The sequence below is a fragment of the Maribacter aquivivus genome (genome assembly GCF_900142175.1).
GTDB lineage: Bacteria > Bacteroidota > Bacteroidia > Flavobacteriales > Flavobacteriaceae > Maribacter > Maribacter aquivivus.
Window position 1 is genome coordinate 576,715 of record NZ_FQZX01000001.1, and the last position, 57,671, is coordinate 634,385.

51 protein-coding genes (2 of these 51 only partly in view) are annotated in these 57,671 nt (G+C 34.0%); 20 read left to right on the forward strand and 31 right to left on the reverse strand.

Going from position 1 to position 57,671, the window contains the following annotated elements; all coding sequences use genetic code 11:
• On the reverse strand, window positions 1–968 hold the 5' portion of the coding sequence (locus BUC31_RS02465; RefSeq protein WP_073240938.1) for a glycine--tRNA ligase. 577 nt of this gene lie to the left of the window's left edge; 968 of the gene's 1,545 nt are visible here — the first part of the coding sequence; the start codon lies at window positions 966–968; the stop codon falls past the left edge of the window.
• Between the two features lie 37 nt (window positions 969–1,005).
• On the reverse strand, window positions 1,006–1,905 hold the full coding sequence (locus BUC31_RS02470; RefSeq protein ID WP_073240940.1) for a hypothetical protein: 900 nt from the start codon (window positions 1,903–1,905) through the stop codon (window positions 1,006–1,008).
• Between the two features lie 40 nt (window positions 1,906–1,945).
• Between BUC31_RS02470 and BUC31_RS02475 the strand changes: the two genes are divergently transcribed.
• The gene (locus BUC31_RS02475; RefSeq protein ID WP_073240942.1) at window positions 1,946–2,647 is read left to right on the forward strand and encodes a ComF family protein; all 702 of its coding nucleotides are present in this window, start codon (window positions 1,946–1,948) and stop codon (window positions 2,645–2,647) included.
• A gap of 51 nt (window positions 2,648–2,698) precedes the next feature.
• Complete coding sequence (locus tag BUC31_RS02480) at window positions 2,699–4,315, forward strand: Ig-like domain-containing domain (RefSeq protein WP_073240944.1); 1,617 nt, start codon at window positions 2,699–2,701, stop codon at window positions 4,313–4,315.
• Here BUC31_RS02480 and BUC31_RS02485 read toward each other — a convergent pair.
• Together BUC31_RS02485 and BUC31_RS02490 are read right to left on the reverse strand one after the other, a co-directional pair.
• A complete protein-coding gene (locus BUC31_RS02485; protein ID WP_073240946.1) occupies window positions 4,299–5,087 on the reverse strand; it encodes an amidohydrolase in 789 nt (262 codons plus the stop codon). The genes BUC31_RS02480 and BUC31_RS02485 overlap by 17 nt on opposite strands.
• A 4-nt stretch (window positions 5,088–5,091) precedes the next feature.
• Window positions 5,092–5,556, reverse strand: a complete 465-nt coding sequence (locus BUC31_RS02490) for an ankyrin repeat domain-containing protein (RefSeq protein ID WP_073240948.1) — start codon at window positions 5,554–5,556, stop codon at window positions 5,092–5,094.
• Window positions 5,557–5,689: 133 nt separating this feature from the next.
• Between BUC31_RS02490 and BUC31_RS19855 the strand changes: the two genes are divergently transcribed.
• From BUC31_RS19855 to BUC31_RS02515, 3 genes are all read left to right on the forward strand, one after another.
• Window positions 5,690–7,885 (forward strand): PAS domain-containing sensor histidine kinase, encoded by a 2,196-nt coding sequence (locus BUC31_RS19855; RefSeq protein WP_084134926.1) that lies wholly within the window; start codon window positions 5,690–5,692, stop codon window positions 7,883–7,885.
• A 16-nt stretch (window positions 7,886–7,901) separates the two neighbouring features.
• Complete coding sequence (locus BUC31_RS02510) at window positions 7,902–8,309, forward strand: response regulator (RefSeq protein ID WP_073240950.1); 408 nt, start codon at window positions 7,902–7,904, stop codon at window positions 8,307–8,309.
• Between the two features lie 163 nt (window positions 8,310–8,472).
• Complete coding sequence (locus tag BUC31_RS02515) at window positions 8,473–8,880, forward strand: response regulator (RefSeq protein ID WP_073240951.1); 408 nt, start codon at window positions 8,473–8,475, stop codon at window positions 8,878–8,880.
• 2 nt (window positions 8,881–8,882) lie between these two features.
• Here BUC31_RS02515 and BUC31_RS02520 read toward each other — a convergent pair whose 3' ends face one another.
• Both BUC31_RS02520 and BUC31_RS02525 read right to left on the reverse strand, forming a co-directional pair.
• Window positions 8,883–10,211, reverse strand: a complete 1,329-nt coding sequence (locus BUC31_RS02520) for a DUF5689 domain-containing protein (protein ID WP_244533994.1) — start codon at window positions 10,209–10,211, stop codon at window positions 8,883–8,885.
• A gap of 51 nt (window positions 10,212–10,262) precedes the next feature.
• On the reverse strand, window positions 10,263–13,004 hold the full coding sequence (locus BUC31_RS02525; protein WP_073240955.1) for a TonB-dependent receptor: 2,742 nt from the start codon (window positions 13,002–13,004) through the stop codon (window positions 10,263–10,265).
• 107 nt (window positions 13,005–13,111) lie between these two features.
• Between BUC31_RS02525 and BUC31_RS02530 the strand changes: the two genes are divergently transcribed.
• Window positions 13,112–14,152, forward strand: coding sequence for an endonuclease/exonuclease/phosphatase family protein (locus BUC31_RS02530; RefSeq protein WP_073240957.1), 1,041 nt, complete (start codon window positions 13,112–13,114; stop codon window positions 14,150–14,152).
• Window positions 14,153–14,210: 58 nt separating this feature from the next.
• Here BUC31_RS02530 and BUC31_RS02535 read toward each other — a convergent pair whose 3' ends face one another.
• The 8 genes from BUC31_RS02535 to uvrC form a co-directional block, all read right to left on the reverse strand.
• Window positions 14,211–14,651 (reverse strand): hypothetical protein, encoded by a 441-nt coding sequence (locus tag BUC31_RS02535; protein WP_073240959.1) that lies wholly within the window; start codon window positions 14,649–14,651, stop codon window positions 14,211–14,213.
• 93 nt (window positions 14,652–14,744) lie between these two features.
• Window positions 14,745–17,447 carry a TonB-dependent receptor gene (locus tag BUC31_RS02540; RefSeq protein ID WP_073240961.1) on the reverse strand — a complete coding sequence of 901 codons (2,703 nt, stop codon included), beginning with the start codon at window positions 17,445–17,447 and terminating at the stop codon, window positions 14,745–14,747.
• A gap of 171 nt (window positions 17,448–17,618) precedes the next feature.
• A complete protein-coding gene (gene pgi, locus BUC31_RS02545) occupies window positions 17,619–19,256 on the reverse strand; it encodes a glucose-6-phosphate isomerase (RefSeq protein ID WP_073240963.1) in 1,638 nt (545 codons plus the stop codon).
• Window positions 19,243–20,538, reverse strand: coding sequence for a peptidoglycan DD-metalloendopeptidase family protein (locus BUC31_RS02550; RefSeq protein ID WP_073240965.1), 1,296 nt, complete (start codon window positions 20,536–20,538; stop codon window positions 19,243–19,245). Before BUC31_RS02550 ends, pgi begins: the two co-directional genes overlap by 14 nt.
• Window positions 20,538–21,509 carry a tryptophan 2,3-dioxygenase family protein gene (locus BUC31_RS02555; protein WP_073240967.1) on the reverse strand — a complete coding sequence of 324 codons (972 nt, stop codon included), beginning with the start codon at window positions 21,507–21,509 and terminating at the stop codon, window positions 20,538–20,540. Before BUC31_RS02555 ends, BUC31_RS02550 begins: the two co-directional genes overlap by 1 nt.
• 7 nt (window positions 21,510–21,516) lie before the next feature.
• Window positions 21,517–22,296 carry a DUF3108 domain-containing protein gene (locus BUC31_RS02560; protein ID WP_073240969.1) on the reverse strand — a complete coding sequence of 260 codons (780 nt, stop codon included), beginning with the start codon at window positions 22,294–22,296 and terminating at the stop codon, window positions 21,517–21,519.
• A gap of 359 nt (window positions 22,297–22,655) precedes the next feature.
• Window positions 22,656–24,947: a patatin-like phospholipase family protein gene (locus tag BUC31_RS02565; protein ID WP_073240970.1), complete on the reverse strand. Its 2,292-nt coding sequence runs from the start codon at window positions 24,945–24,947 to the stop codon at window positions 22,656–22,658.
• Window positions 24,925–26,718 (reverse strand): excinuclease ABC subunit UvrC, encoded by a 1,794-nt coding sequence (uvrC, locus tag BUC31_RS02570; RefSeq protein ID WP_073240971.1) that lies wholly within the window; start codon window positions 26,716–26,718, stop codon window positions 24,925–24,927. Before uvrC ends, BUC31_RS02565 begins: the two co-directional genes overlap by 23 nt.
• 489 nt (window positions 26,719–27,207) lie before the next feature.
• Here uvrC and BUC31_RS02575 point away from each other — a divergent pair, with 489 nt between their 5' ends.
• Window positions 27,208–27,777 (forward strand): 5-formyltetrahydrofolate cyclo-ligase, encoded by a 570-nt coding sequence (locus tag BUC31_RS02575; RefSeq protein ID WP_073240973.1) that lies wholly within the window; start codon window positions 27,208–27,210, stop codon window positions 27,775–27,777.
• On the opposite strand, the gene BUC31_RS02580 is transcribed toward BUC31_RS02575, so the two are convergent.
• From BUC31_RS02580 to ileS, 4 genes are all read right to left on the reverse strand, one after another.
• On the reverse strand, window positions 27,774–28,427 hold the full coding sequence (locus BUC31_RS02580; RefSeq protein ID WP_073240975.1) for a lipoprotein signal peptidase: 654 nt from the start codon (window positions 28,425–28,427) through the stop codon (window positions 27,774–27,776). The two genes, BUC31_RS02575 and BUC31_RS02580, sit on opposite strands and share 4 nt — an antisense overlap.
• A gap of 33 nt (window positions 28,428–28,460) precedes the next feature.
• Window positions 28,461–29,018 (reverse strand): DUF4097 family beta strand repeat-containing protein, encoded by a 558-nt coding sequence (locus BUC31_RS02585; protein WP_084134927.1) that lies wholly within the window; start codon window positions 29,016–29,018, stop codon window positions 28,461–28,463.
• Between the two features lie 102 nt (window positions 29,019–29,120).
• The gene (locus tag BUC31_RS02590; RefSeq protein WP_036157281.1) at window positions 29,121–29,504 is read right to left on the reverse strand and encodes a TraR/DksA family transcriptional regulator; all 384 of its coding nucleotides are present in this window, start codon (window positions 29,502–29,504) and stop codon (window positions 29,121–29,123) included.
• Between the two features lie 3 nt (window positions 29,505–29,507).
• On the reverse strand, window positions 29,508–32,906 hold the full coding sequence (ileS, locus tag BUC31_RS02595; protein WP_073240980.1) for an isoleucine--tRNA ligase: 3,399 nt from the start codon (window positions 32,904–32,906) through the stop codon (window positions 29,508–29,510).
• 187 nt (window positions 32,907–33,093) lie between these two features.
• Between ileS and BUC31_RS02600 the strand changes: the two genes are divergently transcribed.
• The gene (locus BUC31_RS02600) at window positions 33,094–33,543 is read left to right on the forward strand and encodes a hypothetical protein (RefSeq protein WP_073240982.1); all 450 of its coding nucleotides are present in this window, start codon (window positions 33,094–33,096) and stop codon (window positions 33,541–33,543) included.
• A 56-nt stretch (window positions 33,544–33,599) separates the two neighbouring features.
• Here the strand turns inward: BUC31_RS02600 and BUC31_RS02605 are convergent, their stop codons facing one another.
• From BUC31_RS02605 to BUC31_RS02620, 4 genes are all read right to left on the reverse strand, one after another.
• Entirely contained in the window at window positions 33,600–36,011 is a 2,412-nt protein-coding gene (locus tag BUC31_RS02605; RefSeq protein ID WP_073243710.1) for a TonB-dependent receptor plug domain-containing protein, read from the reverse strand.
• On the reverse strand, window positions 36,004–36,732 hold the full coding sequence (recO, locus tag BUC31_RS02610; protein WP_073240984.1) for a DNA repair protein RecO: 729 nt from the start codon (window positions 36,730–36,732) through the stop codon (window positions 36,004–36,006). Before recO ends, BUC31_RS02605 begins: the two co-directional genes overlap by 8 nt.
• A gap of 121 nt (window positions 36,733–36,853) precedes the next feature.
• Window positions 36,854–38,197, reverse strand: coding sequence for an NADP-specific glutamate dehydrogenase (gene gdhA / locus BUC31_RS02615; protein ID WP_073240986.1), 1,344 nt, complete (start codon window positions 38,195–38,197; stop codon window positions 36,854–36,856).
• A 160-nt stretch (window positions 38,198–38,357) separates the two neighbouring features.
• On the reverse strand, window positions 38,358–39,512 hold the full coding sequence (locus tag BUC31_RS02620) for a cystathionine gamma-synthase (protein WP_073240987.1): 1,155 nt from the start codon (window positions 39,510–39,512) through the stop codon (window positions 38,358–38,360).
• A gap of 84 nt (window positions 39,513–39,596) precedes the next feature.
• Between BUC31_RS02620 and BUC31_RS02625 the strand changes: the two genes are divergently transcribed.
• Complete coding sequence (locus BUC31_RS02625; RefSeq protein WP_073240989.1) at window positions 39,597–40,340, forward strand: DUF3298 and DUF4163 domain-containing protein; 744 nt, start codon at window positions 39,597–39,599, stop codon at window positions 40,338–40,340.
• Here BUC31_RS02625 and BUC31_RS02630 read toward each other — a convergent pair.
• Complete coding sequence (locus BUC31_RS02630) at window positions 40,337–40,798, reverse strand: DinB family protein (protein WP_073240991.1); 462 nt, start codon at window positions 40,796–40,798, stop codon at window positions 40,337–40,339. The genes BUC31_RS02625 and BUC31_RS02630 overlap by 4 nt on opposite strands.
• A 136-nt stretch (window positions 40,799–40,934) precedes the next feature.
• Between BUC31_RS02630 and BUC31_RS02635 the strand changes: the two genes are divergently transcribed.
• Window positions 40,935–41,288, forward strand: coding sequence for an arsenate reductase family protein (locus BUC31_RS02635; RefSeq protein WP_073240993.1), 354 nt, complete (start codon window positions 40,935–40,937; stop codon window positions 41,286–41,288).
• A complete protein-coding gene (locus tag BUC31_RS02640; protein WP_073240995.1) occupies window positions 41,285–42,187 on the forward strand; it encodes a DMT family transporter in 903 nt (300 codons plus the stop codon). Before BUC31_RS02635 ends, BUC31_RS02640 begins: the two co-directional genes overlap by 4 nt.
• On the opposite strand, the gene BUC31_RS02645 is transcribed toward BUC31_RS02640, so the two are convergent.
• Together BUC31_RS02645 and BUC31_RS02650 are read right to left on the reverse strand one after the other, a co-directional pair.
• Complete coding sequence (locus tag BUC31_RS02645) at window positions 42,184–42,801, reverse strand: GntR family transcriptional regulator (protein WP_073240997.1); 618 nt, start codon at window positions 42,799–42,801, stop codon at window positions 42,184–42,186. The two genes, BUC31_RS02640 and BUC31_RS02645, sit on opposite strands and share 4 nt — an antisense overlap.
• 106 nt (window positions 42,802–42,907) lie before the next feature.
• Window positions 42,908–43,381, reverse strand: coding sequence for an acyl-CoA thioesterase (locus BUC31_RS02650; protein ID WP_073240999.1), 474 nt, complete (start codon window positions 43,379–43,381; stop codon window positions 42,908–42,910).
• Between the two features lie 122 nt (window positions 43,382–43,503).
• On the opposite strand from BUC31_RS02650, the gene BUC31_RS02655 reads away from it, so the two are divergent.
• The 5 genes from BUC31_RS02655 (at window position 43,504) to trxA (ending at window position 47,272) form a co-directional block, all read left to right on the forward strand.
• Window positions 43,504–44,478, forward strand: coding sequence for an NAD(P)H-dependent flavin oxidoreductase (locus BUC31_RS02655; RefSeq protein WP_073241001.1), 975 nt, complete (start codon window positions 43,504–43,506; stop codon window positions 44,476–44,478).
• A 24-nt stretch (window positions 44,479–44,502) separates the two neighbouring features.
• A complete protein-coding gene (locus BUC31_RS02660; RefSeq protein ID WP_073241003.1) occupies window positions 44,503–45,465 on the forward strand; it encodes a YheT family hydrolase in 963 nt (320 codons plus the stop codon).
• A 158-nt stretch (window positions 45,466–45,623) separates the two neighbouring features.
• Window positions 45,624–46,103, forward strand: a complete 480-nt coding sequence (locus BUC31_RS02665) for a c-type cytochrome (RefSeq protein WP_073241004.1) — start codon at window positions 45,624–45,626, stop codon at window positions 46,101–46,103.
• A 137-nt stretch (window positions 46,104–46,240) separates the two neighbouring features.
• Window positions 46,241–46,930, forward strand: coding sequence for a DsbA family oxidoreductase (locus tag BUC31_RS02670; RefSeq protein WP_073241006.1), 690 nt, complete (start codon window positions 46,241–46,243; stop codon window positions 46,928–46,930).
• A 45-nt stretch (window positions 46,931–46,975) separates the two neighbouring features.
• Window positions 46,976–47,272: a thioredoxin gene (gene trxA / locus BUC31_RS02675; protein ID WP_073241008.1), complete on the forward strand. Its 297-nt coding sequence runs from the start codon at window positions 46,976–46,978 to the stop codon at window positions 47,270–47,272.
• Here trxA and BUC31_RS02680 read toward each other — a convergent pair.
• Window positions 47,269–48,372, reverse strand: coding sequence for a lactonase family protein (locus BUC31_RS02680; protein ID WP_073241010.1), 1,104 nt, complete (start codon window positions 48,370–48,372; stop codon window positions 47,269–47,271). The genes trxA and BUC31_RS02680 overlap by 4 nt on opposite strands.
• A 162-nt stretch (window positions 48,373–48,534) precedes the next feature.
• On the opposite strand from BUC31_RS02680, the gene BUC31_RS02685 reads away from it, so the two are divergent.
• Window positions 48,535–48,807 (forward strand): hypothetical protein, encoded by a 273-nt coding sequence (locus tag BUC31_RS02685; protein WP_073241011.1) that lies wholly within the window; start codon window positions 48,535–48,537, stop codon window positions 48,805–48,807.
• 24 nt (window positions 48,808–48,831) lie between these two features.
• On the opposite strand, the gene BUC31_RS02690 is transcribed toward BUC31_RS02685, so the two are convergent.
• Window positions 48,832–50,457: a SulP family inorganic anion transporter gene (locus BUC31_RS02690; protein ID WP_073241013.1), complete on the reverse strand. Its 1,626-nt coding sequence runs from the start codon at window positions 50,455–50,457 to the stop codon at window positions 48,832–48,834.
• An 83-nt stretch (window positions 50,458–50,540) separates the two neighbouring features.
• Window positions 50,541–51,515: a phytanoyl-CoA dioxygenase family protein gene (locus BUC31_RS02695; RefSeq protein WP_073241014.1), complete on the reverse strand. Its 975-nt coding sequence runs from the start codon at window positions 51,513–51,515 to the stop codon at window positions 50,541–50,543.
• Between the two features lie 145 nt (window positions 51,516–51,660).
• On the opposite strand from BUC31_RS02695, the gene BUC31_RS02700 reads away from it, so the two are divergent.
• Both BUC31_RS02700 and BUC31_RS02705 read left to right on the forward strand, forming a co-directional pair.
• Window positions 51,661–52,509: a helix-turn-helix domain-containing protein gene (locus BUC31_RS02700; protein WP_073241016.1), complete on the forward strand. Its 849-nt coding sequence runs from the start codon at window positions 51,661–51,663 to the stop codon at window positions 52,507–52,509.
• Between the two features lie 125 nt (window positions 52,510–52,634).
• Window positions 52,635–53,162, forward strand: coding sequence for a DUF421 domain-containing protein (locus BUC31_RS02705; RefSeq protein WP_073241018.1), 528 nt, complete (start codon window positions 52,635–52,637; stop codon window positions 53,160–53,162).
• Window positions 53,163–53,214: 52 nt separating this feature from the next.
• Here BUC31_RS02705 and BUC31_RS02710 read toward each other — a convergent pair whose 3' ends face one another.
• Complete coding sequence (locus tag BUC31_RS02710; protein ID WP_073241020.1) at window positions 53,215–54,129, reverse strand: nicotinic acid mononucleotide adenyltransferase; 915 nt, start codon at window positions 54,127–54,129, stop codon at window positions 53,215–53,217.
• 110 nt (window positions 54,130–54,239) lie between these two features.
• Here BUC31_RS02710 and BUC31_RS02715 point away from each other — a divergent pair, with 110 nt between their 5' ends.
• Window positions 54,240–55,241 carry an NAD(P)H-dependent glycerol-3-phosphate dehydrogenase gene (locus tag BUC31_RS02715; RefSeq protein ID WP_073241022.1) on the forward strand — a complete coding sequence of 334 codons (1,002 nt, stop codon included), beginning with the start codon at window positions 54,240–54,242 and terminating at the stop codon, window positions 55,239–55,241.
• Here the strand turns inward: BUC31_RS02715 and BUC31_RS02720 are convergent.
• Window positions 55,238–56,905, reverse strand: coding sequence for a glycerol-3-phosphate dehydrogenase/oxidase (locus tag BUC31_RS02720; protein WP_073241024.1), 1,668 nt, complete (start codon window positions 56,903–56,905; stop codon window positions 55,238–55,240). The genes BUC31_RS02715 and BUC31_RS02720 overlap by 4 nt on opposite strands.
• A 139-nt stretch (window positions 56,906–57,044) precedes the next feature.
• A protein-coding gene (gene glpK / locus BUC31_RS02725; RefSeq protein ID WP_073241026.1) for a glycerol kinase GlpK crosses the window boundary here: on the reverse strand, window positions 57,045–57,671 show its final stretch. Its footprint extends 864 nt past the window's final position; the window shows 627 of its 1,491 coding nt (coding positions 865–1,491); the start codon falls outside the window, past its right edge; the stop codon is at window positions 57,045–57,047.

Genomic DNA, 57,671 nt, shown 5'->3' on the forward strand with positions numbered 1-57,671 from the left:
TCTATATCTGATGCTGCATCTGCGTAGTGTGCTAATTTCTCATGATCGTGAAAACGATAGTTTTCTTGACCTAAACCAAGAGACAAATGCCACTTCATTCTTTTTTCTTTCCAAACCTCATACCATTCTTTCTGTGTACCTGGTTGAATAAAGAATTGCATTTCCATTTGTTCAAACTCGCGCATTCTAAAAATGAACTGTCTAGCAACAATTTCATTTCTAAAAGCCTTACCGGTCTGTGCTATACCGAAAGGAAGCTTCATACGACCAGATTTCTGAACATTTAAGAAGTTTACAAAAATGCCCTGGGCAGTTTCTGGTCTAAGAAATAGATCCATTGCAGTTTCTGCATTGGCACCTAACTTTGTACCGAACATTAGATTAAACTGCTTTACCTCTGTCCAGTTTTTAGAACCTGACATAGGGCAAGCGATATCTAATTCTTCAATTAAAGCTTTTACATCGGCTAAATCTTCATTCTGCAAAGATTTACCTAACCTGCTTAAAATAGTTTTTCCTTGTTCTTGATAATCAACTACACGCTGATTTGTTTGCAAAAACTGTTCTTTATCAAAAGCTTCGCCGAAACGCTTAGCAGCCTTATTGACCTCTTTTTCAATTTTAGCATCAATTTTAGCGACATAATCCTCCACTAAAACATCTGCTCTATATCTTTTTTTAGAATCTTTATTATCTATTAATGGATCATTGAAGGCATCTATATGCCCAGAAGCCTTCCACGTTAGTGGATGCATAAAAATTGCAGCATCTAACCCAACGATATTATCATTAAGCTGAACCATGGCCTTCCACCAATAGTCGCGTATATTCTTTTTAAGTTCCACACCATTTTGACCGTAATCATAAATAGCACTTAAACCATCATAAATTTCACTAGATTGGAATACATATCCGTATTCCTTTGCGTGAGAAATTACACGCTTAAAATCATCTTCTTGCTTTGCCATGTGGCAAAAATAGAACAATAGCCCAAAAAAAAAATAATTATTTCAATTCAAATTCAGAAGAAGTAATTAAACGTTCGTCTTCAAACACATTTAATGTGTAATTACCTTCCATCAAAGAACCTTCTGGAATGGTAATCGATTCGCATAAAAACTGGTCTAAACCTGTAAAAACAAATTCGACTCTTTTGCTATAAACATTTCCATTTACGGTAATGGTATTGGCATTATCTTCAACAATTTGTTTGTTGGGATCTAAAAACTGTAGATAAATTACTTTCTCGCTATCAGCTTCACTCTCATCTGCCAAAACTGTTACACAACCTCTTAATTTTTCAATTATAGATGCTTTATTGGTTTTGGTTGGTTTTGTACCACGAATTAATCTAAAACCGCTTCCTTCAGAATTAGCCATTTTCAAATAGCTCTTCGTCTTTAATTTCTGATTAAGTTCTAGTATTTTTCTTCTTTGTAAAGCCTCAGCTTCAGCCAAAGAATTACTATTTGCCCTTAGATTTTCAATTTGCTTACGAGACTCGTCATACTTATCGGTAAGTAACATATTGTTATAACGTAAGAAGTTATTCTTTAAAAGTAAACTATCGTTCTTAGATTCTAACCTGCGTAATTCCGTTTTAAATTCTCTTAACTTTTGAACCGTAAAATTTAATCGACCAACAGAATCTAAAAGTTCTTGTACCTTATACCTAGAATCTTTTAATTCTATTTCGTTCATTTCACTTTTTGCAGATAAGCGAGCTACATCTGCTTTCATAAGAGTAAGGTCTTTTACAAGAATCTCTTTCTCTTGTTCTAAAAAGTCTATTTGATCGTTTGATTGGGCATAACTGTAGTAGAACGCAATTAATAGTGCTAAAAGAACTGCAACAAATGCTGCTAGTATTATTTTATAATTGAATTTATTATCTTGACTGTCCATTTAAAAAGCGGGCTGTAGGTTGTTTAATCTGTAAAATTTGATGAAAAACATAATTTCAAATATACTAAAGGATGTCACGAACATACTGTTACCCATATCATGTTTTGGATGTAATGCACGATTATATAGAGGAGAAGCTCTTCTCTGTACATCTTGCCGACATCAATTACCACTTACCGAGTACACCTTTAACGATGAAAATGCAGTTGACCGTATTTTTTATGGTCGAATTAACATAAAAAAAGCAAATTCATTCTTATTCTTTACCGAAATTGGAATAGTAAAAAACCTCATTCACTTTTTAAAATATAAAAACCAAGAAGGCATAGGTATATTTTTAGGCGATTGGCACGGTCAAATTTTGAAGCAACAAGGTCATTTGCCAAAGATTGACTTTGTAATTCCCGTTCCCTTACACAGAAAAAAACTAAAAAAGAGGGGTTATAACCAAGTGGCACTTTTTGCGAAACAAATTGCACTTCATATCAATGCAAACTATACAGATGATATTTTGGTAAAAACTGCCAATACTAAAACACAAACCAAGAAAAATAGACTAAACAGATGGTATGACAACCGATCGTTATACGAAATCAAAAATGGAGAAAAATTAATAAACAAAACCATATTGTTGGTTGACGATGTTATTACTACCGGTGCTACTATGGAAATTTGCGCTAACACCTTCAAAGATATTGAAGGTGTTGAAATTTACATATCAAGTATGGCAGTTGTTCCCTAGAATTAGATTTCTATAAAATATGTTGTTTCTTTGCGGTCGATAATTACACTAATGAGCAGAAAAATTTTAGGTTTTATATTTGTTTTTATCATCGTAATGATGTCATACCAATGTGCTCAAAGAGGCACACCAACCGGTGGACCAAAAGATATAACACCACCAGAATTAACAAGGGCAGAGCCACCAAATTTAACAACTAACTTTACGGGGCAAAAAATTAGATTATATTTTGATGAATTAGTAAAGCTAAAAGACATTCAAAAGCAACTTATAATTTCTCCCCCTTTAAAAAATGCCCCAGTACTTTCACCTATTGGTAATGCCAATAAATACGTAGAAATTACTATTAAAGATACTCTTGAACCTAATACAACTTATACTTTTAATTTTGGTCAAGGTATTGTCGACAACAACGAAGAAAACCCAAAATCTTTTTTTACCTATGTTTTCTCTACTGGCGATTATATTGATTCATTAGAATTAACAGGCGTAGTTAAAGATGCGTTCAATAAAAAAGCCGATGATTTTGTTAGCGTAATGCTTTATAAAATTGATACTAGTTATACAGACTCTACCGTTTACAAGAGACCACCAAACTATATTACAAATACGCTAGACAGCGCAGTTATATTTAAACTTAATAATTTAAAAGAAGGCAAATATGCCTTGTTTGGTATTAAAGATGCCACAGGCAATAATTTATTTGATCAAAAAACCGATAAAATAGGTTTTGTACGTGATACTATAAACTTACCTACAGATTCTATTTATTTACTGAATCTATTTAAAGAAATACCCGATTATAGTATAGCCGTACCTAGTATGGAAGCTAGCAATAGAATTAGCTTTGGCTATTATGGAGATGGAACCAACATATCAATTGAAACCATTACCGAAATACCAGATACCGTTAGAACGAAGATTAGTAAAGAAAGGGAAAAAGACACATTGAATTTCTGGTTTACACCTTATGAAATGGACTCTCTCCTTTTCGTAATTACAAATGAATCTTTAAAAGTAAAAGACACGTTTAAAGTCAAAAACAGAAAAGTTGAGTTTGACTCCTTAAAGATTTCGATGAGTCAAAATGGAAATATTGAAATGGATAATCCTATAAATCTCTTAAGCAATACACCATTAGTTAGTTTCGATAGCACCAAGATTAAATTGATGGATAAAGATTCTGTTGAAATTGCTTATAAATTAAAGCTCGATACCCTAGAAAATTTATTGAACTTCAATTTTAAGATTGATCCTGACCAAAGCTATAGAATGGAACTTATACCTGGCGCGGTAACAGACTTTTTTCAAACATCTAATGATTCGGTCGCTTATTCTTTTCGAACAAAGAGCATTGCAGATTATGGCAATTTAACTTTAAATCTAAATGGCGGTTCAATCGTTTACCCAATAATTGTTCAGCTTACCAACGAAAAAGGAGACTTACAACGAGAAATTTATGCTACTGAGCCACAGGCATATGTCTTTGATAATTTAAATCCTGGTAAATACCAAGCTAGAGTCATATTTGACATGAACGGTAATGGAAAATGGGATACAGGTAGTTTCTTAGAACATAGACAACCTGAAAAAATTAGTTACTACCCTACGTTAATAGAATTACGTGCTAATTGGGAAAAAATAGAGACGTTTAATTTGATAGATTAAAATCATCGCGATCATTTAAAAAACGAAGCTTATTTCGCACTAAATCGATTTCATCTTTTACTAATTCAACAATAATCATTTCCTCTTTCTCAGAAAGTGCAATTAATTCTCCAAGTGGGTCATATATGCTAGAATGCCCTGGGTACTGATGCCCTACCTTGTCTTCGCCTACACGATTTACCCCAACACAATAAACCATATTCTCTATAGCTCTTGCCTTCAATAGCGCATCCCACGCATTAATTCTTGGTGTAGGCCAATTTGCAGCATACAATAAAACATCAAAATTTTCTGTATTTCTGCTCCATACCGGAAAACGAAGATCATAACATACTAAAGGGCAGATAGCAAAACCTTTATAATCTATTATTAGTCTTTCTGTACCTGCTGTATATTTTTCATGCTCACCAGCTAATGTAAATGTATGTCGCTTATCATACTTTTTATATTTGCCATTTGGCCTTACAAAGAAGAGTCTATTGTAGTAATTGTCATTATCATGAAATACCACACTACCAACAACGGCGCTATTTTTATTGGCAGCTATTTTTTTCATCCACTCTAGGGTTGTCAAACCTTCTTTTTTTTCAATATTATCAGGTGACATTGTAAAGCCTGTAGTAAACATTTCTGGCAAAACTATTAAATCAACAAGTTCATTAATTTGATCGATTTTGGCGCCGAACATTTCTCTATTGGCATGAGGATCCTCCCAATGTAAAGTAGATTGTATTAGGGCTATTTTTAAACGACCGTTTTGCTTTTCTTTCATTCTATTACTCCAACAAATCAATAAATGCGCTTAAACCCTGGGTTTTAGCATGATCTAAGGCACTGTTACCCCTATTGTCTTTAATTGTTTTATCTGCACCATTCGCAATTAGTAATTTTGCGATTTCTAAGCGATTAAATTGTGCAGCATAAATTAGGCAAGTTGCACCCATAGCATTACGCTCATTAAGTTGCGCCTTCTTATCTATCAATAATTTTGCAAGGTCAGCAAAGCCTTTGAAGCAAACACCCATTAAAGCTGTATTACCAGATGCATCTACAGCATCAATTTTTGCCCCTTTATCCAATAGTAGCGTTGCAATTTCCATTTCGTCATAATATGTAGCTAAAATTAAAGGTGTTGAACCTCTAACATCTTTACTATTGACGAGAACAGGATTCTTCTCTAACATTGCCTTAACCTCATTAAAACTACCCTCTCTTATCTCTTTAAAAAAAACCTCGTTCATAAATGTGTGTAATAAATTATTCTCATTCAAGACAATACGTAAGTAATTATTTACAGACGTATTTTCTTACTATTCCATAATTTTTTCCTACCTTAAAGATAATATGTACCTTTAAATTAAAATTCTAGAACTTTTGAAAACATTAGCCGTTGACTTTCTTTTAAAAGAGTCCCCCAATGCAATTGCTATCGTGGATACTAAGTTAAACTTTATTAGTTACTCTAACCAGTGGCAGGAAAAATTTAGTTTAGATAAAACCGATATCATCAACAAAAATTTATTTGATAGTATAATTGAAACCCCTAGCCTTTTTAAAATTGCAGTAAATGAAGGGGTAAAAGGAAAAGAGCATATAAATCTTGGACAAAAATTCACCTTACCAGATGGCAAGCTACAATGGCTAAAATGGAAAATTATACCTTCTACTATTCAGGAACATGGTTTTGACGGAGCCATTATTTTTTTAGATGATATTACTGCCGTACAGAAAGAATTAGAGCTATTACATAAAGCTGAAGAAGTTGCCAGAATAGGCTGCTGGGAACTTGATTTAATTAGCAACACTGTTAACTGGACAAAAACAACAAAAGACATTCACGAAGTAGAGGCTGATTTTATCCCCAGCTTAGAAGAAGGTATAAATTTTTATAAGGAAGGTGTTTACAGAGACAAAATCTCTTACCTAGTTAGTAACGCAATTGCAGAAGGAAAACCTTTTGACACAGAACTAATTATTGTCACTGCCAAAAAAAATGAAGTTTGGGTTCGCGCTAAAGGTGAAGTTGAAAAATTAAACGGCAAAGCAGTTAGACTTGTTGGAACATTTCAAGATATTGATCAGAAAAAGAAAATTGAATTAGCTCATGAAGAAATCTCAGAAAGACTAAAAATTACGACCCAAACTGCACAAATTGGAACATGGCATTATGATCTCGTTGAAAACGAGTTAGAATGGGATAATGAAATGTACCGAATTTTTGATATTGACAAAAATCAATTTTCTAAAGCTCTTGAAGCATGGTCATCTACCATAGATCCAAACGATAAGGAAAGAATACTAGCCGCTACCAATGACGCTATAAAGGGTTTGAAAGATTTTGACGAAGAATATAGAATAAAACTTCAAAATGGATCTACTAGATATATTAAAGGTATTTCGAAAACTATTAAAGATATAAATGGGCAATCCATTAAAATGACAGGTGCCAATTGGGATATTACAGAACTTCGTAGCACCGAAATACAATTAGCCAAAAACACTAAGTTATTTGCTAAAACTTTTGAACACTCTTCTATTGGCATGGCACTTGTAAGCCCTGAACTTAAATGGCTAAAAGTAAATAAAAGCTTATCTAAAAGCTTAGGGTATTCAGAAGAAGAATTACTAAAAATGAAAACTACAGATATTACTTATACAGATGATTTAAGTAGTAGTGAAGTTTTTAAATCTAAAGTATTCGGTGAAAATAATAAGAATTTAAAATTGCAAAAAAGATACTTTCATAAAGATGGAAATGTAGTACACGCTGTTATTGGGGTTACACCTGTAAGAGATTTAAATGAGAAACCAAGTCATGCCATTGTTCAATTTTTGGATATCACCAATAGTATTAAATCACAGAATAAATTAGAAGCATTGGTAGAGGTTACAAAGAGCCAAAATGAGAGCCTTACTAATTTCGCACATATTGTCTCTCACAATCTAAGGTCGCATTCTACTAACATGACAATGCTGACTAAATTTTTAAATGAAGAGAAAGATGAAGATGAACGTCTAAATTTAAATAGAATGATTACGAGTGCTACTGAAAGTTTATCTGAAACTATTGATCATTTAAATGATGTAGTTTTAGTAAAAACAGGAGCTCTAGAAAAATTACAGAGCATTAGCATACTTAATACTATTAACCAAATAACAAAAAGTATAAATGGTTTACTAGAAGATCAAAGAGCAACTATAAAAATAGATGTATCAAAGTCTCATTTTGTAAATGCCGTTCCTGCTTATTTGGAAAGTATTTTTCTTAACATTCTTACAAATGCTTTAAAATATAGGTCATCTGAACGAACTCCTATTATTGAAATAAAATCTAAAGTAAAGGGTGATTTTATCCAAATAACATTTAAAGATAATGGTCAAGGTATTGACTTAGAAAAACACGGTGATAAAATATTTGGTATGTATAAAACATTTCATAACCATAAAGATGCAAAAGGTATAGGTCTTTTTATTACAAAAAACCAAATTGAAGCAATGAGTGGTTCTATTTCTATAGAAAGTATTGTTGATAATGGTACCACTATATTTATAGAACTTAAACACAACTAACTAAAAAAAACTGAATATGAAAAAAGTTCAACTTTGCTGCATAATAGACGATGACCCTATATTCGTTTATGGTACAAAAAGAATTATTAAAGAAGTAGATTTTGCAGAATCTATTCTTGTCTACAATAATGGACAAGATGCACTTGACGGACTAACGAAAATATCCTTAGCTAAAGAACCATTGCCAGATGTAATATTTTTAGATTTGAATATGCCGATTTTAAACGGTTGGGAATTTTTAGATGAATTTAAAAACTGCCAAAGTGAAAGATCAAAATCTATAACAATCTATATCATTAGTTCATCTGTAGACCCTAGAGATTTAGAACGAGTTAAAGATTACGATCAAGTTGACAACTATATTTTAAAACCGATAACTCCTGATGATCTTGCGAAGATTCTAGGCGCTGTGGTGGAAGGATAATTTATAAAATTCTCTCAGTCTTAAGTCCATTGTTAATTGCAACGATTAGTGTGATTTTTTTTTCAAAAAAAGGTTATCTTAATTACATAACTTAGCAAATGAATTTGATTACTCCATATAAAAATCTGAATCTGGGTAAGATTTACTATTGAATTATTTTAAAATGAGCGTATTTACAAGTTGTTGTATTATAGATGACGACGAATTTTTTTCTGTTAGCGGTAAGAGTATTTTAAAGCAGAATAACTTCAGTGATAATATTCTTTATTATTCTGGTGGTCAAGAAGCTCTTGATGGTTTAATTGGTTTATTGGTTGAAAATATAAAACTACCCGATGTCATCTTTTTAGACCTAAATATGCCAAATAGAGATGGGTGGTCATTTTTAGAAGAATTTGAAGCACTTCCAGAAGATAAAATAGGGCATATTAAAATTTATATTACCAGTTCTTTTATTAGCCCTAAATTCATGGAAAAGGCTAAAGACTACAAATTAGTTAAAGATTATATTGTTAAACCTTTAACCGAAAGTGCTGTTAAAAAAATAATTGATTCTAAAGAAATAGCGTAAAATTATCTCACACCTGGGCTAAAATCTAAGGGAGCATTTTGAGGCTGATTTATTGTACCCTCATCGCCTGTATCATTGTAAATAGTCCATTCGCTCATGGTAAAAACCGGATTTCCAGAAAATACACTTAATTTACGTAGAGCGGTACCATCTTCAAATTCGTGGTTAGTATTACTGCCATCTTCTCCAATAACACCAAAAACATCTATAATAGTATTAAAAGGGTCTACCAATACAATATTATCATCACCATTAGAATCTGCTGGGGAATTTGTGCTAACTGATATATCAGGCTCAAAACCATACACATTTTTAAACTCTTCTGCATTGGGCGAAATTACCAAGAGTCCATTTCCTTCAATTATATATTCAGATAAATCTATACTTGAACTAACTTCATTATTATCATTTGTATAACGGTCCAACTTCCAGCCATTTAATGATAGGCTTTCTTCAGATGCATTATAAATTTCCACAAAACGAGCTCCTGCATTATTGTTTGGATCTGCAATCTCAGATATAAATATTGATGAAGATGTAAATTCATCTACCAAATCTTCACATCGTTCTTGGTTAAATGAAAGGTCATTAACATTTCTTATAATTAATTGATATTCATTATTATCCTTAGTTAATATTCCGGTAGCTGTTCCCATTTTATCTGGGAGTATTTCAGATTGAAAATCAGCATAACCACTGTTAACTATTATTAATTCGTTATCACCACAATCAACTAGTGTTCTCAAAGTTTCTTCTTCTTTAATCGCAAACGTTTCCCCTAACTCTTCTTGCTTAATTTCTACATCAGTTACCGCAACCAATGTATTCAACATAGATTCATTTATTTCTAAAATAGCAACTGAAGTAGGCTCAATTCCCACATTCTCTTTACATGAGACCAATACATGGTCGAAAACCACATTTTTAGGTAACCTACCTACGCTACGGTTACCAAAAGAAGTAAATACACCGCCAACTTTATAAACTCCTTTAGACTCGCCCAAATACAATCCTTTTAACTTTATAATGATTTGTTGGCCCACATTAAAGAACAAATGAGCATCCCTTAATTCTAATTCGATTTTCATTCCATCTAATGGATTACCTGGCTCGTCTTGAAAATATATTGTATTAAAAAAATTACCGTCCTTGTCCGAAGAAATCACATAACCACTAATAACCAAGTCTTCTTGAATCTGAATAGTCTCGCCATTATACATATTCTTTAATTCTGCTATACTAATTAATATAAATTCAGTATCAGAACATTGTATATCTGGCGCATCAAATTCCTTGTCTTTTACACAAGAGGATAGTATAATCCCAATCAAAATTATTGAATAAAATATCTTATTTTTTATCTTCATTCTATTGTATCAGATTTAAAAACTGAAAGCGAAATTTAAAAAATAGGTTCTACCGAAACCATACCAATACTTAGGCGCAAAAGACGGATTACCACTAAAATTATCTTGCTTTAGCTGACCATAATTACCATTTCTACTCTGCTCATAACCACCAGTTCTAAAAGTGGTGTCAAAAAGATTATTAACACTTGCAAAAACACTGATGTATTTACCTTTTTTAAGCCACGACTTACCGCCAACCATATTCAATAAATAGAAATTATCTAATGGTTTCTGCTTTAGTAATTTTTGAACATTTTCATCTGTCGCATCAGGAAATCTTAACTGGGTTTCTGGGTCAATTAAAAAACTCTCAGTTCTCGTTATCGTAGAAATATTGGCATAGTTATTTGCGAGATAGTTTGCTGAAGCGCTTACCCACCAATATTTTGGATCTCTATATTCTATACCTACCGCAATTGCTTTCTGCGGACCTTGCGCCAGCTTATAATCTTTAACTGCTGATTGCCCCAAAAATTTAGAACCAGATATATCAATTAAATCTTCGGTTGCACCTGCCGTATCAAAGTTAATTGTCACAAAAGGATTGCTTGCATATTCATGCTTTGCCACTGAGGCTACTAACGAAAGTTTTACAGCACTAGATACTTGGTACTCTAAACCAAGTTCAACACCTAAATGTAATTTGTCTAAATCAGTGAGTACTTCTTGCACAAAATCTGAACCCACACCAGAATCAACAAAAAAGAAATTTACATCTGTGGTATTTTGAAAACGGGTATAAAAACCTGTAAATCTACCCGTTAATTTTGGCATTCTAAGAAAGTAAGTAGCATCAACACTGGTCATAGTTTCACTTTGCAAATTAGGAACTACCGTATTATTCTCCCTCGGGTTTATAAATACATTTTGTAACACCGGTGCTCTATTTATAATTGCGGTATTGACAGAAACCCAATGTCTACCTGTTATTGTGTAAGATGCGCCTGATTTTAATGACCAATTTGAAAATTTGACCTGTTCACTCTCCCCAAACGAATTATCTATAAAACGTTCATTCTTAAACAAACCTTCTCTTTGATAATTAACTAAAGCATACTTACCGGCAACAAACGCCTTTACTTTATTATAATGCGCATTTAACTGAGTATAGATATCGCTATTGTTTCCTTTTAAATTATAATTGTAATTAAAAACAGCACCATTACCTTTGTTTACTTCAGATGAAATATCATTTAAGGTTTCTGAAAACGTATCGATATCACGATGATACTCCGCCCCTAACAAATCATTTATTTGAGCGTAGTTTTTAGAATTTAGTTTCCTGTGGGATAGACCTAAATCGAGTTTCAAATGACTATCAATATTTATATTTGCAGTAGCCCTCGCAGTAATCTGATTATCTTTTGTGGTATCATCGTACAGCACATAAGCCGCTTCGCCAATTTGGTTTATACTGGTATTTGCTTTGTATATATTTTCCCAATCTAATTGAGGGTTTTCTACAAAGCCTTCTTCTGCTTGTATAGCACTTTCGAAGTTGGCCCCTATGGGGGAGTTCAAATAAAAACTAGGTAAATAACGGTAGTATGTAGGATCTGGATTTGGAGCATTATAATACCCTAAACGACTTCTCTTATACACACCGGTTTGATAGCCCAAACCCGCATTTATTTGTAAACTTTTAGATTCATGATGATAGTTGATTAAGAACAATGGTTCGCGAATATGTCGCTCTCTAGAATTCCTTATTTTTCCGTTTTGTATTCCGGCATAAGGGTTATACCTATTTCCTTGTATTTCTTGCACCTCTTCTGTAATTGCAGAAGATCGCCCTCTTCTATTTGAGGCTACAATTGCTGTGGCAGATATTGTGTTTTTTTCATTTAAAAGATACTCCAATGATCCATAAACAGAATAAGAATCATACAACGTGCCATCCATATACCCTTGTTTTGCCCAGCGTCTAGAAGCCGAAATAATATAGGCGAATTTCTCATTTTTAACTCCAGAATTATAGGTTGCCATCAGTCTGCCGCTATAGGTTCTGTTTGAGAGAGATGAAGATAGTCGAGTACCTGGTCTTAACCCAGATGGTCGTAAATCTATATTCGTATTTCCTAAAATTCCGCCAAATGTAAAATCTGACGCTTCTAAACCATTCGCATATTGTTGGTTTCTTATAACGTCATTTAATCCACCCCAGTTATTCCACTGTGGTCTGCCATCATACATTTTATTCATTGGCAAGCCGTTTAGGTGTACTTCTCCATATTGAGAATCATATCCTCTTACCCTAAAAAATGCCTGACCAAAATCAAAAGCCGCCCTGTTTAGAAAAATATCTTTCGTTGATTGTAATAAAGCAAGAGCGTTAGAATTGATCTCATCATCTAATAACTCGTCATCGGTAATATTAATGAGGTTTATAGATTTTTCTACTGTCATATCTCTTTCCAAAAAAATTATGCCTAAATCAATATTATTGTCATCAAGAAATACAGGTATTCTTTTACTATCAAAATCGGGAGTAGAAATTTGAAGTATAAAGTCTCCTTTATTGGAAGTAATTAATTTAAATTCTCCTAATTCATTAGTAGTTATTGGTGTAAAATCTCCCTCTAAGACTACTTCTGCATTGGCAATTACCTCACTTTTAACCCTTTCTTTTATTACCCCAGAAATTGTCGTTGCACTTTGAGCATGTAAGAAACATATTTTAACAAATAGTAATAAAAACAGGGTATGCTTAATCATTCTATATCTTAAGACCTTACTAATGAGCTATTAAGATACTATTTAAGAAATAATTAACGTGAAATTTCCGTATACTCGCTTATAATTAAGACAAAATACCCTCAATAATGAGATTACTACTTCTTATCTGCTTCTTTTCCCCACTACTCACATGTGCCCAAAAATCTGATACTTACCAAATTAGAACCGTTGCTTTCTATAATCTAGAGAATGTATTTGATACTAAAAATGATACTTTAATTTTTGATGATGATAGAACCCCAGAAGGAAAAGACAAGTGGACAGAAGAACGTTATCTGAACAAAATAGAAAATATGTCGAAGGTAATTTCTGAAATTGGCTCTACCTATAATAAAACGGCACCAGATATTGTAGGGGTTTGTGAAGTAGAAAACCTAGGTGTACTTGAAGATTTGGTACATCATAAGAATTTGGCAAAATTTAATTACGGTATTGTTCATTTCGAATCTCCTGATGAACGTGGTATAGACGTCGCACTTCTATATAAAAAAAGTGCCTTCGTACCTGTTAATTTCAATAGCCATAGATTACTATTGTTTAACCTTGAAGGAAAACGAGATTACACCAGAGATCAACTTATTGTAGAAGGATTGTTAGATAATGAAAAGGTTTACTTCATCGTAAACCATTGGCCTTCTAGAAGTGGTGGCGAAGCAAGAAGTAGACCTTTTAGATTAGAAGCTGCCAAGTTGAATAAGCGCATTATAGATTCCGTTCAAAGACAAAACATCAATGCCAAAATTATAAGCATGGGAGATTTTAACGATGATCCTATAGACCCGAGTTTTAAAAAAATATTACAGGTTAAAAAAAATTCTAAGAATCTAGATTCCTTAAGCCTTTACGGACCTATGGAAAAACTATATAAAAAAGGAAGAGGCTCTTTAGCCTATCGCGATAAGTGGAATTTGTTTGATCAATTATATATGACATCTTCGCTAATAGACAACAAGAGAGAAGGTTATAGTTATTGGAAAGTAGGCATATTTACCCCTGAATACTTAATGGATCCCAAAGGAAAATATAAAGGTTACCCGTTACGGACTTATGCAGGCGGAAGTTATATTGGTGGCTATAGCGATCATTTTCCTGTATATCTGCACCTGATTAAAAAAGTTAATCCATAAAAAAAGAACCTAATAATATTGTATTAGGTTCTTTATCATCTTTTTAAATACTCTAATCTTAGTTAAACCATTGTCCCCAAGGAATTCTACTTAGAATAAGAAGTAAGCCTATTGAATAGAAAATAGCAATACTTTTAAATTTTTTAGCTCCGTCAACAAATTTCTTATGTCTTGACCAACCAATGGTTATTGATGCAATTGCCAATATATTAATGAAAGGATGCTCAACTGCCAATAAACGAGCCGTAGAAGTTAAACCACCCATGCCAAACTCTTGTATTGCGCTTAAGCCACTTGGAGAAACAAAATATAATATTAGCCCTACCAATAATTGAATATGGCATAAAATAAGTGCAAATAGGCTTAATCTAAGATCTTTACCCATATTAAAAATTCGTTTACCTAAAAGACCTGAAATAGCATTAATAACTGCTAAAATCAATACAGCCAATGCTATATAAGCCAAGTATGAATGTAGCATGTGAATAGTTTCGTACATAGTTCTAATTTTAAGTTTTAAATGTAATGAATTTTGAGCATAAAAAAACCCTGACTTTACAGTCAGGGTTTAATATTTATAGTAATTGAATTATTAGAAACTGTAACGAGCGCTTACGTTAAAAGTTCTTCCAAATCCAAAGAATACTTTATTATCAGTAGAAATTCCTTCATAAGTAGCTCCATTACCTTCTGCAAACGTGTTTGTTAAAGATTCAGCAATATACTCTGTATCAAAAAGATTGTTAACGTTAGCTGCAATACTTAGTTTGTTGCTTCCTCCAAAACCAAAAGTGTAATAAGCACCTAAGTCAAAAAGAGTATAACTTGGCAAACGTAGTGAACCTTGGTTATCAGCAGAATCAAAATCTTCAGCATTTAAGAATGCATATAATCTTGACGCATTGTAAAGATTTGCACTAATTTTAAGATCTTCTATTGGTCTAATGATCATTTCTAAGTTAGTTGTGAACTGAGCAGCATCTCCAACTTTAACACCATCTAAGAATAAAGTTACATCTGGATCAATAACATTTCTATCATCATCTAAAGCTTGACCGAATGCATTACCTGAATATTCCCAATCACCTAAAGAAAGCATTCCTCTAAACTGTACAACATCTGATGCACGGTAGTCAGCTTCTATCTCGATACCTTGGTGAATTTGTTCTACACCGTTAATGTTCGCGTTACCTTCATCTCCTGTAGGAGTTTCAACACCAATGCTAACGAATCTATCTTTCCAAGTAGTTCTGTATATATTAACTTTAGCTCTGAAATCACCAAGATTAAGACCGTAACCCATTTCTAAACCAAGTACTTTCTCGTTGGTCAAATCTGGATTTAATTCATTTTGAAAGTTGATATAAACTGCATCAAACTGAGGTTGTTTTGAATAATAACCAGCATTAAAGAATACGTTATTAGCTTCATTCAAGTTAAAGTTAGCACCACCTTTAATGTTTCCACCTAAGATGTTCTCCCAATCTGTTTCTTGTAAAGGATCAGAATCTAAATAGTTAAAATAATCAATTCTCTTAAATCCTTGATTAGAAATACCACCCTGAAGAAAACCAGATACTATACCATCAGTATATTCTACCTGACCAAAAGCACCTGTCCATCTTACTAGACCATCGTTGTAATAATCAATTTTTTCTTCATCATCAATGCTCTTAAATACATTAACAATTGATGAAAAATCTGAATCTACAGCACCATCTTGACGAACAATATGGTTTGGATTGTTGATATTATCATCATCAAAATAACCATCTGCTCCTAAAAGATTATCTAATCTTCTGTAGTGTATACCTTTATAACTTCTTAAATCCACTCCAACATCATAATTCCACTTTTCATTGATTTGAGTATTCAAGTTAGCGATAACACCAAACCAGTTGTGTGAGTTGATAGAAGCTCTTCTAGCTAAACCATCACCAAAACTTGTTGTAATATATTCACCATCACCATTTGCAGATAATTGGTAATCGTTACCATCGTAAAAAGTAACCGCCTCACCACCGTTAAAACGAGAAATTAAATCGTAATCAACCTGCCCTGTTTCAGGAATTCTATATCTACTAGAACTAGCAAAACCAAAGCTTGGTCCTGAACCAATATCACCAGTACCACCACCACGACCAAAAGATGCGTAAGCAGAAGTTGATAATGTTGATTTTTCAGATGCTTTCCATTCCCAAGTTAAAGATGTAATAGGCTTATGATAAAAATTTCTTCTCCAACCAAATTCTTCACCGTTCAAAGTACCACCATTATAGTTATATTTTGCACCATACTCTAAGTGATCAGCTAAAGTTGCCACATTAAAGAAACTTGATGTTCTTTGATTGTGAACCTGAGGAGCACCTGTTAATACAAACTGAAAATTATGCTTTTCATTAGGCTCGTAACCCAAACCAATAAAATAGTTGTAACCTTCAAATTCCGTTCCTTGAATATAACCATCACCTGCTGTTCTACCTAATAAAATAGATGCAGCAAAACCTTTATCAGATTTTCCAGTATTGTATGCAACAGTAGTTTTTAAGTAGCCATCATTACCACCACCTAAAGTTACTGTACCACCTTCTTCTTGTTCGGTAGACTTTGTAATAACATTAATAGTACCACCTACAGATGATATAGCTAATTTAGAAGAACCTAAACCTCTTTGAACTTGCATAGCAGTAGTAACATCACCTAAACCAGCCCAGTTACTCCAATATACAGCTCCATTTTCCATATCGTTAACTGGAATACCGTTAACCATTACAGCAGTGTTTCTAGAATCAAAACCTCTTACATTAACTCTACCGTCACCAAAACCACCACCCGTTTTGGTAGCATATATAGAAGGAGTAGATTTAAGTATCTCAGGTAATTCTTGAGAACCTAATTTTTCTTGTATCTCAGAAGCTTTAATAGTTGAAACAGCTACAGGAGTTTCTCTATCCTTTGCTATATCTAAAATTCCAGTTACAACAACACCTTCTAATTCTTCAGCATTAGGCTCCAAAACAATAGAACCAATATTTCCTGAAGCAGTAAAAGCAACTTGCTTTGAATTAAAACCGATGTAAGAAATTACTAAAGTTCCAGATGCAGAACTTGTGTTAATTGTAAAATTACCATCAAAATCAGTTGATGTTCCATTTGTTGTTCCTTTTACTATTACTGTAGCACCTGGCAACGGACTATTTGAGTCGCCATCTAATACAGTACCAGTAATTGGTCCTTGTGAAAAAGCAGTTACGGTCATTAAAAATGCCGCTAATGCAAAATACATTTTTTTCATTTTCTTCGAGTATTTGTTAGTTTTTTAACTTGCTGCAAAAGTCAATTATTTTTAAACCTCCAACGTTAAGAGAACGTTAAATCAGCAAGACAAAAATACCTAAAAACCAAACACAATTTATGTGAAAATGAAATAGTTATCCATTTAATAGGAACTTTACAGTATTAAGAATTATTTCTTAAAATATTGCAAAAGTCTCAATGTAGAACTGTCGTGATCAGAAATATCTGAATTGTTAATATCATCTAGAATAGTACCAGCGAGCTGTTTTCCTAATTCTACACCCCATTGATCATAACTAAATATGTTCCAAATCACTCCTTGTACAAAAATCTTATGCTCATATAAAGCTATTAAAGAGCCTAAACTTTTTGGAGTCAGCTTATTCATTAAAATAGTATTAGTAGGTTTGTTACCCGCAAATACCTTGAACGAAGCTAGCTTATTAATTTCTGCTTCAGATAAATCTTTAGTCTTTAATTCTGCAACTACTTCTTCTTTAGTTTTACCATTCATTAAAGCCTCGGTCTGTGCGAAATAATTTGCCATCAATTTATTATGATGGTCCTTATCGCCATGTAAAGAATGTTTGAAACCAATAAAGTCTGTTGGTATTAATTTAGTACCCTGGTGTATTAACTGAAAAAAGGCATGCTGAGAATTTGTACCTGGTTCTCCCCAAATAATAGTTCCTGTTTCATAACCAACTTTATTACCAGCTCTATCTACACTTTTACCATTACTTTCCATTATACCCTGCTGTAAGTAGGCTGAAAATCTACTTAAATATTGTGCATAAGGAATTATTGCCTCTGTCTCTGCACCATAAAAGTTATTATACCAAACACTTATTAGTGCCATAACAACCGGAATGTTCTCTGAGAATTCGGTTTCCTTAAAATGTACATCGGTTTCATTGGCACCTTGTAACATTGCATCAAAGTTATCATAACCAACCGCCAAGGCAATTGTTAATCCAACAGCACTCCACAAAGAGAATCTACCACCTACCCAGTCCCACATTGGGAATACATTAGCAGCGTCTATACCGAATTCAGCAATTTTTTCACTATTAGTTGATACCGCAGCAAAGTGCTTTGCAATATCTTCTTGCGTACCATGATTCAAAAACCACTTCTTAATAGTAGTAGCGTTACTTAATGTTTCTTGTGTTGTAAAAGTTTTAGAAACTACAACGAACAACGTTGTCTCAGGATCTAATGTTTTTAAGATTTCATGAACATGATCACCATCTACATTACTAACAAAATGTATAGACAATTGGTTCTTATAAAATTTCAACGCTTCAGTTACCATTGCAGGACCTAGATCTGAACCGCCAATACCTATATTTACTACATCGGTAAATGCCTTACCGGTATATCCTTTTAATTCGCCATTGATTACAGAGTTGGTAAATTCTTTAATATGCTCTTTTACCTCATATATCTCTGGCATTACATTTTCACCATCAACCAAAACAACATCGTCCCTTTTAGCACGAAGTGCTGTATGCAAAACAGCTCTGCCTTCTGTTTCGTTGATTAGATCTCCACCAAAATAATCTTTTATAGCTCCTTTTAAATTTACCTCATCAGCCAATTTAAGCAACATCTGCATTGTCTCCTCTGATATTCTGTTTTTTGAATAATCAAAAAGGAAATCATTCCACTGTAATGTGAATTTTTCAGCTCTTTTTGCATCCGAAGAAAACAAACTTCTCAGATGCGTACCTTTAGTTTCTTCGTAATGAGCCGTTAATTTCTTCCAAATATCAGTTTGCTGTGGGTTTATTTTATTTAGTGCCATTTTCTTGATTAAGTGTTAGTAAATCCTCGTCTTCTTCTATTAAAACTTTAGGATAGATTATACAATCTAATTGTTCTTTATATGTTGCGATATACGCGAAGTATTCTTCTTTTAAGCTATCATGTAAAGGCTCTGCTTGCGGTAGTTCTTCTTGCAATGGATCCACTTGTTTACCATTTTTCCAAAAGCGATAGCACACATGTGGTCCACCTGTATTACCTGTCATACCAATCCATCCAATTACATCTCCCTGACGCACAAACTCACCCTTCTTTACCTTTTGAGCTTTCATGTGTAGATACTGTGTTGAATACGTACCATTATGTCTGATCTTAACATATTTACCATTACCGCCTCTTCTTGTAGACTCTACAACAGTACCATCTGCTGTAGCCATAATTGGTGTACCTATAGGCGCCGCATAATCTGTTCCTTTATGTGGTCGTAATTTATAACCGTAGTATTTTATTCTTCTTTTAAGATTGTACCTAGAAGATAATCTACCATACTCAACTGGCATTCTTAAAAACGTTCTCCTTAGGTTATTTGCATTCTCATCAAAGTAATCAACCAAACTTCTTAGCGAATCATTTTCATAAGCGAAGGCATATATAGGTTTGCCATTATGCTCAAAATATGCTGCTTCAATAGGCTCTGCACCTGCATATACCGTATCATTTATAAATTTCTCATTGTAGATGATCTTAAACTTATCGTTCTTTTGTAATCTAGAGAAATCAATTGTCCATGCATACACATTAGCTAGGTTATGCGTAACGTTATAATCTACACCCTGTTCTAATATAGCTTCTGACAAACTAGATTCTATTACTCCCGAAACTTCTCGCTGAACAAATTTAACCTTATTCTTATCCTTATATACATTAACACTATCGCGTAAATCTACAACGGTAAAGTTAATTGGATCGTTCTCATAAATAAATACCTGTGCTTGTGCTGTGGTATCTTTAGATTGCAAAATAGTGTATGGCTTACCTACACGAATTTTACGAACGTCAAAACTATCTTTAAAATTCTCTGAAATAGCCAGAACCTTTGGATAGTCTACTTTATTCTTCTGCATTAATTCACCAAAACTATCGCCATATTTAATAGTATCTAACTTAACATTGAATTCGTCTAAATTAAAACCAAATCTCTCATTTACTTGTGGCACTTCAGCAACCTTAACATTTTGAGCTACGTCTTTCTTCTCATTATCGGCGTCTTTGCATGATGCAATTACTATTAATGCCAATAATACTCCCCAATACTTCTGCATTATTCTACTCTTGATTTATCTGGATTTAACATATGGTCTACCCACTGCTTACCCCAATTATTTAATTCTTGTTCAGTGTATAATTCTGGAAAAAAAACGATTTTCTGAAAACTAGGCGGCAAATATTCTTTCCAATTTGTACCTCCTGTAGCTTCTATGTCACCAGTCTCTTTTCTTAAATACCTATGAGCAGACCCCATGTGCATTAGTTGCCAATTAATGTTGGCGTTTACATCTAATGTTTTCAAAGAAGCTACCAAAGTTTTATCTTCTCTCTGCTCTTTGGGTAAACTTAGGTATTTATGATATATTGTTGCGTTCTCTACCTGTTTTGCTATTCTTATTAGCCTAGGCGTATAACGATACTCGAACTGTTTTAAGGTCAAGGTTTTTTCGCCTGTATCTTTATCTGTAGCACCTTTTTTCCAATAGATATGTTCGTATAATTCTTCTATAGTAGATTCTGAAGAAAATTGAGCTCTTTCCGAAACATGAACTAAATTCTCTAAAGGTGTAGCATATAGTTCAATCATTCTAAACTGAGCAGACTGAAAACCACTTGCTGGCAGCAGTGCCATACGGTATTGCAAAAACTGCTCACGCTCCATACCCTTAATCATTACACTAAATGACGAAATAAGCACTTTGTAATAACTATTAACTCTTCTAACCTTTTCTATAAAAAAATCTAAGCTGTTACTTTTATCATCTACCAATTGTTTTTGCTCATGCAAAATCAATTTAAAATAAAGCTCGGTAATTTGATGATACATGATGAAAATCTCTTCATCAGGAAAATGTGTTCTTGGAACCTGTAGACTTAATAAAGTATCTAGATGAATATAATCCCAATAGGTAAGATAACGTTGGTGCAATAACCCATCTAAATAAGAGCTTAGATCTTGCCCTGAATCTTTATATTTTTCTTCTAACTTAGAGATTTGGGATTTAATCTTCTCTTTATCTTCCATTTGGGGTCTAATCCATTATAATTTTAAACTGATGCTTAAGACCATTATAACCATCTATATCTGCTTTTATAGCACCCACCGCTAAATCTGCTTTAATTCTTATAGGAATTCGATTGTCGTCATTCGACACCCATAATGATAAGCTTTCTTGCTCTTTAAATACACGCCCCGATTGTACCAAGGGTCTAAACTTCAAGCATTCTACTTTACCATATTTTGTATTTACAACTTCAACACCTAAATATTTAAGTTTAAAGTCGAAAATACCGTCATCGTCATAAAGCATTTTCAGGGTAATCGCTTTTCCTACTTCAAGGTCTTCCGTTTTATAGTTGTTCCTTAAAAAATAAAAAGCGGATATTAGATCCTGTATATTGTTCTCTAATGTAAAATTAAGCTTTTTCTTGTTTTTCTTATCATTAAGTTCTGCTTTAGATGTATTATGATCAAAGTTTATTTCTACATCTTTCTTATAACCACCTTCATTAATTTTACGAACGAACCTATATGGTTTGCCATCTTGTTTATCAAAATAACTTTCATAGGTATCATCTACCTTAAAAAACCAACTAGCTACACCCGTTGTTTCGCCATGACCAACTACATGATAAACAGATTTATCATCTATAGTCGCAGAATTTACCTGCAGCGTCGCATAACTTGCGTTTAAAAAACCATAATGCATTCTAAACTTCAACCACTCTCCTGTCTTAAAAGCCGACTGAGAACCTTGACCTTGGACACCAAAATATGTTAAGATAAGGGCGAATAAAAATAGTTTTTTCATAGTCCGTATTTTAATGTAAAAATAGTCATAGATAACTCTCTATAACTTTCATTACAATATCTTAAACAAAATTTATTCCAAAGTATTGTTGTATAAAAAAAGCCCAGCTTAAAAACTGGGCTTTTCCTAAATAACCAACCAAACTTTAAATTATGAAAAACCACTACTTAAAGTTGTAAGGGAACCACCCCTTAGCTGATGTAAATTTAAGGCACATTATTCTACCCACAGTACGGTTTAACTTACTTTAATGATAACCTTAACAGTTATTCACACTTCTAATAGATATTTAGGAAACTATTAAGAAAAGGAAGATATATTAAACCCTTTTTCTAGCTGCAATTTTAAATTAAACAATATTAAAACCAGTAGCCTACGCTTACAAAGAATTGAGACTTATCTATTTCTGGTGTCCACGAATACATGAGGTTCACCGGACCCAAAAATGACTCCAGACCATACCCTATTCCATAACCCGAGTATGTTGGCGCCTTAAACCAATCTCCTGTTCTAAAAAGATCATCATCAACATTTGCGAAATTTGCCGTGAACAAAGCATGGTTCTTTTTGGCAAATTCATAATCTAACCTCGCATATGCTTTTACGAAACTGTTACCAGGCAGACTTATAAAATCATACCCAACAAATGGAACAAAATTATTTATAAAATCTGTTCCATAACCACCAAGAAGAAAATCAAAAGAAGTAACGTTAGAAGTTCCCAATTTAAAACCACCTTCTGTTTCTATATTTATAGACAGCCTATTCACCAAAGGCATTGCCATACCTAAACGAGCTTTAGATATAGAAAAATCTTTAAAATTATTATTAAAATCTGATGACAATACATAATAATGCATATCACCGTTAAAATATAAGCCTCTAGACGGAAAATATTTATCGTCGTACGTATCTAATTTCAATGACCCAAAGGCACTTATAAAGTTACTCCTCTCAAAATATGTTCTACCATTACTAGATGTAGTACCTGGCGTAGTAACATCGGGTGTATCACCAAATGTTCTTGTACTGTATTGTAAATGCTTAAACTCCGCACCAAGTGTAAACGCAAACTCTTCTTTAACTACGGTTTGTATATACAGCTGGTTTGTAAAGTCAGAAACATTTAAATTAATTCTATTAAGTGTAGTTCCTGCGCCTACTTCAAAATTATCCTCTATTAAATCAAAATTAATTTCTTGCTCAAAATCATTGAATCTAGAATTAATTCCAAAACTCCAATAAGTACCTTTATCTATATAATATTCAAAGTTATATCTAATATTATCACCTAAAATAAAATCAAAGGAAGCGACATCGTCTTTTGACAGTATTCTCTTTTTTGTAATATTAATAAGCGCCCCACTTTTATACAAATCATCAAAATGAGCCCCTAACCTCAAAAACGAGGTATTTCTAGTTTCATCTAACGGAAGAATTAAATCTTCACCACCATTTAAATTATCAAGCAATTTATACTTGATTGTTCTAAAGTTACCTGTTGCAGATAAATTACTCATACCTTGTTGCAACTTTTTAAAGTTAATAGGCTCGTCTAAATTAAACCGCAACTTACCCTTTACATAACCTCTAGTATGAACAGTATTACCATCAATCAACAACCTATTGATCGTTAGCTTTTCATCTGGCTCAATTACAGAAATTGAATTTTTACTTTTTTCAAAACCTGTCGCCAGCTCTCTTAGTTCGTCAATTTTTAAATTAGCCGCATCTTCACCCGTTTTTACAATTTCACCTAACCTATTAAAATCTATTACAGAGTACTCTTCTATATTCGGCTTTATATAAATATCTGTCTTTTTAGACTTGATCTTCATATCTGCAACTGTACGGTAATTATTTATTTGTAATAATATTTCAGTTGCCGACAACAAGGCTTCCCTGTCAGATAAATCATGTTGAACATCTACGCCAATTATAATATCAGCGCCCATTGCCCTAACTTCATCTATAGGATAATTATTAACCACACCACCATCTATCAACACTTTATCATTAATGATCGTAGGCTCAAAAAGAGATGGCAATGTTCCACTTGCCAAAATAGCTTCTGGTAAATATCCTGAGTTTAAAATTACCTGTTTACCTGTTTCAATATCGGTCGCTATACATACAAACGGAGTTGGCAACATATTAAAATCATCTATATCTTTTACATGATATAATAGCCTAACAAACTCATTATATATATTCTGCCCGCCCGAAAATGCCGGAGGCACGGTAACTTTGAAATTCTTGAAGGGCAGCGTCAATGAGTAACGTTCAGAATCTTCCTTTTCATAAAAGGTTTTGGCACTTCTAGGAAGATTATCTTGAATTAACGAACCAATATTGGTTGTCTTAAAGATAGAATCTAATTCATTAGCAGTATAGCCCGCTGCGTATAAAGCACCTACAATAGCACCCATACTAGAACCGCCTATATAATCAATTTCAACACCTGCTTCTTCTATAATTTTTAAAGCACCTATATGCGCCATACCTTTTGCACCGCCGCCACTTAATACCAAACCAATTTTAGGCTTTTTCTTTTCCTCTTTATTTTGAGCAAACAAAGAGCCGACACTCAATAAAAGCACCGACAACAGTATTGGTATTCTACCTAAATTATTCTTTACGAAAAGATTCATATATCTTTTTTGCTTTTGATGCCCCTACCTCTTCACTTAGACTTTCTATAGAAGCTTCTTTGATGCGTTTTACCGATTTGAATTTCTTCAACAATTGCTGTGCTGTCTTTTCACCGACACCATCTATACCTTCTAATTCAGAATTAATAGCTCCTTTACTTCTTTTATTTCTATGAAACGTTATCCCGAATCTGTGGGCTTCATTTCGTAAATATTGAATTATTTTAAGACTCTCAGACTTCTTATCCAAATACAAAGGTATAGGGTCTTCTGGAAAGTAAATCTCCTCTAATCGTTTTGCAATACCAATAATAGCAATTTTACCACGCAACCCTAAAAGATCTAAACTTTTTAAAGCTGATGATAATTGACCCTTTCCACCATCAATAACAATTAACTGAGGCAATGGCTGCATTTCTTCTTGCAATCTTTTATACCTACGGTACACCACTTCTTCCATAGATGCAAAATCATCAGGACCAGTTACTGTCTTTATGTTATAATGTCTGTACTCTTTTTTTGACGGCTTTCCATCTCTAAAAACAACACATGCCGCCACAGGGTTGCTACCTTGAATATTACTGTTATCAAAACACTCAATATGCCTAGGCTCTGCAGATAACCTTATATCTTTTTTCATCTGCGCCATTATTCTATTAGTATGACGATCAGGATCAATTATTTTAATTTGGTTAAAACGTTCTTGCCTAAAGAATTTGGCATTACGTTCAGACAAATCTAGAATTCGCTTTTTATCTCCCAATTTCGGAACAGTTACTTTTAACCCTGGCGATACAGCTATATTAAAAGGTACGTAAAGTTCTTTTGAATCAGATTTAAATCGATCTCTAATTTCAACAATAGCCAATTCTAGCAAATCTTCATCTTTCTCTTCAAGTTTCTTCTTAATTTCCATAGTATGGGACCTTATTATTGACCCATGCGCCAACTGAAGAAAATTAACATACGCAAAAGCATTGTCTGATATTATACTGAATACATCTACATTACTGATCTTAGGGTTTACTATTGTCGTTTTAACCTGATAATTTTCTAAAACATCTATCTTATCTTTTATCTCTTGAGCTTCTTCAAACTTCATTTCTTCTGCCAGAGCTTTCATCTGGCTTTTAAAATAAGTGATCGATGATTTAAAATTTCCTTTTACAATTTCGCGTATATCATCTATTTGCCGATCATATTCTGTTATAGATTGATATCCTTCACACGGTCCTTTGCAATTGCCTAAATGATATTCTAAACACACCTTATATTTACCTGCATTAATTTTCTCGGCAGATAAATCATAATTGCATGTTCTTAATGGATACACACTTTTAATCAAATCTAAAAGCACACGCACTGTTTTCATACTAGTATACGGACCAAAATATTCAGAGCCATCTTTTATCACCCTTCTGGTCGGGAAAAATCTTGGAAATCGTTCATTTTTAAGACAAAGCCAAGGGTATGACTTATCATCCTTTAATAATACATTATACCTAGGTCTTAATTCTTTAATTAAATTATTTTCCAACAAAAGGGCATCTGACTCCGTTGGCACTACAATATGCTTAATAGACCGAATCTTTTTGACTAAAACACGAGTTTTACCATATTCATGATTCTTGTTGAAATAGGATGAAACTCGTTTCTTTAAATTCTTTGCCTTACCCACATATAATATACCGTCATTACTGTCGTAAAACTGATATACTCCCGGACCGGTAGGTAATGCACTTAGCTGTATGTTTATGGGAATTTCTGTCATAATTTGATACCACTAATTTAGTCTATAAAACTCATTTCGTATTACACCACATGAGTAAATTCTAATTACAATTCTTTTTAAGTGATTATGAATATGATATTTAATGGACCTATATTTTTACATCTAAATAATATTACCTTATTCATATTATGGTATTAATAATTTGAAATAATATACATATATTTAAATCTTTGATTTTCAAGCAATTAATTGTTTCTAAGTAACGTTATATGAATGAAACTGTTAATTTTTTTATAAAAAAGTGTATTTCAACGATAAAAAAGTGCCGTTTAAAGAGCTTGTATTAATTATTTTACCTATTTTTAACACAACAACAACAATTATTGGTTCATTTACAATACAAATATTATGGATAGTTATATCATCACTTTAGGAACTTACCTTATTTTAATGTTATTTTTTAAGGTATTTTTTGCTGTTGCAGGTAAAGAATAAATTGAAATATCAATATGTTAAAATCACTTCACGATGTTGAAGAAAGATTTACGCATAAAATATTTAAAATTACGTAGTTCCCTTACACCCTCTCAATTATCTTCTCAAAGTATAGCAATTGCGAATTCAGTTTTGCAATTGCCAATATGGAGCAATTCATATTTTCATATTTTTTTACCGATAGAACAAAAAGCTGAGATAAATACAGAAGGTATTATCTCAATACTTCTTGGTTTAGATAAAAATGTCATTGTTCCGAAAATTAAATCTTCTACACAATTAGAACATTTTCTACTTACCGACAACACAAAATTTACTACCAATAGCCTAAATATACCCGAACCCGTTGACGGCATTACTATTGAACCAAAAAAAATAGATGTTGTTTTTATTCCCCTTTTAGCTTTTGACAAGACAGGAAATAGAATAGGATATGGAAAAGGATATTATGATCGATTTCTCAGTGATTGTAAAGAGGATATCATAAAAATTGGACTATCTTTCTTTGAAGCAGAAGACTCAATAGATGATGTTGACGCTACAGATATACCTCTCGATTATTGCGTAACACCTAATAAAACCTATTCTTTTAAAACGCCTTAATCTTGTAGGCTTTCTACTTCTTGTGCTGACGTCTCTTCTTCTTTGTTAAATGCTCTTTTATTAAAAACCAGTAATATGCCCACACCTGTACTAATTGCAGTATCGGCAATATTAAAAACTGGCTCAAAGAATCTAAAATTCTGTCCGCCTACCATAGGCATCCACGTTGGCCAAGTAGAATCTACCATTGGAAAGTATAACATATCTACCACCTTACCATAAAATAACTTACCATAAGGTTCATCAGAAAATAAGGTTGCTACTTCATTATAGCTTTCATTAAAAATAGCACCATAAAAAACGGAGTCCAAAATATTACCTAACGCCCCGGCAAAAATTAATGAAACCGCCCAAATTAAGGTATTCGAGGCTTTTTTCTTAATGACATCAAAAAGCCAATATCCTATACCAAAAATGGCAAATAATCTAAATACCGTTAAAACTAATTTTCCGATATTATCCGAAATAGGTAATACATCACTTAATTTTGCACCCCAAGCAGCACCTTCATTTTCAATAAAAAGTATTTTAAACCAGTTAAATACCTCAACAGACTCTCCCAAAACGAAATGGGTCTTTATATAAATCTTACTCCATTGATCAATAATTAATATCAATAGAATAAACAGTACAGATTTTTTAATGTTCATGGGCTTTCATCAATGAGCGCAAAAATATAAATATTATTCGGTTTTAATGAGATCTATATTTCCTGTAACAGTTTCTAATGTAAAAGTAGAATTTCCTTTTGGTATGAGATTCGCAGAAACCTCACCGTACTTACTTGTAGCACTTATAGCAGCTGCTGCAGAATAAACCTTAATATTACCACTTTGAGATTTTATTTTAGCTTCTGCCTCTATATTATTTAATATGCATGTACCGTCTGATAATGATACATGCAGTTCATTATACCCCCCATCTAAAACCACCCTAGTATTGGTACCATAGATTTCTAGATTTTTATAAGAAGGGATTCTTAGTTTCAATAAAATTGAAACTACTTTATGAGCACTTAGTTTATCATTAGGATTTTCGAAATTTGGAGTAAAGCCTGTTTCAACAATAATCGTAGAACCATTAGTTGAAACCTCTAAATCTAAGTCTTGACTATATTCACCCTCCATTTCTGCTATGATACTAATTTCATTACTCTTACTTGTTTGTACCTCAACAGCAAAACAGTTAGTAGCATCAACCTGTATTAAACTAATATGTTCTGCTAAAATATTTTCATACATTTTCTTTTGAGCACTGAGCCCAATAGAAAATAAAATCACGAAATATAATAGGGAAACTTTCAAAATAAAAGCTATTAAAAAACGCCCCTAAAGGCGTTTTAATTATGACTGCATATTTTTAGCTTCAATACTTAATGTAGCATGTGGCACAAGTTTTAACCGCTCTTTATTAATTAGTTTACCTGTTACACGACATATACCAAAGGTCTTATTTTCTATACGTAACATCGCATTCTTAAGGTCTCTAATAAACTTTTCTTGCCTAATAGCCAATTGCGTATTTGCCTCTTTACTCATAGTTTCTGACCCTTCTTCAAATGCTTTGAAGGTAGGCGACGTATCATCGGTACCATTATTACCATCGTTCATATAAGCACTTTTCAAGAGCTCTAAATGGCTTTTTGCCTTTTCTATCTTCTCTTCAATCAATACTTTGAATTCTGCCAAATCTTTGTCAGAATACCTTACTTTTAAATCTTCTGCCATCTTTTAATGTTTTTCAATAAACAATTTAGTGTTCACCTCGTCAAAAGCAATTTCTACACCTTTGTCCAATTTTTCTACAAAATTTAACTCCGCCGTTAAAGTCTCTGTTTTAATATACTCTACATTATTTTTTACAGCAACTTCAACAAAACCGTCTTTTAATACTTCAATTGCAATTTTATCTGTAACCTCAAAACCAGAATCTTTTCTAATATTCTGAATTCTGTTGACCAACTCTCTTGCAATTCCTTCATTTCTCAACTCTTCATTAATTGTTACATCTAAGGCAACAGTTAATTTACCAGAGGTCGCTACCATCCAACCTTCAATATCTTGAGAAGAGATTTCTACATCCTGTAACTGTAAAGTAATACTTTTATTTTCTAATTGGATTGTTAATTCGCCATCCTGCTCAATTTTTTGGATGTCATTCTGATCAAAACCATTGACAACTTGAGCAATTTGCTTCATTTCTTTACCGAATTTTGGACCTAACGTCTTGAAATTAGGCTTAATACGTTTTACTAATATTCCTGATGCATCATCTAGCAGTTGAATTTCCTTAACGTTAACTTCAGATTTTATTAATTCTGACACTGCTTCAATTTCTTCCCTGTCTTTATTATCCAATACAGGAATCATTATTTTCTGCAACGGCTGACGCACTTTTATCTTTTCTTTCTGACGAATTGATAACACCAAAGAAGAAATAATTTGCGCTTTCTGCATTTTAACTTCTAAACTCTTATCAATAAGTGACTCATCTGCAACTGGAAAATCTGCCAAATGCACACTTTCAAAACCATCTTTTACGGTAGCTTTATTCAAATCTAAATACAATTGATCCATAAAAAATGGTGCAATTGGTGCTGATAATTTTGCAACAATATCTAAACATGTGTATAAAGTTTGGTATGCCGCAATTTTATCTTGAGCATATTCTCCTTTCCAGAAACGTCTTCTACACAAACGAACATACCAGTTACTTAGATTCTCTTGAACAAAATCTGATATAGCTCTTGCAGCACGTGTTGGTTCATACTCGTCATAAGCCGTGTCTACAGTTTTAATCAATGAATTTAATTCTGATAAAATCCAACGGTCTATCTCTGTACGTTCAGTCATCGGTACATCTGCTTCGGCATAAGTAAACTTATCTAAATTAGCATACAAGCTAAAAAAGGAATAGGTATTATATAAGGTGCCAAAGAACTTACGCTTTACCTCAGCGATACCTTCAGTATCGAACTTCAGGTTATCCCAAGGGTTGGCATTACTAATCATATACCACCTTGTAGCATCTGCACCATGCTCATTCATAGTTTCAAAAGGATCTACAGCATTACCTAATCGCTTAGACATTTTCTTACCTTCTTTATCAAGAACAAGTCCGTTAGAAACAACATTTTTATACGCAACTGAATCGAATACCATAGTTGCAATTGCATGCAAGGTATAGAACCAACCTCGTGTTTGATCAACACCTTCTGCTATAAAATCTGCAGGAAATGTCTTTCCTTCATCTATCAACTCTTTATTTTCAAATGGGTAATGCCACTGGGCGTAAGGCATAGAACCACTATCAAACCAAACATCGATTAGATCACTTTCACGCTTCATTGGTTTGCCAGATGAAGACACTAATGCAATCTGATCAACAATATTCTTATGTAAATCTATTTTATCGTAGTTCGCATCAGACATATCATCAACTACAAAATCTGCATAGATATCTTTTTCTAATACCCCCGCTTCAACTGCTTTGGCCATTTCTGACTTTAGCTCTGCTACAGATCCTATTATTATTTCTTCCTTACCATCTTCTGTTCTCCAAATTGGTAATGGAATACCCCAATAACGTGATCTAGAAAGATTCCAGTCATTTGCATTCGCCAACCAATTACCAAATCTACCTTCACCAGTTGCTTTTGGCTTCCAGTTAATAGTTTGGTTCAATTCAAACATTCTATCTTTTACATCGGTCACTTTAATGAACCAAGAATCTAATGGGTAATATAATATTGGTTTATCTGTACGCCAGCAGTTTGGGTAACTGTGCACATACTTTTCTACCTTAAAGGCTTTATTTTCTTCTTTCAGCTTAATGGCAATTTCAACATCTATAGAACGTTCTGGCGCTTCACCATCTTCATAATATTCGTTCTTAACATACTTACCACCCAATTCTTTTAACTCTGGCCTAAACCTACCTTGCAAGTCAACTAAAGGAACCAAGTTTGCATTTTCATCTAATACTAACATTGGTGGTATTTCTGGCACCGCCTGCTTTGCAACAAGGGCATCATCTGCACCAAAAGTAGGTGCGGTATGTACGATACCTGTACCATCTTCGGTAGTCACAAAATCACCTGCAATTATTCTGAAAGCATTTTCCGCATTTTCATAAGGAAGTACATAATCCATTAACTGCTCATAACGAACACCTAATAAATCTTTTCCCTTAAACTCTTTTACAACATAGAAAGGAATTTTTTTGTCACCAGACTTGTATTCTAATAACTCAGCCTTCTCTGATACTTCTTTGAACTTACCTGAGAATTGTTTGCCTACCAAATTCTTGGCAAGTACAACATTCATAGGCTCAAAAGTGTATTGATTGTAAGATTCAACTAATACATAATCAATTTTAGAACCTACAGTCAATGCTGTATTCGAAGGTAATGTCCAAGGGGTAGTTGTCCAAGCTAAAAAGTAAACTGTGCCTTCGTTCTGTAAGAAATCTGGCAATGTTTCTTCTACAGCTTTAAACTGAGCTGTTACCGTAGTATCAGTCACATCCTGGTAGGTACCTGGCTGATTTAGCTCATGAGAGCTTAACCCAGTTCCTGCTTTTGGTGAATATGGCTGTATGGTATAACCCTTATATATTAAATCCTTTGAATATATCTGTTTTAACAACCACCAAACAGTTTCCATGTATTTGGACTTATAGGTAATGTACGGATCCTCCATATCTACCCAATACCCAACTTGTTTGGTCATCGAATTCCAAACATCGGTATATCTCATTACCGCTTTTTTACAAGCAGCATTATATTCTTCTACAGAAATTTTAACTCCGATATCCTCTTTCGTAATACCCAGTTCTTTCTCAACACCTAATTCAATAGGAAGACCATGAGTGTCCCATCCAGCCTTACGCTTTACTTGAAAACCTTTCATGGTTTTATACCTTGGGAAGATATCTTTAATGGTTCTAGCCATTACATGATGAATACCCGGCATACCGTTTGCCGATGGCGGACCTTCATAGAATACATAACTATCTTTACCCTCACGAGTAGATATACTTTTTTCAAAAATGGCATTCTTTGACCAGTAGTCAAGTATTTCTTCTGCGACCTTTGGTAAATTCAATCCTTGATATTCTGTGAACTTCATACAAAATGCTTATAGTACTGGGTTTAAAAGGCTGCAAAATTATAAAATTTTGATCAAAAAGGAGTGTATTGAGTGTACTGAAATACCTATAAACCATGTATTAATGTATTTATTTGGGTCTAAAACATCCAAAAGTTAAATTTCTACGTATATTACCACGAACAATTAACCATTTAAGTTTACACAAATGAAAAAAGTAATTTTAGGATCATTAGCAATTTTAGCACTTAGTTTATCTGTTTCTTGTAGAGATGCAGCTGATAAAGCTAAAGCAGCAACAGATGAAGCAGGAGCTGCATTAGAAAATGCTGGTGACGATTTAAAAGAAGCTGGCGAAGGTGCAATCGACGCTGCCAAAGAAGCAGGACAAGAAGGTATGGATGCTGCTAAAGAAGCTGGCGAAGGCGCAATGGATGCTGCTGGTGATGCTGCTGATTCAGTAAAAGAAGCTGGTCAAGAAGGTATTGATGCTGCTAAGAAAGCTGGTGAAGATACTATGGATGCCGCTAAAAAAGCAGGTCAAGATGGTGTTGATGCTGCAAAAGAAGCTGGTAATAACGTAAAAGATGCTGCTAATGATGCAGCTGACAAAGCAGCTCAAAAAGCTGAAGATGTAAAAAATGCGGTTAAACACTAACAATAACCATTTTTTTATAATTTTAAAAGACCCGTTAATACCGGGTCTTTTTTCATTTAAAAATGATACCCAACACCAAGAATAATATTTAACCCTGGCGCAACTATACCAGACGAATATGTTCTATACCGTTGATCAGTTAAATTCTCTAAACTAGCGGTTACCTTAAACCTGTTGGTTACATCATATTGAGAACGAAAATTTAAAGTATACCAAGATGGTGCAAACGGATTTCCGTTTTCATCTGTTGCATAAATATACTCTTTAGACTGTTCTGAAACTGCAAGATCATCATACGCTATTTCTCCATTATAATTCAAGAACAAATCTGTTCGTAGTCTTTGATTTTTCCATACAATGTGGAAATCCCCAAAAGTAGGTGCTGCATGACGTGCGGGAGTTTCAGAACCATCATCTTCCTCTTCCACACCTTCCGTAAACGTTATGTTAGAAGATAAAGACCATTGTTCTGTCAAATAGGCTTCCAATCCAAATTCAAAACCATACACATAAGCTTTAGCGGCATTTTGAATTGCCTGCACATTACTTAACTCGCCACCATATTCAATTTCAGAAACTCCATTATAACTAAAATCTCTACGCACCAAAGCGTCTACTAAATACGTGTAATATGCAGCACCCTTCAATATGATCTTATCATTGATATTTCGCTGAATACCTATTTCGGCATTATACGCATACTCTGGCTCTAAATCAGGATTTGGCACGACCACCGACCCTGGTTCAGAATCAAAAATTTTACCGACATCATCTATATTTGGAGCTCTAAACCCTGTGGAACCATTTAAAGTAAGTTGAAGATTCGCTCTAGGGAACCAACTAAAACCTATACTTCCCGTTAATGCCCCTGTACTTAAATCTGCGGTTTCAAACGGAAATTCAAAAAAAGTATCATCAAATACAACATCTACCCATACATGGCTATATCGTAACCCGGACATAATCGTGAAATTTGGTTTGGCTTTATATTCGCCATTTACATACCCAGCTAAGCTTTGCCAAGTTGAACCATCTGGGTAGCGTGAGGCAGCATCGGTTTTTTCGTCAGTACTAATATTTAAATCAAAACCATTTGATCTTACTTTATTATATATATACTCGGTACCATAATACAGCCTAAAATCTCCAATCTTTTTATTCTCAAGGTCAATATTAAAGTTTACTGCATCTACTTTTTCTTTGGTTGTGTTTCTTATCGCATCTTGAAAATCTCTATTAATTCTACTTTCTTCAAAATGCTGATATGCCAACCCTAGTTTTAAACCATCATATACTTTTCCGTTTCCTTTTTTCTGTACTTGCGCATTCCCCATAAACCACTTCTGTGGCCCGTAGTACCATTCTGCAGAACGCAAGCCTAAACCATCACTTGTAGGTCTAATTAAACGATCATATCTAGAATAATTAGATGTTTCGGTGTAATAGGCTCCTAAATTCAAATCCCATTTTGCATTGGGTTTAAACAGAAATTTTTGCATGAAATTTATCTGATCATAACCTGTGGGAACTTGTTTCTTTGGAGAATCATTTTCTACCAACTCATCAATACCGTTTACTGTTTTTACGTATGTATTTCTTAAATATGAATCTGGTCCATGAGAACCCATTCTTAAATCTTGAAAATTATTATACGACATACTGGTAAGTGAAGACCATGTTTTTTTACCTAGGTTAATATCTGCATGTACCGTATTCTCCATATTAGCAGATGCAAATCTATAATTGGCATTACCGTGTACCAAAAGGCTATCATTCTGCGATAACATAGGTTTTTTAGTGTAAAAGTTCATAACACCACCTATTGCATCACTACCATATATAACCGAACCCGGACCGAAAATAACCTCCGTATTCTTAATAGTGAAGGGATCAACAGATATCACATTTTGCACATTACCACCTCTAAATATGGCGTTGTTCATTCTTACCCCATCAACAGATAGTAGCAATCTATTTGTTGCAAAACCACGGATCATAGGGCTACCACCACCCATTTGGCTTTTTTGCACGAATACTTTACCGCTATTTTGAAGTAAATCTGCAGCAGTTTGTGGTGCAGAAAAAGCAATCGACCTTGCATCTAAAGAAATTATTCTATTGGGTATGTCTCTTTTTTGCTGCTCCCATTTAGAAACGGACATAACCACTTCATCTAATTGCTGAGCCTTCATAATCAAATAAGCGCTATTACCTTGTCTTTGCAATTGCAGCTTAGTGGTTTTAAATTCTTGATAACCAATATGCTTTAGTGTGATGCGCTCTTTACTGGTAAATACAGAAGCATTAAACACCCCATCGAAGTTAGATAGCGCAATCTTCGATTTATCTTTATTGTATACGGCCACATTGGAAATCTCTTCACCACTATCGGCATCTAGCACGATAATTTCTTGAGCATTACCAAAACAACAACATAAAAAAAGTGCTATAAATAGATATTTATACATATGTATTAAAAACATCATTTAAAACGGCAAGCGACTTTGGTTTTCTAAATCCTTGTAAATGCAATTCAAAATAAAGGATTAAAGACTTCAGTAATTCTTGGCGATTATTTTTTTTCATCTTCACGGTATGCATTGCATCAAAATTTGTGCCCAATAAGGTCTTGAAATAATAAATATTCTCTCCTCTTAACATTGGGTTCAACGATTCAACAGCAGCAAACTCCCCTTCTAACAAATCAAAATAGGGCTTATCTATCTGATATACATCTGGATAAAAACCTAAAAAGCGTGTCAATGACAACATAAAATAGAGATGAAAATTAGCCACATCTTTATGCATATCTAGCCATTGTAATGAAGCTTCTAGAAACTGGAACAAATCTTCATTTCTCTCTTCTTCTCGTATGCTATTGCCCAACAACTCTGCTAAAAACAAGGTCATTGCATTTTTAGCCATGTCTGCATATAAAGTTTGATAGTGATAAAAAACTTTTGCTTCTTTCAGTGTCTCTAATGTGCCTTTGTTCTTATGGTTTGCAACAATCTCTAATTGAGTTAAGGGCTGAAAATAAGCGGTTTTTAATTTACCTTTCTTTGAAGATAACACTCCTCTCAATAAATACGATTTAATTCCGTCTGATGCTGTAAAGGCTTTAACAATAAGACTTGTATCGCCATATTTAATTGCAGAAAATATTATAGCCTTTGTGGTTACCTGCATATTAGAACATCTATTTCAACAAAGATAGTTGATTGAAGCTTGGTGACAACCTTGCATAAAAAAATGCGAGACCCTAAAAATAGCGTCTCGCATTATATGTTTATTATGGTAAACTTAAGTTCTAGATAACACCCTGTGCTAACATGGCATCGGCAACCTTAACGAAACCAGCAATGTTGGCTCCTTTTACATAGTTACAGAAACCATCTTCTTCTTTACCGTATTCGATACAAGAATCGTGAATGTCTTCCATAATATCTTTTAAACGCTCATCAACCTCTTCACGTGTCCAGCTAATTCTTAATGAATTCTGAGACATTTCTAAACCTGAAGTTGCAACACCACCTGCATTTGAAGCTTTACCTGGTGCAAACAATATTTTTGCGTTATTAAATTCATGAACAGCATCTGTATCACAAGGCATGTTAGCACCTTCTGCAACACACATACATCCATTTTTCAATAGATTTTTAGCATCTTGTTGATTTAGCTCATTTTGGGTAGCGCATGGTAATGCAATATCACATTTTACTTCCCAAGGTGTTTTTCCTTTATGAAATTCTGCAGAAGCATATTTATCCGCATACTCAGAAATACGTCCTCTTCTATTATTCTTAAGATCCATTACAAAGGCAAGCTTCTCATCGTTCAAGCCATCTTTGTCATAGATATAACCACTAGAATCTGAAAGTGTTACCACTTTAGCCCCTAATAAAATTGCTTTTTCAGCTGCATACTGAGCAACATTTCCTGACCCAGAAATTACTACTGTTTTGCCTTCAAAAGTTTCGTTTTTTGTCTTTAGCATACTTTGTGCAAAATACACAGTACCGTAACCTGTAGCTTCTGGTCTAATTTTAGAACCACCCCAAGAAAGACCTTTACCAGTTAATACCCCGGTAAACTCATTACGTATCTTTTTGTACATGCCAAAAAGAAAACCTATTTCACGAGCACCAACACCTATATCACCGGCAGGCACATCTGTATTAGGACCTATATGTCTATTTAATTCTAACATGAAGGCATGGCAAAAACGCATTACCTCATCATCAGATTTTCCTTTTGGATCAAAATCAGAACCACCTTTACCACCACCCATTGGCAATGTTGTAAGACTGTTCTTAAATACTTGCTCAAAAGCCAAGAATTTTAAGATACTCGCATTTACGGTTGGGTGAAAACGCAATCCACCTTTATAAGGACCTATTGCTGAGTTCATTTGTATTCTATACCCACGGTTTACATGAATTTCACCTGCATCATCAACCCACGCTACCCTAAATGAAATTAAACGTTCTGGTTCTACCATTCTTAAAAGAATGTTCTTACCATTATATATGTCTTGATTTGCAATATATGGTATAACCGTTTCTGCAACTTCTTGCACCGCTTGTATGAATTCTGGTTCGTGACCATTTCTGGCAATAACCTCATCCATAAATGCTTTTATTTTATTCTCCATAAAGCCTTTTAAACTTATTTAAATTATTGATTTCAAAGTATAACGTCAAAATTATGCTATTTGTGTAATTTGATAGCTTATTTTTTTAAAAATCGATAAAAATTGTTGTTTTGACAACAAACTACCTATTCTTGCTACATTTAATTTAACATTTGGTCAATTATTCTATCGCTTGTTCTAAATCTGCTATTAAATCATCAACATCCTCTATACCAACACTTAATCTAATCAACGAATCAACCACTCCGCTTCTAAGTCGCTCTTCTTTCGGAATACTTGCATGTGTCATACTTGCAGGGTGACCGGCTAAACTTTCTACGCCTCCTAAAGACTCTGCCAATGTAAATACCCGTAGCTTTTCTACAATCTTTATGGCATCGTCATAACTACCGCCTTTGGGTACAAATGAAATCATACCTCCAAAATCTTTCATCTGCTCTTTTGCGATATGATGATTAGGATGGTCTTTAAAACCTGGCCAGTAGACTTTTTCGATTTTAGGATTGCTTTTAAGGTATTCTGCAATCGCCCTACCATTTTCACAATGGCGTTGCATACGTACGTGCAGTGTTTTTATTCCTCTCAAGACCAAAAAACTATCCATAGGTCCACAAACGGCACCACTGGCATTTTGTATAAAATAAAGTTTATCGGCTAATTCTTTGTCTTTCACTACTAACGCTCCTACAACCGTATCGCTATGACCACCAAGATATTTGGTTGCTGAATGCATTACAATATCTGCCCCCAGTTCTAACGGTAATTGCAAATAAGGGGTAGCAAAAGTATTATCTACTGCTAACATTATATCTGTACCTTTAGTTAAGGCAGCTACTGCTTTTATATCTATAATATTCATCATTGGGTTGGTAGGCGTTTCTACCCAAATCAGCTTTGTTTTAGAATTGATTTTATCACGTACAGCATCAGCACCTTGCATACCTACAAAATGAAAAACGACACCAAACTTTTCAAATATCTTTTTGAATATTCTATAAGTCCCTCCATAAAGGTCATCTGTTGAAATTACTTCATCACCTGGAGCCAATAGTTTAATAACAGCATCAATAGCAGCAAGACCACTACCAAAGGCTAAACCAAATTCACCACCTTCTATGCTTGCCAATGAATTTTCTAAAGCTGTTCTTGTTGGGTTGGCACTTCTAGAATATTGATAACCTTTATGACCACCAGGTGTAGTTTGGGCATACGTTGATGTTTGATATATAGGCGGCATAACAGCACCATACGCTTCATCTGGTTGTTGACCACCATGTATGGTTTTCGTATTAAACTTTAGATTTTTAGAAGCCATATTCAAGTATTTATAACACAAATGTATTGTTATCTTTCGGGGAATACAATGAAGCTGTATTTTTACATTAAATCTAATCTCTCCATGAAATCTAAGCTTACCTGCCTACTCATTTGCTTTTTATTTATTGCCTGTAATAATAAGGATACCCTTTCTTTTGAACCATTGACAATCGCTACTGATTCTTGTGAGAATTGCACCTCTGTTCGCATAGAAATACCTGAAGCAACCGGCAAAACAAAATTAAGTAAGACCATTAACGCTGCCTTAGAAGGTGAAATCATTGCTTTATTGAATTTTGATGAGGAGAGTAATGCACAAAACCTTGAAGAAGCCAAAGAAGCTTTTTTATATGATTATGAAGAACTCAACGGGAAATTCCCTGAAGAATCTATGCCTTGGGAAGCAACTATTGAAGGAAACATTGCTTTCGAAAACGAAAATATTATTACAATTAAATTAGAATCTTACATCTATACCGGTGGAGCACATGGTTATGGCACCAACCGGTTTTTAAATTTTGATAAAATTAGTGGCAAAGAGTTATATCAAGAAGATTTATTCAACAATTTAGATGAATTTAAAACCTATGCCGAGACACTTTTTAGACAGCAAGAAAACATACCTGCAGAAGGCTCAATAAACAATACTGGTTTCATGTTCGAAACTGAGAATTTCTATTTGCCTGACAATTTAGGATATACCGAAACCGGACTCCTACTTTTCTATGAACCCTATGAAATAGCATCTTTTGCAGATGGCCCAATTACGCTAACCATACCTTACCTGGAAGCAAATAGTTTTTTAAAGTACCCGAAAAAACCTTAAGCTAATTGCTTTAACAATAGCATAATTTGCCCAAGATGTAACCCTTCGTGTAACAAATTAAATACTATCGCATCATCAACATTCTTAAGTGTAACCCTTGCACTGGTTTTATACTCGTTGAATGATTGAAAAAGTGCAGTATCATAATCTTCAATAAGCCATTCTGCCGTAGAAATTAAAAAATCTGCTACCATCATCATCTCTTCTTCTGTTGCTGTGCCATCTGGCACGGTACCTTTACTAAATTTGGCAACCAAATCATTAGGTATACGCATTTGTAATCCGCTTAACTTGTAGATAAGAACTTGTTGTGTTGCTACCGTATGTGCTATATTCCAATACACATTATTATTGAAACCTGCTGGTATTTCAAGAAGCTTTTCTTTAGGTGTCTTTGTTAATATCGCATGCAAATTTTTACGATTTTGCAACATAATCTCAAATATATTCTCAGTCATCATTTTACATTTTATGCATTGTAAAAATAGCACAATTAATGATATTTAGGTTTCTTTGTATTTCTAATGCCAACATCGAATACTGGTGTTTTTTCTTTCGGAAGGATAAAAAGCATCATCCTCAGCACTCAAAATCATGAAAAAAATATACCATTTAAGCACTTGTTCTACTTGCCAACGTATTATCAAAGAACTACAACCACTCACAGGTTTTGAACTACAAGACATTAAAACAACTCCTATAACCAACTCTCAACTAGAACAAATGCATAGTCTTTCTCATAGCTATGAAGATTTGTTCAGTAAAAGAGCTGTTTTATACCGAGAGCGAAACCTTAAAGAGCAAAATCTTTCAGAAGAGAATTTTAAAGAGTTGATACTAGAACAATACACCTTCTTAAAACGACCTGTAATTATTGTTGATGACCATATTTTTATAGGAAACAGCAAGAAAGTGGTAGAAGCCGCTAAAACGGCAATTCACTCGTGAACAAAAGACTTCTAGCCATACTCGCTGCTATTGGGGCAACTACCATTTATGGTGTCAACCATACTATTGCAAAAGGTATTATGCCACATTACGTACAACCTTTTGGGTTTATTATTCTTAGAGTTCTAGGTGCTGCAATTCTGTTTTGGTTGATTTCACCTTTAGGACCAAAAGAACGTATTGACCGCAAAGATTATCTTCGTATGTTGGTTTGTGCCCTATTAGGTATGGCTTTAAACATGCTGGTGTTTTTCAAAGGTCTTTCACTCTCTACACCAATAAATAGTGCTGTTCTAATTACCACCACACCCATTGTAGTATTAATTCTGTCAGCAGTAATTTTAAAAGAAAAAATATCAGGAAGAAAAATAATCGGAATCACTATCGGATTACTTGGTGCCCTAGGCTTAATCTTGTTCAGTACCGAAGTAAGACAAGATGCCCCAAATATTCCACTAGGTAATTTTTTAATTTTCTTGAACTCAATGTTCTATGGGTCTTATTTAGTTCTTGTGAAGGTGCTGATTAGTAAATATCATCCATTTACATTTATGAAATGGCTATTCTCTTTAGGTGTGCTTATATGCCTCCCTTTTGGATATGAAGAATTTATGGAAATTTCATGGAACACTTTGCCATTTGAAGCTTATTTCGGTATTGGATTTGTAATTCTCGGAACCACATTCTGTACCTACCTATTCAATATTTTTGCGCTGACACAACTTAAGGCCTCAACTCTAAGTGCCTTTGTATATGTACAACCATTAGTTGGTATTACTTATGCCGTATTTACAGGCCAAGACACTATTACTACAGTGAAAATTATTGCAGCTTGTTTTGTATTAGTCGGTGTATATCTTTCTAGCAAAAGACCTAAGAGACAACTGCAAGAGAATTAAATATGTGATTGTTTTGCGTTTTCTAAATTCTTCGACAATACTTCAAAAGCCTTTATTTCATCGCGGTGATGCATAGCAGAAACTAAATCAAGATGTTCTTGCAATATTACATTCAAAGATCTGTTCAGCCCCACAAGATCCATAAAAGACAGTATTTTGGCTGACTTATACATTTCATATAATGTTCTATTACCACAATTCTTTACGATATATTCGTGAAAATATCGATCTATTTTATAGAACACATATCCGTTTTTAGGTCCATTTTCAAATGGAACTAACAAATTTCTTAAATCGTCAATTTTAGATTGCGGCGCGTTGCGTGTAAATAATTTTACCGCCATAGTTTCTAAAGCTATTCTACAATCAAACATTTCAGCTATTTCTTGCTCACACAATTCTCTAACAGAAAGACCATTATCTAAACTGCCTACTAGAAGACTCTCTTGTTTTAATTGTAACAACACCACTGGCACAGTATTGTCTTTAATACTTAAAGTGTGTGATAGCCTATGCTCAGTAATAAGTTGCCCCGGCACCAACTTTTTGGTAACAATCAACTTTTTTACTTTACCGTATGTATCTTGAAATATTTCTTCCGGTAGGCTAACCATTAAGTAAATATATTATTATCAGTTATTTATCACTCAACAGCCAAAGGGGGAGTACGACTGTAATTTATTGCATCTTTTAAAAATAAAGTTTTTAACACTACAATTCCTATAAATTTTTGGGAATTTTCAAAAACTCTCTCGTATGCTCTTTTGTCAGCACTCTAAAGCCTTCTCCTTTTTCTAAATCACTGAATTTGCTCATCAATTCTTCTGCCAATCCTGTTAGCTTTCTTGACTCTAAACTTATCCATGATCCCATCATTTCACAACGAGCTATATTTTCTCCTTTGTGATTATAAAAATTATGGTGGAACTCAAAAAATTTACCATCTTCACTTAGTCCCATAATCTCTAAAGAAACTTTAACTTGATTACCGAGAAAAGCTTCTTTAAAGTAATACATATGCTCATAAAATGCTACAGGTCCTATTTTATAAATAACCATTGTCTTTTGATCAAAGCCTTGCTCCATTAAAAAAGCCATTCTAGTATGGCTCATAAGGTTCACATATGCCGAATTTGCTAAATGTCGATTTGCATCTATATCACTCCACCGTACTTCAAAATCCTTAGTATACATTTTAATAATTTTTGTTATGCATGCATAATACCTTATAAAAATAGCATAGTTTTGAAATGTAGGAACTAAAAAACATCGTTTTTTATAGTTATTTTTAAATCACGTTCAAAATTCACATTACTATGTCAAATAAACCCGCTTTCATTAAAGAGTTATCATTGCCTGCAGTTGCAGCCCCAATGTTTTTAATTTCTGGACCACAATTGGTTATTGAATGTTGTAAAAATGGCATTGTTGGCACATTCCCTGCATTGAACCAACGCACCAGTGAAGGTTTTGAAGAATGGCTTATTGAAATAAAATCTGCCCTAAAGAACTTTGAAGAAGAGACAGGTAAAAAAGCTGCTCCGTTTGGCGTAAACTTAATTGTACACGCCACAAACCCAAGATTAGAAGCAGATGTAAAATTATGTGTGAAGCACAAAGTACCCTTGATCATCACTTCTTTAGGTGCCGTTTCTCAAGTGGTAGATGCTATACATAGTTATGGCGGACTGGTATTTCACGATATTATAAAAAAACGGCATGCCGAAAAAGCCGCTGAAGCTGGTGTAGACGGGTTAATTCTCGTTGCTGCAGGTGCCGGTGGTCATGCAGGTACTATTAACCCAATGCCTTTAGTTGCTGAAATAAAGAAATTTTACCATAAAACTATTCTTCTCTCCGGATGCATAAGTACAGGTAGAGATATTGCATCTGCCCTTCAAATGGGTGCAGATTTAGCTTATATGGGCACAAGATTTATTAACACCAACGAAAGTAAAGCCACACCTGAATATCGACAAATGATTATTGATGCAGGTGCTAGTGATGTGGTATATACTGCTTCAATTTCTGGTGTACATGCCAACTTTCTAGGCGCTAGTCTAAAAGCTGCAGGTATTACAGAAGAAGACCTTAAAAAAGATGTAAAAATAGATTTTGGCAAAGAAATGAATACCGAGGCCAAAGCTTGGAAAACAATTTGGTCTGCGGGGCAAGGTTCTGCCCTTATTGATGATTCTATTCCGGTTACTGAATTGGTATCACATTTAAAAACAGAATTTAAAGATGCTATAGAAGAACAAATGAAGGTTCTAGAAACATATCCGAAGTAAATAAAAACTTTAGCTTTCAAATACATGCCTTTACTTGACTCTACATATAATCCACCATTATTTTTTAAGAACGGGCATCTATCTACCATATATTCTGGGTTAGTTAGAAAAGTAGCAGATTTAAAGCAAATACGAATTCGTATAACATTACCTGATTCTGATTTTTTAGATACGGACTGGAGCTATGCATCATCTCCTACCAACAAATTAGTTATTATAATTCATGGATTAGAAGGCAGTTCTAAGCGAGCTTATATGAAAGGCAGCGCAAAAAACTTGACTGAATCTGGATATGATATTTGCGCCATAAACCTCAGAGGGTGTAGTGGTTCTGAAAACAAATTGTTTCGCTCTTACCACTCTGGAGCCACCGAAGATTTACATGCTGTTGTAGAACATGTTTTAGAATTAGATAAATACCAAAATGTTTACTTACACGGCTTTAGCCTTGGCGGTAACCTTCTTCTAAAATACTTAGGCGAAAAACGTGAATTACCTACTGAAATTAAAGGTGCAGTTGCTATTTCCGTACCCTGTCAATTAGCAGATTCACTCCATCAATTATTACAGTTTAAGAACGCATTATATGCTAAAAGGTTTAAAGGGAATCTTCTTTTAAAATTAAAACAGAAACAACAATCATTTCCTGACCTTATCTCAGATTCCGATATTGAAAACATTAAAACTCTTAAAGATTTTGATGATTTTTATACGAGTAAAGCTCATGGGTTTACAGACGCGATGGATTATTATGCCAAAAGTAGTAGTCTTCAATTTTTAGAAAATATTTCTGTTCCAACTTTAATTATCAATGCCTTAAATGATTCTTTTTTAGGCTCGGAATGTTACCCAATAGAAATTGCCAAACACCACAGAAATTTATTTCTAGAAATGCCAAAATATGGTGGTCATGTTGGTTTTTATGGTAACAACAACTTAACTTATGCAGAGAGGCGCACGTTAGAGTTCTTAGATAATATAGCCTAAGGTGAGAGCATAAATATAAAATAGGCCACGCAATTTGTTACTTACTTAAATTAATTGGTTAAAAACTTAGCTCGATACGTATTAAAACATACTTCGACCCACAAAAATTCATATATTAGTTGCTCAATTTACAGACAACATTTAAAAGACAGTAACGTATGCGCAAATTATTCACTTTATTAGCTCTGAGCACAATGATTATTAGTTGTGGTGAGAAAAAAGAAGAGAAAAAAGAAGGTTTTGAAATGAACAGAACCAAAAAAGAAGTTAAAAAAGAAACGGCAAGTGAAGGCGTGCCAGTTGATTTAGATAACAAAGGTGTTGGTCCAATAACCAGTGTTACTTTTGATGAGACAGTAAACGAAGAAATGGCCGCTGCAGGTAAGGAAAAATTTCAAGCAATTTGTACTGCTTGCCATATGGCAGAGCAACGTATGATCGGGCCGGCATTGAAAGGTGTTTACGAGCGTAGAAGTCCAGAATGGGTAATGAACATGATTATCAACCCAGATAGAATGTTGAAAGAAGATCCTATTGCAAAGGCATTGTTGAAAGAATATAGCAATGCAATTATGCTTAATCAGAATTTAAACGAAGAGGATGCTCGTAACTTAGCAGAATATTTACGTACGCTATAAAGTTAAACGCCAACCTAATACCGAAAACCCTTTCATATTCATGAAAGGGTTTTCTTTTTTATCAAACGCTCTATTTGACTTTAAAAAGTATGTTTTCACTACATTTTACGACCAAATGGGTATTAAATGATTGATATATGCAAAACAATAAAATAAAAATAGATATAGTTTCTGATGTTGCTTGCCCATGGTGTTATGTAGGTAAGAAAAGATTAGAGAAAGCGATAAAAGAATGGGATGGCGCCGAGATAGAAATTGAATGGCACCCGTTTCAATTAGACCCGAATATACCAAAGGAAGGTTTGGATAGAGATACTTATTTAACCAATAAATTTGGAAACTTAGAAGGTCCTCTTGAAATGACCAAACGTTTAGAAGAGAGCGGAAAAGAAGAAGGTATCAACTTTAATTTTGGTAAAGAATGGTTGGCAATTAACACCCTGCCATTGCATCAACTTTTACACGTTGCTGGCGAGGAAGGATTTAAAGATACCTTAAAAGAACGCTTAATGAGAGCCTATTTTGATGAGAATCTACATTTAAACGATGTTGATGTGCTAAGTACTATTATGGCCGAATATGATTGGTCGCCAGAAAAAACGAAAAATATTTTAAATGATGATGCAATTGCGTATTCTGTAAAGCAAGAAATAGCACATTACCAGCAACGCGGTGTTAATAGTGTGCCTTTCTTTATTATCAATGATAAATTTGGGATTAGCGGTGCTCAACCACCAGCAACATTTTTAGAAGCTTTTCAACAAGTGGCTCCACTAAAAATAATTGCTACAGGTGATAGTTGTGATCCATCAACAGGAATTTGCTAACTTAACATTAGCTAAAAATCATTATTAATTTATAAAACAAAAAATATGAAATCATCATTTTCTGATATCATAAAAGGGGACACTCCGGTTTTAGTAGACTTTTTTGCTGACTGGTGTGGACCATGTAAAACGCTAGCTCCTATTTTAAAAGATGTAAAAGGAGATTTAGGCGACGCTATTAAAATCGTAAAAATAGACGTAGATAAAAATCAAACATTGGCATCTCAATACCAAGTTAGAGGTGTACCAACTATGATTCTTTTTAAAGACGGAAAACAGGTTTGGAGACAATCTGGCGTAGTACCTAAAAATGACTTGATACAGATTATTAAATCTAATTAATAGAATTTTAAACATACTGGACTAGGCAGATCAACCTGGCTTACAAAACTTAGAGTGCCATTTTTTGCATCTCTATTAAAAACAACAATATTGTTGCTACGTTGATTTGCTACCAGTACGTATTTACCTGTAGGGTCAATGGTAAAGTTTCTTGGCCAATCGCCCTTTACAGACTCTCTACCTACTAATTCTAATTTTCCGGTAGTTTCATCTACCTTGAATATCACTACAGTATTCTCTCCTCTATTTGTACCATAAAGAAATTTGCCATCAGGTGATAAATGAATATCGGCGCAAAAACTCTCTCCTTCAAAATCTGATGCTACTGTATCATAGGTTTTCTTACCATAATACTTACCATCTTCTTTCTGAAACATTGTTATGGTAGCGTTTAATTCATTGATTACATAAAGAAATTCTGCATTATTAGAGGTTACAAAATGTCTAGGTCCAGCACCCTCTGCAACCACTAATTCTTTCTGATTACTTGCAACGAATTCCCCTTTCGACGGGCTATACTTTTTTATTCTGTCTAGACCCAAATCAGACACAATTAATTCTCCATTTAAGAAAGAAGACATATGTGCATGAGCTGTTTTAGTTGTATCTAAAACTTTATGATCTATAACCTGTGGAGATGGATTAAGATTCCCATTCTCTAAGGCGTTATATAATGCTACATTACCACCAGTATAATTGGCAACGGCAACTAATTTTCCATTATCGGCGACACCTACATAACATGGGTTGGCGCCATATGTAGATTGCATATCTATTTCTACAAGCGTCGTATCTTTTACTCTAAAAGTAGTAATAGAACCATCTTCCTTTTTAAAATCATCTACCTCACTTACCGCATACAATGAATTTTTATCTGGAGAGAACGCTATATAAGAAGGATTCTTGATTTTTGCAGCTATTGATTTTTTCACCAACTCACCCGTATCTAAATTTAAATTGAATCTATAGATACCTTCACTACCATTATCTGTATACGTTCCCACAAAGAGAACCTCTTCATTTTTTAATTCTTCCACCTTACAACTGTTTAAAAAAACCAACCCAATAATTGCGATAAGTAAACTGACTTTATTTTTCATTTTTCTAATGCTCTATTCTAAGAATCTTCCCAAATAAAATGAGAAAATTAAACCCTAGTATTTAGACCAATAAATGTATAAAAGAAATGCTCAAAAACTAAGATTAATTCAATTCTATGTAACAAAACCTTCAATTTTACTACATATAAGAAAGAGATGACGATGGGATACGGCGGACAACCAATGAAAGTAATAAAGGCAAATAGGGCGCTACTTAAAAAAAGTAGAAGCTTTAGAGATTTGCGCAAAGATTATCTAGACTACTCGCAAGAAACCAAATTACACTTTAAAGAACTTACCGATGTAGAGCGTAAAATAGTGCGTGATAAAATAAGAGCGCAAGTTAAAAAAGACAGCATACAAGAAATAGGAATCTATATTCTTTCCATTGCTATAGTTTTAGGAGCCTTCTATGCTATCTATTATTTTAGTTAACAACACGGGCAAAAATGTAGGTTCTTATAAACCCCAAAGATTAAACGGGTTTTTAGTTTCTGGACCTTTTGCTTTAGAAAGAGGCTTATTAACCATAACCTTATAGGTAGGATCTTCCATAACATTAACATCAATAATGTCTTCTGCATCATTTAAAAGGCTAATACAATCTTTACTTAAGTGCCTTAAGTGAACTTTCTTACCTTGACTAGCATATCGCTCTGTTATTCTATTTAAGGCCTCAATTGCCGACATATCTGAAACTTTACTTTCTGCAAAATCTATGATCACTTCATCTGGATCGTTTGCCACATCAAACTTTTCATTAAAAGCGGTTACAGAACCAAAGAATAAAGGTCCATAAATCTCATAATGCTTCACCCCTGCTTCATCTATGTATTTTCTAGCTCTAATTCTCTTAGCACTTTCCCAAGCAAATACCAAAGCTGAAATTATTACGCCTATCAATACAGCTAACGCTAAATTGTGTAAAATAACAGTGATTAAGGTAACCAATATCATTACAAAAATATCTGGTTTAGGCATTCTTTTCAAGGCCTTAAAACTTGCCCACTCAAATGTACCAACAGCAACCATTACCATAACACCAACCAATGCTGCTATTGGAACAAGTTCTATTACCGGTGCTCCAAACAATATGATTACCAATATCGTTAATGCTGCAATTATACCTGACAGCCTTGCTCTTGAACCTGCCGATAGGTTAACTAAGGTTTGTGCAATCATTGGGCAACCACCCATACCGCCAAAAAAACCATTTAATATATTTGCGCCTCCTTGTGCCAGGCACTCTCTATTACTATTTCCTTTGGTACCAGTAATCTCATCTACCAAGTTCAAGGTAAGCAAGCCTTCTGTAAGTCCAACCGCTGCCATTATCAATCCGTAAGGTAAAATAATTTTAAAGGCTTCTAATGTAAAGGGAATAGTTGGTATACGAAAAGAAGGTAATGACCCACTAAGCGACTTCAACGCTTCTCCTGGCAACGTATCTTGATTAATGATATCTACCACCTGTTTGGTTTCTATTTTTAAAAAATATACTACTAGAAACACTACAATGATCCCTATTAATGAAGCCGGAACCGCTTTAGTAAGTTTGGGAACAAAAACAATTATTGCAATAGTAAATAACACCAAGCCAACCATAGTATACAACGTAGTACCTGTTAACCAAACTGCAGCATCGCCGACACCAACTTTAAATTGGTCCATTTGCGCCATAAAAATTATAATGGCCAAACCATTAACAAACCCAAACATAACGGGCTGAGGAACTAAACGAATAAATTTACCAAGCTTTAAAAAACCAACGATTAATTGAAAAACACCCGCCAAAGCAACTGCTGCAAAAACATATTCTAAACCGTGAGAATTCATTAATGCCATTAGTACTACTACGGTTGCACCAGCACCACCAGAGATCAACCCAGGTCTGCCGCCAAATATCGCCGTAACCAACCCCATAATAAAAGCACCATATAAACCTACTAATGGTGAAAATCCTGCAAGAATTGCAAACATCAGTGATTCTGGAATCATTGTCATTGCAACCGTTAACCCTGCTAAAATTTCATTTTTATAGTCTACTTTTTGTTTGAAATCGAATAAATTGAAAATCTTCACCATGTGCCTCTAACTTTAAAGGGCGCAAAAATAGTAATATTTACTGGCCTCACCACAAACCTATTGATTATTAACAAATTATCTATCTACCAGCTTGTTATGCCCAATAATTTCTCTCCTAACGGTGATAATTTAGCAGTATCATATTTAGTTTGCTCCCAATTACGCGGATCACCCGGAAATGCGTACCCCTCAGGTGCAATTCTATTCTTCCAAGAATTCACCCTCCAATTACGCATCTCTTCATTTTCTGGCTCAGCAGGCATCATAGAAATATACTGCGCTATTCGGACTTTATCTTTTGACTTATTTGGTCGAATACCGTGTGGTTCTGTACTATTAAAAATCAATAAATCACCAGCCTTCATTTTCACTTTTACAATTTCATCTTCTAAACCACCTAATGAAGGTTGAAAATGGTTTCGGTCTTCTGGTTGCGTTAATTTCCACGTATCGTAATTACGGTACAACCATGGTATACATTGAAATCCGCCCATATTCTCATCATCTTGATCTGCCAATGCTAAAACCCCTTGAACATTTTGTGGCTTGGTCTCTGGATCATAGTCCCAATGTATAAATCCTTTCTTATCTACTCCTGGTGGTAATGGAAAATTTAGATTTGCACGATCAATAGTCACCCATAATTTTTCTGTTCCCCACACATCTACAAAGGCATCATATACTTTTTGCGTTTGTCTATTGTTCCATAAATGTTGATGGTTATATACCTCAACCATTCCTGTACCGGTTAGTTCTTTCATTTGCATTTCTGCTCTTGGTGGTGCATACCATGTTGAAGAATTTGTCGGACTCTTTTCATCAAACTCCCAAAGAAAATCTGCTGTTTTTTTTGCTTGCTCTAACGGTACTGCATTTTTTATGACTATGTATCCGTTCTCTATCCAGAATATCCAATCTTCTTCGCTGAGTACACGAAGTGGTTTACCGTTAGATCTATCATTCAATTTTTGTTTACTGCTTGTTGCTGTTGATGGATTACCGGGTATATCTTTGTGCGCTTTATTACCTTGTTCTACATTATTATTTGCTTGCTGCATCGTATATAAATTTAAGTTGTTGAGTGATATAAAACTACTGAGCGCGAGGAACTTAAACTACCGTAATATTGACCATAATTTGAACGATATTGATTTTTAAGGCGCGTATAACTCAAATTATATGCAATTTTGTTACATTTAACATATGAAGATTGAATTAGAAACCATTGATCCTGAATCTAAAAGTCCGTTCAGACTTTTACATGACCCCAAACTGAGTCACCTTTTCTACTGGCATTTTCATCCAGAATATGAGCTGGTATATATTGAAGGTGCCAATGGAACTAGACATGTTGGTGACCATATTTCTGAATATGAAGAAACCGATTTGGTTCTTATAGGTTCTAACATACCACACCTAAATTTTGACTATGGTGTAAAAACAGTTTACCGCGAAGAAGTCTTACACATTAAGCCTTCTTTTAAGAGTGATTTTGTTGATCCAATTCCAGAGTTGCAAAGCTTAAATAGATTACTAGATCTTTCTAGATACGGAATCGCTTTTCACGGGGAAACTAAGAAAGTGGTGGGCAAATTATTAAAGGAACTTCACACCTTAAAACCTTTTGAATATTTTATGGCTATCATGAATATTCTTAAAAGGCTTTCTCAAAGCAATGAGTTCGAATTGTTACACAAAAAACCTTATAAGAATAGATATAGTAAAAAAGAACAGAGTAGAATTCGTGATATTTATGCTTTAATCGATGAACGTTATCAAGGTAAAATTTCGGTAGATGAAGTTGCTAAATTCTGTAATTTAACGAAACCTGCCTTTTGCCGATACTTTAAAAAAGCCACGGGTAGCACTTTTATAGAGTTCTTAAATCAATATCGCATAAGTCAATCTAAACGTTTATTACTTACCGGAAAAAACGTTAGTGAAACTTGTTTTGAATGCGGATTTGAAAGTCTATCATACTTCAATAGAACTTTTAAAAAAGTAACAGGAGAAAACCCTTCAGCATTTAAAAAGAGACTTCAACGCAATTAAATGAACTATGATTATATGCAAAAGAGGAAACATGTAACGTGAGACCTTTTTATTTTTAGCAGATCACAATACTACCTTTCATCAACAGATGATATTGGTAGTGTATAATCTCTAAAAATATACTCATGGAAATTTTTGACCCACTTTCGTTAAAAACCGTTTTACAAATTGTCGTTGCAGCAGTTTTCATCTATTTATATATGATGTTCATTACTCGAGTAACTGGTAAAAGAACATTTGCTAAAATGACAAGTTTTGATTTTGCAGTTACCATTGCCATGGGTTCTATTCTAGCCGATGCCGTAAACACACCTGAATCAAGTTTAATGCCCGCAATGGTCTCTATAGCATTGCTTGCTGGTTTACAAGCTTTATTCGCCAAGTTATTATCATCATCTGATGCCGCACAAAAAATAATAACCAACACACCTATTCTTCTAATGAAAAATGGTACAATTTTAAAAAAGAACCTAAATAAAGCATTGGTAAGTCAGGCAGATTTAATGGGAAAGCTTCGAGAAGCAAATGTTTTACAGTTGTCACAGGTAAAAGCTGTCATTTTTGAAACTACAGGCGATATATCAGTTCTTCACTCAGATAAACCTATTGACATTGATGCTGTTATTATGGAAGACGTAAAATCTGAAGCATAAAAAATGCCCTATTATAATTGAATAGAGCATTTTGAGACAATCAACTTAAAAACTATTTTGCCTTCTTTCGTTCTACATTCATTGTAGGGTTAGAAGATTTTATTCTTTTCTTGCTTTCTGAACCTTTGGCAGATTTCAAATACTCTTGGTATCCTCTACCTCTAAACTCATATGTTGTACCGCTATCTGGGTGATATAACTCTATAGTGCTATCGTTAATGACATATAACTCAAAGTAATCATTGCCCATAAAGTCATAATCTAAAGTCAATGTTTTTAATGAATTATCACCTTGTACGTCATATACCTGGTAATCACCTTCAAAATCCCACTGTAAATTAGAAACGTTCATATTCGGCGCATCTAAAGAAGATCTGAAAAAATTTGGTAAAAACTGCACATAATTTTCATTATCAAAATCATTTAAAGCACCTGTTTCACTAGTATAGATTTTCTCCCAAGCATCATATTCCTGTATGAAATAGTTGATATTATCATAAAACATCGTGTCATAATCGAAATTATTAATCTGATATCCTTTTAAATAATACGAGGTATCTGAATTTGCATCATACAACTCTATAGTATTATAATTAACCGCAAAAACTTCTAAAAACCAAGATCCGTCAATATCATGATTAATATCTACCGTACCTCTAAGCGTACCATAGGTACCTACATCTATACCATAACCACCACCAGTTTTACCGATGCCAACAATATTATTATTAGCATATAATACTCCGCGATCAAAGGACACTGTAAACGCTCTTTGTAAAAAAGGCACTTCACCATTACCACGCGTCGCATTAATATCTACATACCAAAGATCATAGCTTTGTAAAACTTGATTGGTATTAAAAGCCGACTCCTCTATAAAATCATCCTCAATAATTACTTCTGTATAACACGAAACCATTAAGGTGGCTAATAGGAAATATCCTGTAAGTAGTTTTATAGTTTTCATATGATTTCATTTAATAGGTTATTAACCATAAAACAATCTCTATGCCAAAATTTACACAAGACTGATACTAATCATATTATGAGCATATAAATTATTGGTAAATTTGCCCTATGAACAAGGATGCGAAATTTGCGGTTTTAGGCGGTGGAAGTTGGGCTACGGCTATTGTTAAAATGCTAACCAATAACCAAGAAGAAGTTGGTTGGTATATGCGTAATACAGATGCTATTGAGCATATTAAAACTCAAAAGCACAACCCTAACTACCTTACTTCAGTAGAGTTTAAGCCTGAGCAATTGATTTTAACGAATGATATTAACGAGGCTGTCAATTATGCCGATGTTTTAATTTTCGCTATCCCTTCTGCTTTTTTAGTGGGAGAATTAGAAAAACTGACCGTTTCATTAAAAGATAAAATAATTTTTTCTGCAATTAAAGGTATTGTACCTGAATCTGGATTAATAGTCGGGGAGCATTTTCATAATACTTATGAAATACCTTTTGATCATATTGGTGTTATTACTGGACCCTGCCATGCAGAAGAAGTTGCTATGGAGCGACTTTCTTATTTAACCATTGCTTGTGCAGATACAGAGAAGGCAAAATTGATTGCCAATAATCTCTCTAGCAATTACATTAAAACTAATATCAGTAAGGACATTATTGGTACAGAATATGCCGCCATGCTGAAAAACATCTATGCCATTGCAGCTGGTATTGCTCACGGATTGGGTTATGGTGATAATTTTCAGAGTGTATTAATGAGTAATGCCATTCGTGAAATGAAACGTTACACTAAGCGTATTCACAAATTAGACCGTAACATTAACAAGTCTGCCTATCTAGGTGATTTATTGGTTACCGGATACTCTGTATTTAGTCGTAATAGAATGTTTGGTAACATGATCGGAAAAGGCTACACTGTAAAAAGTGCACAGATGGAAATGAGTATGATTGCCGAAGGATATTACGCCGCAAAAAGTGCTTATAAAATAAAAGAGAACTTTACAAAAAAGGTCAAAACTCCTATTATTGACGCTGTTTATAAAATTCTCTATGAAAATAAGAATCCTAAAAAGGTGTTTCTTGATTTAACTGATAAGTTAGATTAACGCCTTTCTAAAGAAAAATCTGAATGCTCTTTTATTTCTGCGTTCAAAATTGATCTCCATTCTTCAATTTTAGTTTGATCTACATTAAATCTACTTTGGAACTCTTTTAATAAAGGTTCCATTAAAGTTCTAATGCTGTCTATATCGAAATAAAGTCTACCAGTTCTTCGAATGAAGAAATCCATTGGAGTTTGTACCATTTCATAATCAATACCAAAAGCTAATTCTGCTTTGGCTAAACGAACGTATTTATCTTCCTCTACAATACCTGCATAGGTTTCAAGAATGGTATCTGTTTGTTTTCCATAATTGGTCACCAAAAACCAAGCATCGTGCTTTGTAAATCCGTCTGCTTTAATTTGGTCAAACACCTCATCAATGTATTTTGTTACATGCTTGAATTTTTTGAAATCGACATTTCCACATAAAAATATTTTCTCTGTGTAGCATTCTTTGAGTTCGGTATCATGCTCCTCTTCCATTTTCTTAGCAATACGATCCACTACTCTTTCTGCCATTTTACGATAGCCTGTAAGTTTACCACCTGCAATACTGATTAAACCCGTATCTGATACAAAAATCTCATCTTTTCTTGATAATTCTGAAGCAGATTTACCTTCTTCATGAATTAACGGTCTTAATCCGGCCCAGGAGGAAACAATATCTTCTAACTCCAAATTAATGGCAGGAAACATATTATTCACCGCAGAAATCAAATAAATGGCATCTGCAAGATCTGTTCTTACATTGTCTTTATTATCATTAAAGTTGGTATCTGTTGTACCTACATAAGTAATTTTACCTCTTGGTATGGCAAACATCATTCTGCCATCTGGTATATCAAAATAGCAAGATTGTTTCACTGGCAATTTTTCGTAAGGAAAAACCAAGTGAACCCCTTTGGTTAAATGAAGTTGTTTTCCTTTTTTAGAATTATTTAGGCTTCGCAATTCATCTACCCACGGACCAGCGGCACTGATTACGTATTTAGATTTAATGGTAAATTCTTTGCCCGTAACCGTATCTATTGCCTTAACACCGGCAATTTTCTCGTTGTCATACACAAACTCATTTACCTTTGCATAATTTAATGCCTGTGCACCAAATAAAAGACTGGTTTTTATATTTTCAATTGTTAAACGGGCATCATCTGTTCTATATTCAGCATAATAACCTGCACCGTTCAGAATCTTTTTCGGTAATAAAGGCTCCAATTTCATGGCTTCCTTTTTTTCTAGCATTTTTCGCTTATCATCTCCTGAAACCTGAGCTAGAATATCATATACTTTAAGACCAATAGATGTTAACCATTTACCGTAAGAACCATTTTCTATTAACGGTAATAACATTTTTTCTGGCAGTACTAAATGAGGAGCCAATTTATGTACAATGGCGCGCTCAGACCCTACTTCTTTCACCAACCAAAAATCGAATTGTTTCAAGTAGCGAAGTCCACCATGTATCAGTTTGGTAGATTTGCTACTTGTACCAGAAGCAAAATCTCCTTTTTCTAATAAGGCTACTTTTAACCCACGTGATGCTGCATCTAGGGCGATACCACCACCTGTAATTCCACCACCGATTACCACTAAATCAAAATCTTCGGATTCTAAGTTATCTATCGTTTTTTGGCGTTCTAAATTGGTAAATTTTATATTTTTCATCAGTAGATGTATTTTAACTTTTAAGCGGATATTTTGGTCGTAACTTAAGTAAAACCTAACATCCCTAAACAAAGATATAGCTAGTTATATGCTATTCTATGCTCTATAAAATTAATAAATTGTAAAATTGATTAATAGGCTATTCCTCTTCTTCCCAACCTTTTGATCTCTCAACTGCCTTTTGCCATTTTTTGTACAGACGCTTTCTTTTTACACGGTCAAAAGTTGGCTTAAAAATCCGGTCCATTGGTCGGTTTTGATCAATATCAGATTGTTGCCAGAAACCTACTTGAATACCAGCTAAGAAAGCAGCCCCCATAGCGGTAGATTCAATAATTTCAGGTCGGTGAACTTCAGAATCTAAAATATCTGCCTGAAATTGCATTAAATGATTATTTGCACATGCACCACCATCAACTCGTAAGTTCTTTAGCTGAATGCCTGAATCATCTTCCATAGCCTTTAAAATGTCTTTTGTTTGGTAAGCCAATGCTTCTAAGGTCGCCTTTGCCAAATGTGCTTTACCTGTATCTCTTGTTAAACCGAAAACGGCTCCTCTAGCATACATATCCCAATACGGTGCACCTAGACCTGCAAAAGCCGGTACAACATAAACGGGATTCTCACCCTCTATTGAATTTGCCAAGTCTTCTGTTTCTTTGGCATCTTTAATAAGTTCTAAACCATCTCGCAACCACTGTATCGCCGCACCAGCAATAAAAATACTACCTTCTAGGGCATAATTAACTTTACCATCTATACCGTA

Coding starts and splice junctions, on each gene's coding strand:
- BUC31_RS02470 (WP_073240940.1), bottom strand. CDS start 1,905: ATGGACAGTCAAGATAATAAATTCAATTATAAAATAATACTAGCAGCA.
- BUC31_RS02475 (WP_073240942.1), top strand. CDS start 1,946: ATGAAAAACATAATTTCAAATATACTAAAGGATGTCACGAACATACTG.
- BUC31_RS02480 (WP_073240944.1), top strand. CDS start 2,699: ATGAGCAGAAAAATTTTAGGTTTTATATTTGTTTTTATCATCGTAATG.
- BUC31_RS02485 (WP_073240946.1), bottom strand. CDS start 5,087: ATGAAAGAAAAGCAAAACGGTCGTTTAAAAATAGCCCTAATACAATCT.
- BUC31_RS02490 (WP_073240948.1), bottom strand. CDS start 5,556: ATGAACGAGGTTTTTTTTAAAGAGATAAGAGAGGGTAGTTTTAATGAG.
- BUC31_RS02510 (WP_073240950.1), top strand. CDS start 7,902: ATGAAAAAAGTTCAACTTTGCTGCATAATAGACGATGACCCTATATTC.
- BUC31_RS02515 (WP_073240951.1), top strand. CDS start 8,473: ATGAGCGTATTTACAAGTTGTTGTATTATAGATGACGACGAATTTTTT.
- BUC31_RS02525 (WP_073240955.1), bottom strand. CDS start 13,004: ATGATTAAGCATACCCTGTTTTTATTACTATTTGTTAAAATATGTTTC.
- BUC31_RS02530 (WP_073240957.1), top strand. CDS start 13,112: ATGAGATTACTACTTCTTATCTGCTTCTTTTCCCCACTACTCACATGT.
- BUC31_RS02535 (WP_073240959.1), bottom strand. CDS start 14,651: ATGTACGAAACTATTCACATGCTACATTCATACTTGGCTTATATAGCA.
- BUC31_RS02540 (WP_073240961.1), bottom strand. CDS start 17,447: ATGAAAAAAATGTATTTTGCATTAGCGGCATTTTTAATGACCGTAACT.
- pgi (WP_073240963.1), bottom strand. CDS start 19,256: ATGGCACTAAATAAAATAAACCCACAGCAAACTGATATTTGGAAGAAA.
- BUC31_RS02550 (WP_073240965.1), bottom strand. CDS start 20,538: ATGCAGAAGTATTGGGGAGTATTATTGGCATTAATAGTAATTGCATCA.
- BUC31_RS02555 (WP_073240967.1), bottom strand. CDS start 21,509: ATGGAAGATAAAGAGAAGATTAAATCCCAAATCTCTAAGTTAGAAGAA.
- BUC31_RS02560 (WP_073240969.1), bottom strand. CDS start 22,296: ATGAAAAAACTATTTTTATTCGCCCTTATCTTAACATATTTTGGTGTC.
- BUC31_RS02565 (WP_073240970.1), bottom strand. CDS start 24,947: ATGAATCTTTTCGTAAAGAATAATTTAGGTAGAATACCAATACTGTTG.
- uvrC (WP_073240971.1), bottom strand. CDS start 26,718: ATGACAGAAATTCCCATAAACATACAGCTAAGTGCATTACCTACCGGT.
- BUC31_RS02575 (WP_073240973.1), top strand. CDS start 27,208: ATGTTGAAGAAAGATTTACGCATAAAATATTTAAAATTACGTAGTTCC.
- BUC31_RS02580 (WP_073240975.1), bottom strand. CDS start 28,427: ATGAACATTAAAAAATCTGTACTGTTTATTCTATTGATATTAATTATT.
- BUC31_RS02585 (WP_084134927.1), bottom strand. CDS start 29,018: ATGTATGAAAATATTTTAGCAGAACATATTAGTTTAATACAGGTTGAT.
- BUC31_RS02590 (WP_036157281.1), bottom strand. CDS start 29,504: ATGGCAGAAGATTTAAAAGTAAGGTATTCTGACAAAGATTTGGCAGAA.
- ileS (WP_073240980.1), bottom strand. CDS start 32,906: ATGAAGTTCACAGAATATCAAGGATTGAATTTACCAAAGGTCGCAGAA.
- BUC31_RS02600 (WP_073240982.1), top strand. CDS start 33,094: ATGAAAAAAGTAATTTTAGGATCATTAGCAATTTTAGCACTTAGTTTA.
- BUC31_RS02605 (WP_073243710.1), bottom strand. CDS start 36,011: ATGTATAAATATCTATTTATAGCACTTTTTTTATGTTGTTGTTTTGGT.
- recO (WP_073240984.1), bottom strand. CDS start 36,732: ATGCAGGTAACCACAAAGGCTATAATATTTTCTGCAATTAAATATGGC.
- gdhA (WP_073240986.1), bottom strand. CDS start 38,197: ATGGAGAATAAAATAAAAGCATTTATGGATGAGGTTATTGCCAGAAAT.
- BUC31_RS02620 (WP_073240987.1), bottom strand. CDS start 39,512: ATGGCTTCTAAAAATCTAAAGTTTAATACGAAAACCATACATGGTGGT.
- BUC31_RS02625 (WP_073240989.1), top strand. CDS start 39,597: ATGAAATCTAAGCTTACCTGCCTACTCATTTGCTTTTTATTTATTGCC.
- BUC31_RS02630 (WP_073240991.1), bottom strand. CDS start 40,798: ATGACTGAGAATATATTTGAGATTATGTTGCAAAATCGTAAAAATTTG.
- BUC31_RS02635 (WP_073240993.1), top strand. CDS start 40,935: ATGAAAAAAATATACCATTTAAGCACTTGTTCTACTTGCCAACGTATT.
- BUC31_RS02645 (WP_073240997.1), bottom strand. CDS start 42,801: ATGGTTAGCCTACCGGAAGAAATATTTCAAGATACATACGGTAAAGTA.
- BUC31_RS02650 (WP_073240999.1), bottom strand. CDS start 43,381: ATGTATACTAAGGATTTTGAAGTACGGTGGAGTGATATAGATGCAAAT.
- BUC31_RS02655 (WP_073241001.1), top strand. CDS start 43,504: ATGTCAAATAAACCCGCTTTCATTAAAGAGTTATCATTGCCTGCAGTT.
- BUC31_RS02660 (WP_073241003.1), top strand. CDS start 44,503: ATGCCTTTACTTGACTCTACATATAATCCACCATTATTTTTTAAGAAC.
- BUC31_RS02665 (WP_073241004.1), top strand. CDS start 45,624: ATGCGCAAATTATTCACTTTATTAGCTCTGAGCACAATGATTATTAGT.
- BUC31_RS02670 (WP_073241006.1), top strand. CDS start 46,241: ATGCAAAACAATAAAATAAAAATAGATATAGTTTCTGATGTTGCTTGC.
- trxA (WP_073241008.1), top strand. CDS start 46,976: ATGAAATCATCATTTTCTGATATCATAAAAGGGGACACTCCGGTTTTA.
- BUC31_RS02680 (WP_073241010.1), bottom strand. CDS start 48,372: ATGAAAAATAAAGTCAGTTTACTTATCGCAATTATTGGGTTGGTTTTT.
- BUC31_RS02685 (WP_073241011.1), top strand. CDS start 48,535: ATGGGATACGGCGGACAACCAATGAAAGTAATAAAGGCAAATAGGGCG.
- BUC31_RS02690 (WP_073241013.1), bottom strand. CDS start 50,457: ATGGTGAAGATTTTCAATTTATTCGATTTCAAACAAAAAGTAGACTAT.
- BUC31_RS02695 (WP_073241014.1), bottom strand. CDS start 51,515: ATGCAGCAAGCAAATAATAATGTAGAACAAGGTAATAAAGCGCACAAA.
- BUC31_RS02700 (WP_073241016.1), top strand. CDS start 51,661: ATGAAGATTGAATTAGAAACCATTGATCCTGAATCTAAAAGTCCGTTC.
- BUC31_RS02705 (WP_073241018.1), top strand. CDS start 52,635: ATGGAAATTTTTGACCCACTTTCGTTAAAAACCGTTTTACAAATTGTC.
- BUC31_RS02710 (WP_073241020.1), bottom strand. CDS start 54,129: ATGAAAACTATAAAACTACTTACAGGATATTTCCTATTAGCCACCTTA.
- BUC31_RS02715 (WP_073241022.1), top strand. CDS start 54,240: ATGAACAAGGATGCGAAATTTGCGGTTTTAGGCGGTGGAAGTTGGGCT.
- BUC31_RS02720 (WP_073241024.1), bottom strand. CDS start 56,905: ATGAAAAATATAAAATTTACCAATTTAGAACGCCAAAAAACGATAGAT.